Source organism: Parabacteroides sp. Marseille-P3160, from assembly GCF_900162725.1.
Taxonomy (GTDB): Bacteria; Bacteroidota; Bacteroidia; order Bacteroidales; family Tannerellaceae; genus Marseille-P3160.
Genome location: NZ_LT799418.1, coordinates 4010650 through 4068320, shown reverse-complemented (window position 1 = coordinate 4068320; position 57671 = coordinate 4010650). Strand labels below are relative to the sequence as shown.

The window sequence follows — 57671 nt, the reverse complement described above, 5'->3', positions numbered from 1 at the left end:
TCGGGCGGAGCGGTTCGGGGAAAACGGTTTTGCTGAAAAATATTATCGGCCTCCTGCAACCGGATTCCGGGGAGATATGGTATGACAACCGGAATATTCTTTCGATGAGTAAAGACGAATTGAATGGCCTTCGCCGCGAAATGGGGATGCTTTTCCAGGGTTCAGCGCTCTTCGACAGCATGACAGTAATGGAGAATGTGATGTTTCCTTTGGATATGTTTTCCCATGAATCTACCCAGTTGCGCAGGAAGAGGGCTAAATTTTGCCTCGACCGGGTGAATCTTCTCGATGCCCGCCATTTGTATCCTTCCGAAATCAGCGGCGGAATGATGAAACGGGCGGCCATAGCCCGGGCGATTGCGCTGAATCCCAAATATTTGTTTTGCGATGAGCCTAATTCCGGTCTCGATCCTAAAACTTCTCTCCTGATCGACGATCTGATCCATGGCATCACCAAGGAATATAACATGACGACGATCATCAACACGCATGACATGAATTCCGTCATGAATATCGGGGATAACATCTTGTTCATTAAAGAGGGAATCAAGGAATGGCAAGGAACGAAAAAGCAGGTAATCCAGTCTAATAACAGTTCCTTGAACGATTTTATTTTTGCGTCGGATCTGCTCAAAAAGGCCAGTGAACTCAACGAAGAACGCAATCAACAAGAGCAGGAAGGATAATGCAATGCCTTAGTTTGTAGCTAAGAGCAAGAAAAAACAGATAAGAGGGCACAAGATGTGTTCTCAAAAAAACGTAAGACTCTTTCCAAATTTGTCATCGTTTATCGTTTTTAAGAAGGCTTCGTAATACCCGTCCACCATTCTTTCCCAATGATAATTATCTTTGGTGAATTGGCTGAACCTGGATTGATATTGTTTGTAGGCATCGGTGTTCTGGGCAAAATCATCCAACTTATTAGTCCATGCGCTGGCGTCTTTCGGAGGAAGAAGGAATCCGTTTTTCCCATCTTGTATCGCATCTGGGATACCGTCGATTTGCGAGGCAAACACCAGGGCGCCCTGTACCGATGCTTCAAGGCATACCAACCCGAATCCTTCCATATCGCCTTCTACATGAATGTTCGGCATCAGGAAAGCGTCCGCATTCCGGAATAGCAGTTTGAGCTCGGAAGAAGACAAATGTCCGAGATGCCGGATGTTTAAGGATTGTACCAATAGCCCACGCAGGTTCTTCTCATCGGAAAAACAGCCCCAGAAGAGTAGCGCTTTCTCCCGGAGGCTTTTCGGCAGGAGCTCGATCAGCCTTTCCTGCATAGTCGGCTTGCGATGGAAAGGCCCGGCAATCACCAGGAAATAGTTCTCTTTAATTTTCGGAAAGACACGCCCAGCAAACCAGGAGAATCCTTTCCTTTCCACCGGCCTCCCAAGCATCATCAACAGTTTCTTCCCCGCCAGGTCAATCTGTTTCTCCGTAAGCCATTGCTCGAATGTTCCGGCCGTTTCTCCTCGGGAAACCGACACGTCGACTCCGTTGGGAACTACCATAATCTTCTCCGGATCGATACCCAAAGCGATCGCTTGTTCCGCAGTCGCCCGGCTAACCGCGATCATCCGTGAGAAGCGGTTTAGCCGCTTGAAAATGTATTTATGATAGAATGCGCTCGGGAAAACTACATCCAGGCCGTGCAATGTCACTACATAGGAAATCCGTTTATTTTGTTTTTGAAATGAGCAGAAAGTCCCGATCAGGGCGTCATTGAAATGAATGATATCGATTCCCGGATGTTCCGTGCATATTTTTTTTATCTTCCGTTGGAGAGATAGGAAAAACAGCAACTTGTTTTCTTTCCTTTCATAGACCAGGCGGTGAACCTTACATCTTTTCTCCATCCCCGTCACCAACTCATAACATTGTTTTTCCATACCTCCGGTCGAGGGTGGAAACTTATGGCTCACGAATAATACTTCCATTCATCCAGATTATCTAAAACGCCGTTTACCCGCAAAGTACGCAAAAAATATCGAATATATTATGCCCCGCCCAATGAAATCGCATAAGGGAAAATACTATTCGCCCGCCGTATGATTAGATAGGCTCAAAGGAACATCGGCCAATGCCCGATCAGGCTATTCGATAGCGGGAAGCCTTTTTTATCCTGCGACCCGCTATGCCGGTACGGGCTGAAAAGACATCGCCCCGGATCAGCCTGTTACAGGCCGGCGGGGCGATGGAGTAGTCGTAAGTTATAGCGTAGCGATCAGAGTCCGAAGTCCTCTTTAACTTGTTCTATGTAATCCAGCTTTTCCCAAGTGAATAACTCCACTTCGGTTACCAGCGGTTCCTTGCGATAACGGGAAGTGAAAACCTTTTTTACGGTCTGAGGCTCGCGTCCCATGTGTCCGTAAGAGGCCGTTTCAAAATAGATCGGATTACGGAGTTTCAAGCGTTCTTCGATTGCCTTGGGGCGCAGGTCGAACAACTTGGCCACTTTGTTAGCGATTTCGCCATCCGTATATTTCACGTGTGACTTGCCATACGTGTTGACGAATACATTTACGGGACGGGCCACGCCAATGGCGTAGGATACCTGCACCAATACTTCGTCTGCGACGCCGGCGGCTACCAGGTTCTTGGCAATGTGACGGGCTGCATAAGCGGCCGAACGGTCTACTTTCGAGGGGTCTTTTCCTGAGAAAGCGCCTCCGCCGTGGGCGCCTTTTCCGCCGTAAGTGTCTACAATAATCTTTCTTCCGGTTAATCCGGTATCTCCGTGAGGGCCTCCGATGACAAACTTGCCTGTCGGATTGACGTGATAGGTAATCCGGTCATTAAACAATGCTTGTACATAGGGAGGATATTTCGCTTTTACCCGGGGAATGAGAATATTGATAACATCTTCCTTTATCTTTGAACCCATTGCCAAGTCCGCTTCTTCCTGGGAAATCCCGTTAGGTTGGATGAATTCGTCATGCTGTGTGGAGACGACGATGGTGTCGATCCGCAATGGGGCGCCGTTATCGTCATATTCGATCGTTACCTGGCTCTTGGCATCGGGGCGCAGGTAGGGCATCAGCGACAGCTCGTGTTTCCGGATGTCGGCCAGTTCGGAAAGCAGGCTGTGGGAAAGATCCAATGCCAATGGCATGTAGTTGGCCGTTTCTTTCGTAGCATAACCGAAGATGATTCCTTGGTCGCCGGCTCCCTGGTTATAAGGATCTTCGCGCTCGACCCCGCGGTTAATATCTCCACTCTGCTCATGGATAGCTGAAAATACACCACAAGACTTCGCTTCGAATTGGTACTCGCTCTTGGTGTAGCCGATTTTCTCGATTACATTCCGAGCCACTTCCTGCACATCTACGTAGGCAGTTGATTTAACTTCTCCAGCCAAGACAACCTGTCCGGTTGTAACAAGGGTTTCGCAGGCAACTTTAGAGTCCCGGTCGTACGCCAGGAACTCGTCAAGCAAAGCATCCGATATCTGATCGGCTACTTTATCGGGGTGCCCTTCGGACACCGATTCGGAGGTGAATAAATAACTCATTAATTTGTATTATATATGATAAAACAATCTGTAATGAATCAACAAAGGAAATTGATTATGCCGGACGGCCCAGAGGAGACTTTTCTTTTAGCATTTTTTCCGGTGGTTGCAAGCAAATCAAATCTATCCACGCTAATTCGGGGGCAAATATACAAATTATTTTATAAATAAAGGGAATCTACCCTTTTTTACGGTTCGTTGCCGCCCTTTTCCGTTTCTATTTACTCCCGGAGCAATTCCAGCAGTTCCGCCACGGATTTCCCTATGACGGGAACTACGCAGAACGGAGCAATCTCCGCCAACGGCTCCAAAACAAAACGGCGCTCATGCAAATGCGGGTGGGGAAGAGTTAGAACAGGAGTTTGCAGAATCTGATCGTCATATAAAAGCAAATCCACATCGATGACCCTGTCTTGATAATCCGAACTGTTGCTCTTTTCCGTCCGCCCCAGCTCTTTTTCGATCTCTTGCGTCGTTTCCAATAATTCCAGGGGAGAAAGAGTGGTTTCCAGTTTCATGGCGGCGTTCAGAAAAGAGTTGTCCGAAACGAATCCCCAAGGAGCAGTTTCGTAAAACGACGAAAGGGCAAGGATGTCTCCCCCCCTTTCAGCCAGCAAAGCTGCCGCCTTTATCAGGTTATGCCGTTTATTTCCGAGATTGGAACCCAATCCCAAATAAGCAATCGCCATTTTCCCTTCTTAAAGGATCAGCATGGCATCGCCATACGCTCCGAATTGGTACTTCTCTTTTATTGCCACCTGGTAAGCATCCATCACTTGGTCGTAGTCACCGAAAGCGGCAGTAAGCATCAAGAGGGTGGAAAGCGGCAGGTGGAAATTAGTAATCATACTGGTTGCCAAGCTAAAGTCATAAGGTGGAAAAATAAATTTATTTGTCCATCCTTCATATTCCTTCAAATGGCCGTCCGTGCTGACAGCCGTTTCGATCGCCCGCATCACCGAAGTGCCGACGGCGCAGATCTGCCCGCCTTCATCCTTAGCCTTATTGACCGTTTCGACCACATCCTGGTTGATAATCATCTGTTCCGAGTCCATTTTATGCTTGGTCAAGTCTTCCACATCGATTTCGCGGAAATTACCCAGTCCCGAATGAACGGTCAGATAGGTAAATGTACAATCGTTGATCTCCAGCCGGCGCATCAATTCGCGGCTAAAGTGCAGGCCGGCGGCGGGAGCCACGACCGCCCCTTCTTCCGTAGCGAAGATATTCTGGTAACGCTCTTCATCTTCCGGCTCTACCGGACGGTCGATGTATTTGGGCAGCGGTGTTTCACCCAGGGAATACAACGTCTTCTTGAAATCGTCGTGGTTCCCGTCGAAAAGAAAACGCAATGTGCGTCCCCGCGATGTCGTATTATCGATCACTTCCGCCACCATGGAGTCATCTTCTCCGAAATACAGTTTGTTACCGATACGGATTTTACGCGCCGGATCGACCAGGACGTCCCATAGCCGCATCTCCGCATTCAGTTCCCGGAGCAGGAACACCTCGATGCGGGCACCTGTCTTCTCTTTATTTCCATAAAGGCGGGCCGGGAAAACACGCGTATTGTTAAGAACAAACACGTCCTTCTTTCCGAAGTATCCCAGCAGATCCTTGAATATCTTATGTTCGATCTCGCCCGTTTTGCGATGTAACACCATCAGTCTTGCCTCATCCCGGTTTTTCGACGGATGTATCGCGATCAGGTTGTTCGGCAAATTAAATTTGAATTTCGAAAGCTTCATCTTCTTCTGTATTCTTTATATTATTTTATTTCTCTTTCCAGGAATGCGTCGATCTCGTCGGGCGACATGCATTGATCCAAAGTTACTTCCCCGATTCTCGTTCGCTCTAATCCGACCAGGTAAGCGCCCGACTGCAAAGCTGCGCCGATATCGCGGGCCAATGCGCGGATATAGGTGCCTTTGCTGCATATCACCCGTATCCGGACGACCGGGAAGTCGTATGACAGCAATTCCATTTCATCGATCACCAATGTCTTGGCTTTTAGTGCGACCTCTTCTCCCTTTCGCGCCATTTCGTAGGCTCTTTTCCCTTCTACTTTGCAGGCCGAATAGACCGGAGGGATCTGTTGGATGGTTCCGACAAACGAGGCCAAAACCTTTTCCACGCCATCTTTCGTAATATGCTCTGTCGGATAGGTTTGATCGACTTCTTTTTCCAGATCAAAGGAAGGAGTCGTCTCCCCCAGCTTCAACGTTGCTATATATTCCTTGGTTTGATACTGGAACTCGTCAATCCGCCTGGTCGCTTTTCCCGTACAAACGATCAGGACGCCCGTTGCTTTCGGATCCAAAGTCCCGGCATGTCCGACTTTTATTTTCTTTACTTTCAGCTTCCGCGACAATTTGTAGCGAAACTTGTTTACCAGGTCAAATGATGTCCAATCCAGCGGTTTATTAAAAAAAAGTACTTCTCCTTCGATAAAATCCATTATAAAACCGTTAATTCATACCCGCATGCCATAAACAATAAAATCAATCCACCGACTCCGATGCGATACCAGCCGAAAAACCTGAATCCGTATTTTGTTACAAAACCGATAAAGAATTTAATGGCCAGCAAAGCGACGACAAAAGCGACGATATTACCGATAATCAATACATCCCAGTTGGATTTCAGCAGCTCTAGTCCGCTTTCCGAACCCAATAATTTCAACAGTTTGTAACCGGTTGCGGCTGCCATCGTCGGTACCGCCAGGAAAAAAGAAAATTCCGCCGCGTTCTTACGCGTTAATCCGCGTTGCATGCCTCCTACAATCGTCGCCATCGAACGGGAAACCCCCGGTATCATGGCGATACATTGGAAGCAACCGATCCAAAAGGCGTTCTTATAGCTCAGACGTTGATTTTCCGCCGGTTTATTGAACCATTGGTCCACAAATAGCATCAGGACACCGCCCAACACCAGCATCACGGCTACCACCGTCACATTCTCCAGTAATTCGTCTATCTTGTCGCTAAATAAAAACCCCAATACGGCTGCCGGAATAAATCCGGCTAATAACTTCAGGTAGAACGTCCAGGACTGGAAAAAGCGTTTCCAATACAGTACAAGCACCGAAAGGATGGCCCCGAATTGGATAATGATGGTAAATGCCTTTACAAATTCATTGGTTTCTACCCCCAGCAATCCCTGTGTAATAATCATGTGTCCGGTGGATGAAACAGGCAGGAATTCGGTTAACCCTTCGACGATTGCAATGATAATTGCCTCAAATAGACCCATTCTTATGCTTTCTTCTCTTTATCCGTTCCTTTCCGGATCCGATTGGGTGCCAGAATACCAAAGATCATGACCCCGAAGCCGACCAGTGTTACGACCGGTGCGACCGATATACGCCTTTTGCTGAATATTTCAGGATTGAAAGAGACTCCGTCCGGAGAGCTTCCTCCACTCATCAACACAAAACCGATTACAATCAACAGGATTGCAATGCCGATAATGATAAAATTCTCTTTATCAAAAGCAAAATCTCTTTTAGCCATTGGTATCTGTTTTTTTTAGTCTATTAAACGTAATACATCTTTCCTCCGTCCATCCGGAGGTATTTATTCACTGCGAAATAGGTCGCAATAATCGACAGGAAAATTCCCAGCCCCATCACAACGGCAGCAACAATCAGCAAGATCTGGGGATCGATCAGCGTCATCAAATCTCCCAACTCGTTCTGCAGATAGTACAAGGCGCCGGCCAGCATGAGTATGGCCAGAAATCCGGCCATGATTCCGCTCACTATGTTATAACGGATAAAGGGCCTCCGGATAAATGAGGAAGTCGCTCCTACCAGTTTCATCGTTTGAATCAGGAACCGTTTGGAATAGATGAGCAAACGGATGGTGTTGCTGATCAGAACGAAGGAGATGGCCATCAACACGGCTGCCAGGGTCAGGAGAACGAGCCCTACCCGCTTGATGTTGTTATTCACCATCTGCATCATATCTTTCCGGTAAAGAATTTCTGAAACGTTCGTGTAGGAAGTCAGCTTTTTCTCGATAGCCGGCAAGCTGTCGGGATTGGCATATTTCGAGTTTAAGTTCACTTCGATAGAAGCCTGGAATGGATTGAAGCCCAGAAAGGTTTCGGGATTCTCACCCAATTCATCTTCCATTTCCTTGGCTGCCTGCTCTTTGGATATATATTCGGTCGATTTGATGAAAGGTAAAGCCTCCAGGCGTTTTTGCAAACGGACAGCGTCCGATTCGTCCTGGGCATCTTTCAGGACAACGGAGAATGAAATATTTTCTCTTACATAATCGGAGAGCTGGTTTCCCAGCAATCCCAATAGAAAGATCAACCCGAGCAGAAATAGCACCAGTGAAATACTTACCACAGAGATCAATCGGGAATTAAAAAAGGAAACGGGATTACCCTTCTTATTCTTACCCATTCAACATATTCTTATTAAACCTTATATTATCAGTTTGTCGGAGATCATATAACTTCCCCAATTTTACGGCAAAAGAACAAATATTTCATGAAACAAAGGGGGTATTTATCATTCTTTAACCTACCGGTGCCATTATACAGGCGTGCCGAAAAGGGTGGCGGAGGTGGCGCGTTCGATCCTCACCCGTACGTATTGGCCGACACGATAATTCCGTTTGTCGAAAATGACAACTTTATTTTGCTCCGTGCGTCCGAATAATTGCTCCCTGGATCGTTTGGAGAAGCCTTCGACCAGGACGTCGAATTCTTTCCCAATGTCCCGCAGGTTGCTCTCTTCGGACAATTTGTTCTGAAGGTCGATCAGGCCCTGGAGGCGGCGCACCTTCTCCTCTTCCGCGACATCGTCGGCCAGATGCTTGGCGGCATACGTGCCGGGACGCTCGGAATATTTGAACAGAAAGGCGGAATCATAACGGACTTCATGCATCAATGAGATCGTTTCGAGATAATCCTCTTCCGTTTCGGAATGGTAACCGCAGAAAAGATCGGTCGAAATGGCGCATTCCGGGAGGATGCGGCGGATAGCGGCAATCCGGTCCAGATACCATTCGCGGGTATACTTCCGGTTCATCACTTTCAATATGCGCGAGCTGCCCGACTGGGCGGGGAGGTGGATTGCTTTGCAGAGATTGTCGTGCGCCGCTATGACGTAAAGCATGTCGTCGCTCATGTCTTTCGGATGTGATGTCATAAAGCGGATGCGCATATCGGGTACTTCCTCGGCTACGCGTGCCAGCAGAAGAGGGAAAGTGATCGTACGCCCGTTTTGTTCGAACCGGTAGGAATTTACGTTCTGTCCCAGAAGCGTGATCTCCCGGTAGTTTTTCGCTTTTAGGTCGCGGACTTCATTCAGTATGCTTTCAACGTCGCGGCTCCGTTCCCGCCCGCGGGTATAAGGGACGATACAGTAGGTACAGAAGTTATTACAGCCGCGCATGATCGATACGAATCCGGAAATATGGACTCCTCCCAGCTTGAGGGGAATCACATCCTTGTAGGTTTCTTGGGTGGAGAGTTCCACGTTAATAGCTTTTTCGCCCCGTTCGACCGCTCCCACCAGATTCGGCAGATCCAGATAGGAGTCAGGGCCTACCACCAGATCAACCCGGTGCTCATTAATCAGTTCTTCGCGTACACGTTCGGCCATGCAACCCAGTACGCCGATAATCAGCGATTTGTTTTTCTTGCGGAATGATTGGAAATATTGTAATCTTCCTAACACCCGTTGTTCCGCATTGTCTCGAACAGAACAGGTATTCACGAAGATAGCATCGGCTTCTTCCAACTTTTCGGTCACTGAATATCCGTCGGTCTGCATCACGGATGCGACCACCTCGCTGTCCGCCACGTTCATCTGGCAACCATAGGTTTCGATATAGAGCATCCGATTTTCTTTTTCTTCGACAGCAGATTTTAAGTCTGCCTCTTTGTCTTGATTCATCATTCGGTTCTATAATTAAATAATATTAAAACGATCTAATTAGTACATTCTATATAAATGTCTATATTTGGACTGCAAAAGTAAATAAAGTTATGGACAACTTGGGCGATTTGATTTATATTCTTATTTTGGGAGTGATTGCCGTCAGTGGTATCTTTAGTGCCGATAAGAAGAAAAAGAAAGAGAGAGAGGCGCGTAAACAGAATCCGACTCCGGCCGGCATACCCGATTTAAGGGAATTGTTTGGGGAGTTTGAAGAAAAGAAAAAAAACGTTTCTCCTCCTAAACCTATTCCTGTAATCAAAGAAAAGCCAAAGCCAACTCCTTCCCCTTTTCTGCTCACTTCTGAAGGAGACAGCGAAATCAGGAGAAAAGCCCAGTCGACAAATTCTCTATTTCCTATAGAAGAGGAGCATTTCCTTGGAGAGAAACTGGATTTTAGAGATATAGATGAACTCAAAAAAGCAATTATATATTCGGAAATATTCAATCGAAAATACTGAAATCTATTCTAATTAACCTTCTAACTTATGGCATTAAAGTACATTACGGCCGAAGAGGCCGCGTCGTTTATCAAACATGGGGATCGTGTCGGTTTTAGCGGATTTACGCATGCCGGCTGTCCGAAAACCATTCCGGAAGCTATCGCCCAAAAAGCAATCGAAGAACATGAAAAGGGAAATCCTTTCCAGATTGGGATTTTTACCGGAGCATCGTCAGGAGACCGTTTGGATGGCGCTTTGGCCCGTGCTAAAGCGATAAAGTTCCGGACTCCTTACCAGACGAATAAGGACTTGCGTGCTTCGATCAATGAACGTCAACTGGATTATTTCGATCTGCATTTGTCTGAGTTGGCCCAATATCTGCGATACGGCTTTCTCGGCAAAGTGGATTATGCGGTCTTCGAAGCGGCGGATGTCACTGAAAGCGGCGAAATTATCCTGACAAATGCCGTAGGGATCGTACCTACCCTTAGCCATCTGGCAGGCAAAATATTTATTGAATTGAATCGTAAACATCCGAAAGAGCTACGAGGAATACATGACATTTATGAGCCGAAAGATCCTCCTTACCGGAGGGAGATACCGATTTATTCCCCGTCCGACCGTATCGGCGTACCTTTTGTGAAGGTCGATCCGGCAAAGATTGCCGGTGTGGTCGTTACCGAAAACGAAGGAGAAGGGGGAAAATTCACCCCACTGGATGAGGTTACGCTGGCGATCGGACATAATGTCGTCGACTTCCTGGCTTATGAACTGAAGGCCGGACGACTGCCGAAGGAGTTCAGCCCGGTACAGAGCGGAGTCGGCAATGTGGCGAATGCCGTACTTGGATGCATGGCAGAGAACAAGACGATTCCTCCGTTTACAGTCTATACGGAAGTAATCCAGGATGCCGTTATCAAACTGATGGACGAGGGATTGGTTACCTTTGCCAGCGGATGCTCCCTGACGGTTAGTAATCCGATGTTGGATCAGATTTATGAACGCCTCGATTTCTTCAAACAGCGGATATTGCTTCGTCCTTCGGAAATTTCGAATAATCCGGAAGTCATCCGGCGCCTTGGGGTGATCTCTATTAATACTGCTTTGGAAGCGGATATCTTCGGTAATATCAATTCAACTCATGTATTGGGAACACGAATGATGAACGGAATCGGCGGCTCGGGCGACTTTACCCGCGCGGCCGGACTGTCTCTCTTCACCACGCCTTCCACGGCAAAAGACGGAAAGATCAGCGCCTTTGTCCCTATGGTGTCCCATTTAGATCATAGCGAACACTCGGTCAACATTATTATCTCGGAATACGGGGTTGCCGACCTGCGGGGGCTATCTCCTGTACAAAGGGCGCACACCATCATCGAGCATTGCGCTCATCCGGACTATCGCCCGCTCTTAAAAGAATATCTCGAGATGGGAATTAAAGGGCACATCCCCCAGAACTTAAAATGCTGTTTCGCTTTTCACCAGGAATTGGAGAAGAGCGGAGATATGCGTCTGGTCGATTGGAGTAAATACAGGTAGTACCATACAGGAACCGTCCCAAAAGTCACAATTTGTACGGAAAAAATCGAGTGCACTCGATTTTTTCCGTGAGTATACTCAATTTCAAAAAGGAGTATACTCAATCAATTCATTGAGTATACTCCTTTTTCAGGGTGGCGTAATGCTTTTTAGGCAGCCTCTTTTATCGGTTCTTTTTTCTTATATTGCGTACAAGGAACTGATGGATTCATCGTGGCAGACGCGACGGATCGCTTCTGCAAACATTTCCGCGATGGAGAGAATAACCACCTTTTCGCATTTTTTCGGATAAGGGATTGAATCTGTAAAGATCATTTCCGTAAGGGCGGACTGATCGACTCTCAGGGAGGCCGGATCCGACATGACGGCATGGCTGGCAAGCGCACGCACGGACTTCGCTCCGTTCTGCATGATTAAATCGGCCGCTTTGGTAATGGTGCCTGCCGTGTCGACGATGTCGTCAACCAGCAGTACATCTTGTCCGGCGACATCTCCGATGATCCGCATCTCCGCTACCTCATTGGCGCGCAGGCGGGATTTATGGCAGATAACCAGTGGTATCCCCAGGTATTTGGCATAAGTGCTGGCTCGTTTGGTTCCTCCGACATCCGGAGTTGCAATAACCAAGTTGTCCAGCGGAAGGGAAGTTTTTATGTAATTTAAAAAAACGGAAGAGGCATAAAGGTGGTCCACCGGCACGTTGAAGAACCCTTGTATCTGATCTGCGTGTAAATCCATTGTGATAAGCCGGTTAAGCCCGGCAACGCCTAAAATATCCGCGATCAGTTTCGCTCCGATGGAAACGCGGGGCTTATCTTTACGATCTTGTCTGGCCCATCCGAAATAGGGAATCACGGCAATAATCGAATGTGCCGAAGCACGTTTAGCTGCATCCATCATCAATAGCAACTCCATCAGGTTGTCTGAGTTGGGGAACGTTGATTGTACCAGGAAAACATCTTTTCCCCGGATCGATTCTTCATACGAAACGGAAAACTCTCCGTCTGCAAATTGCTGGATGTTCATTTTACCTAAGGGACAACCGAGCGTGTTGCAAATTTTTTCTGCCAGATAGCGGGAATTGGTTCCTGAAAAGACTAAAAAAGGAGTATGTGCACTCATTGTATTTATTATATCTCTAATTTGTGAATATACCGATTTGAATGCAAAAGTACAAAACTTCTCGCACGTACATTCTATCTCATACAATCTTTTAACTGAGATATCATTACTTTGTTTCCGTGTCGTAGGTAAATTTGAGTAACGCGCCGCCGTAGGGAGGGAGCGTCAATTCGTAGGGATAGGCGCTTGTAAGGGTGGCAATGCCTTCCTTTTTCCCGGACAACAGGTTTTGTATGTGAGCCGCCTGGTTGTCTTCGATGCCTAAAAAGGTGAAAGCTTCCTCCGGTATCCTTATCCGCACGGATTGCCTGGAAGTATCGAAATTCACAACCACCAGCAGTACTTCGTTCTCATATTTGCGTATGAAGGCAAACTGGCGTTTGGGATTGAACCCGTTGTTCGCCATATTTGCATAAGTCAGGTCATAAAAAAGACCCTTTGTTACGGCTGCTTCCTTGCTGGCGATGTTCAGGATTTTGCGGTAGTCCTTGCGCAATTGTTTTTGTTCATCCGGAAGCAGGCCTCCGTCATAGGCCCCTCCGTTGCTCCATTGCCAAAGGCTTTTGACGCTCCAATAATCGAAAATACTTGTCCGGCCGTCCAATCCGCTGAATCCTTCTTCGTCCATGCCCCGTTCTCCCAGTTCCTGACCGCTATAGATCAGTACCGGATTTGTATTCATCAGGGCGGAGACCAGCAGTCCGGGGATACCGGCTTCCGCTTTCCCCGCGAAGAAGTCGGAAGCTATGCGTTGCTCGTCGTGATTTTCAAGAAAGTAAAGCATGTGCGGTTGTATTCCCTCGACTGCCTGCCAGCACTTTGTGATTTCGGCCGCCGGCGCTTGCCCGCAGATAACCTTACGCAAGGTATCATACAGTCCGACCTTATCATACAAATAGTCAAATCCTCCGGTATAGATGTAGTTACTGTATTCTTCCGGGTTATATACTTCTGCAATAAAAAAGACTTCTTTCAATGCCTTTACCTTGGGAATGACCCAATGCCAGAATTCAACCGGAACCATCTCGGCCATATCGCACCGGAAACCGTCCACTCCTTTACCGGTCCAGAATTCCAGGACCTGAAGCATCTTAGTCCAAGTGTCGGGAATCGGGTCGAAATAGCGGATGCCCCCGTTCATATAGTCCACTCCATAATTCAGCTTAATGGTTTCATACCAATCGTCTTTGCCGGGAGAAGCGGAGAAACAATTATTTCCCGTTACTCTTGCCGGAAATTCGCTGTATTCAAAATCATCTTGTAATATGCCGAATTTAAGATCGAGGGTTTGCAGAGGAAGGTAATAAAAATTATTATTGGGGGCGAAAGCGACAAACGGGTCGTCGTGTTGCCCGAGATCGTCAATAAACGGAGGCTTTGCATCCGAATAATATTGACGGGCTACATGATTGGGGACAAAATCGATGATGACTTTCATCCCGGCGTCATGGGTCCGTTTGACCAACGCTTCAAATTCGGATATTCGTCCGGGAACCGAATCCGCCAGATCCGGGTCCACATCGAAGTAATCCTTGACAGCATAGGGAGAACCGGCTTTTCCTTTCACAATGGCGCGATGGTCCTTCCGGATGCCATAGTTGGTATAGTCTGTCTTTGTCGCATGTTCAAGTACGCCGGTATACCAAATATCCGTTGCGCCTAATTCCCGGATTGCTTTTAAAGCCTTCGGGGTGAACGACGAGAATTTTCCTACTCCATTATCGGAAATTGTTCCGTTGGGGATTGGGGAACGGTAATCGTTTCCAAACCAACGGGGAAATGCTTGGTATATAACCTTTTTATTTTGTTCCATATCTTTTGCCCCTTTCTGCCTGAATCTTACGTAACCTCTACAAATATGCGTTTTTTTTATTTAAAAACATAATATACTACTGAATATGTTCATTCGCGTAGCTTTTTCTTTTTCGTAGGAGAGACTTTTTTATATTTTTTAGCTGAATTTGGAATCGGAATGTCATGGTTTCATTCTACTTATGGTGGAAAAGAATTTTCTTTTATGAATTTTTGAAAGTTCCCGGAAAATAGGTTATATTGCCGGATATTACATTTTAGATATTTAATGATGCGTAAAATAATACTATTCTCGTTTTTCTGCTTTGCCGTATCCGTTATCAGTTCATTTGGGGAAAGCCGCTCGGGAGAAAGAACCGACTCACGTCCTTTGCATGAAATATCCGTCAGCACCGTAACCAAAACCGGCGCTTGGTGCTGGTTTGCCGACCCGAGAGCGCTCACTTACGCAAATAAAGCGGGAACGATTCATCGTACCTATATCGGTTACATCGATACGCAGGGTAATATTAAGGCGACGCAGATCGATCATCGAACGAATAAGGCGGATGAAGTGCTCATCCGTTCCTATTTCCAGCCGGATGACCATGATAATCCGACTTTCCTCGTGTTGCCTGACGAACGCGTTATGATCTTTTATTCGCGTCATAACGATGAGCCTTGTTTTTATTATCGCATTTCCCAAAAACCGGGAGATATTACCACGTTAGGCAGGGAAGTCCGGCTTGCTACCGCCCAAAATACAACTTATCCGTCACCCTTTATTCTGTCTGACGACCCGGATCACATCTATCTATGCTGGAGAGGAATCGGCTGGCATCCGACGATCGCCCGCCTGACCCTGCCGGATCAGAACGACCGGACGGAATTCGACTGGGGCCCTTACCAGATCGTTCGTTCCAAGAAAGGAGCAGGTGGAGTAAGGCCTTATGCAAAGTATGTATCGAACGGCAAAGATAAGATCTATATGGCCTACACGACGACCCATCCCGATAACCAGAGCGTAAACTATGTCTATCTCAATTCGATCGATATTAATTCGCATGAATTGAAAGATATAAAAGGGAACCGTTTGGAAACGATCGGGAGTGGAACTTTGCACGATGTGGATGCGACCGAAACCTATAAAAACAGCTATCCGTATGCCGTAGCAGAAGATTCACCTTATCGCAATTGGATTTGGGAAGTGGCGATCGATCAGGAGGAACATCCGGTGATCGCAATGGCCAGGATCAGCGAAGATAAGGAGGCTCATAGTTATTATCATGTCGAATGGACGGGGACAACGTGGAGGAAAACCTTTCTCGACAATGCCGGAGGCCATTTCCACCAGACTCCGGATATCGAAAAATGCTATAGCGGAGGCATCGCCATCGATAAGGAGAACCACCGCATCTTTTACGCCTCGGTTCCTGTAGAAGGGAAATACGGAAAGGTGTACGAACTGAAGAAGTATACATTGGATGCGGACGGCAAATTGGTGTCGACCGAACAGTTGACTTTCGATTCTCCCAAAAACAATGTACGACCCTTCGTGATATCCGGCAAGGATGGTAAACCGTTGTTATCCTGGATGTATGGCGATTATTATGACTGGGTCGTCAGTCCTTTGCGCCCGGGCTATCTGACGGGCATAAAAGCCAATTTCCCGATTCCTGCCGGTGAGATTCATCTGGAAAAAGGTCTGCTGAAGCGCGAAACGCCGGGAAGGGTCTCGCAGGATACGATAAAGACCTACCGGGTTGCCGGGTCAAAGGCGTTTACCGTTGCCTTATCCCTTTCCATCGATCACGATTTTTATTACGGCATTTTGTTGAAGATCGGGACTCTCAAATACGGCGTCGATCCGGGAGAGTTGCCCAAACCTTATATAAAGGTAGGAAACAAGACTTACTCCAGCTCCAATGTGTTCGGTACTTCCGACAGTTGGAAGTCGGAAAGGCGCGGAACGAGCGGTCTTTGGTATATACCTGAAAAGTTCAATACCTTCCGTCTCGCCCTGAGTTATGAGAACGGGATACTGAGAACGTATGTCAACGGATTGATCGACCAGTCGGTAGATGTAGCCGACCTATCGCTCGGGGAAATCGACCTTGGAGGCTTCAAGGGTATGGTCAAAGGTCTTCGCATTTATAACCGCGCGCTTTCCCAGGATGAAATAAAATCATTGGATTTTCAAAAGTAAACAAAAGGCGTTGCCGTTGCAACGTTTTGCTACTGTCGCGGTATGGGAAAGAGTTGTAATAAAGAGAGAACGGTTTCTCCTTGGCCGCATTAATGAGTCGGTATTTTTATGTAAGTTTGCCTTTATACTAAAAATGAAAAAAGGATGAAACAAAATTCGAATTTTGCATATAGTCTCCTCGTTTCGCTTTGTGTCGCAATCCTTGCGCTTACTTCCTGCGGACAAAATAAAGAGGTGGTTCCTTCGGCCGAGTATGCTCCTTATATCAACGCTTATACGGGAGGCGTGATCTCCACGACCTCTACGATACAGATTCATCTGACGCGGGAACAGCCGGCCGTCGAGCTGAATGCGGAACTGGAGAAAGAGTTGTTCAAGTTCAGTCCCTCGTTGAAGGGAAAAGCCTATTGGATAAATAATAAAACGATCGAGTTCGTGCCGGACTCCGGGCAACTGAAGCCGGGAGCGATCTATAGCGCGCAATTCCGTCTGGGCGAAGTGGTGGAAGTTGTATCTAAGTTGAAGACATTCCGCTTCTCTTTCCGGGTGGTAAAAAGGGATTTTACGGTCGATTTGTTGCCTATGGATGTCTTATCGGGACAGTCCGATTTCGTAACGTTGAGGGGGCGGATCCGTTTCAGCGATGTAATGGAGCCCGAACAAGTGAAGCAAATGATTTCCGTCATGTCTACGGATAAGCAGCCTTTAAAGGTGGAGATTGACTCCGGGAAGCCTTCGACAGTCTTTCTTTTCTCCGTTCCGAAGATAAAAAAGGGAAAGAAGGAGGAGAAGGTCGAAATAAAGGTGAACGGCAAGGCGGTGGGCGTCGATAGGGAAGAAAAGCAGACGGTCGAAATACCGGCGCTGAAGCCTTTCCGCTTTCTCTTTGCCCGGATGATCGACCAGCCTGAGAACGGGCTGCAGGTCATCTTCTCCGATCCGGTCTCTGCGATGCAGGATCTGACCGGATTGATTTCCATACCTGAACTTAGCCATACGGTTTTTCAGGTGCAGGACAACAAAGTTAATGTCTTCTTTGAGAAGACGGATCAATCGACGCTTACGCTGAATATTAACCGAGGTATCCGAAATGAGGCTGAAGAACCTTTGGAGGTTTCTTCCACCGTCTCCCTTTCAGTGGAGGCTCTGAAACCGGCAGTCGAAATTCCCTATTCGGGGACGATCCTGCCCGATTCCAAAAATCTGATCCTTCCTTTCCGGGCGGTCAATCTTTCGGCTGTCGATTTGAAAGTCATACGCATTTATGAGAATAATATTCTGATGTTTCTGCAGTCGAACTCTTTGAATATGGCTTCGGAAATCCGGCGTTCCGGTCGGTTGATACATCAAGAGACTTTGCACCTTGACCGGGATCCCTCTCAGAATCTGCATGCTTGGGGAAATTATTCGATTGATCTCTCCAAACTCTTTAAGCAGGAACCCGGCGCTATTTACCGGATTTCTCTTTCGTTTAAGCAAGCTTATTCCGTTTATCCCTGCGGTGGTAATGTGGAAGCAGACGATCCTGCAACCGGGAACCCGGCGCAAGGTGTAATTCCGATCGTTTCGGAAGGACTGACGGAAGAAGAGGAAGAAATCTGGGATCAACCGAATGCTTATTATTTCGATTATGTGTCGATTGACTGGAATGTATACGATTGGAAACAAGTCGATAATCCTTGCCATCCTTCCTATTTTATGGGGACAAACCGGACAGCAAGTTGCAATGTGATGGCTTCCAATTTAGGTGTGATTGTGAAAGGAAATAGTGCTAACCAATTATGGGTTACAGTGACCGATTTGCTGACGACGAATCCGGTAAGTAATGCATCCGTAACGGCCTATAACTATCAGTTGCAGGTTGTCGGTACGACGAGAACGGATGAAAAAGGCTTTGCCGCCATGGAAACCCGGGGAAAACCTTTTGTTCTGGTTGCTTCCTTCGATAACCAAAAGACTTATTTGCGATTAGTGGACGGTGAGGAAAATATGTTAAGCCGCTTCGACGTAGGCGGAAAAGAAACACAGAAAGGACTGAAAGGCTATATTTACGGAGAGCGTGGAGTCTGGCGCCCCGGAGATACCCTGCATCTTTCTTTTATTCTGAATGACCGGACGCATAAAATTCCAACGACACATCCCGTTTCGTTAGAGGTTTATAATCCCCGCGGACAGTTTCAATACAAACAGGTATCCACGTCGGGACTTAATGGTTTCTATACCTTTGCCGTCCCAACTGATGCCGATGATCCGACCGGCATTTGGAACGCCTATGTCAAGGTCGGCGGGACAGCTTTCCATAAATCCTTGCGCATAGAGATGGTTAAGCCTAACCGCTTGAAGATAAACCTGACTCTGCCGGGGAAACGACTGAATGCCTCGGACGGCAGCATTCACGCTTCGCTTCATTCCGCCTGGCTGACTGGTGCGACAGCCCGCGGATTGGAGACAAAGATTGAAATGTCGTTAACTAAGGCGTTCTCCACTTTTAAGGGATATGAGAATTATATTTTCAATAATCCGGCAACCCAATTCGTTGCCGGTAAATCCGAAGTCTTTCAGGGGCGCCTGAATGAAGAAGGAGAGGCCCGTTTTCAACTGAAATTGCCTGAAGCGAGCAATGCGCCCGGCATGCTGACAGCCCATCTCACTTGCCGTGTTTTTGAAGCCGGAGGAGATGCCAGTATTTTTACCCAAACTCTTCCTTTCTCACCTTTTACTTCTTATGTAGGAGTAAATCTGAATCAAAATGCCAAAGACGGTAGCTATATAGAGACCGACAAGGAACATATTTTCGATATCGTTACACTAAATGCAGACGGACTTCCGGTGAACCGTACTGATTTGGAATACAAAATCTATAAAATAGGCTGGAGTTGGTGGTGGGAACATCAGGATGAATCTTTCGAGTCCTACGTTAATAGCACCTCTGCCAAGCCGATAGCCAGCGGTACACTTGCCACTGTTAACGGTAAAGCGCAGATTCCATTCAAAATATCCTATCCCGACTGGGGGCGCTATCTTGTCTTCGTTAAAGACCCCGGTAGCGGTCATGCTTCCGGAGGAACGGTTTATGTGGATTGGCCTTCCTGGCGGGGACGTTCCGGTAAGACCGACCCGAGCGGTATTACGATGCTCGCTTTCTCTACTGATAAATCCGAATATGAAGTTGGGGAGGAAGTAACCGTCATCGTACCTTCGCCGGCGACCGGGCGGGCGCTCGTCGCTTTAGAGAACGGTTCCACTGTCTTGCAACGGGAATGGATTCAAGTCGGAGGCCAGGCAGATACGAAATATACTTTTAAAGTAACGGAAGCAATGGCTCCGAACTGTTATTTGCATATCAGTCTCCTGCAACCGCATGCCCAGACGGCTAACGATTTACCGATTCGTATGTATGGCGTAATCCCTGTCTTTGTCAATAACAAAGCGTCGAAGCTCTCACCGAAGCTTACCCTGCCGGAAGTCTTGAGGCCGGAAACAAACTTTACCGTTCAGGTGCGTGAGCAAAACGGGAAACCGATGACCTATACGCTGGCGATTGTAGACGATGGTTTGCTTGACCTGACTAACTTCAAGACACCCGATCCGTGGGGCGAGTTCTATGCCCGCGAAGCGCTCGGTATCCGTACATGGGATATGTTCGATTATGTCATCGGCGCCTTCGGTGGTAAATACGGCTCATTGTTCAGCATCGGAGGCGATGAGACGTTGAAGCCTTCGGAAGCCAAGGCAAACCGCTTCAAGCCTGTCGTTCTGTTTTACGGTCCGTTTGCATTAGGAAAGGGACAGGTAAAGGCACATACCTTGCAATTGCCGAGTTATATCGGTTCGGTACGTGTGATGGTTATTGCCGGACAAAACGGAGCTTACGGAAGTGCGGAAAAGAGCGTGCCGGTTCGTACGCCGTTGATGGTGCTACCTACCTTGCCGCGTGTCGTCAGTACGGGAGAAGAAATTCAACTGCCGGTCAATGTTTTTGCTATGGAAAAACAGGTTAAAGACGTGACGGTAAAAGTCGAAACAACCGGCAAGCTGAAGTTAAACGGAGGGGGGCTTCAATCGCTTCATTTTAAAGAACCGGGAGACGAGATGGTCTATTTTACGCTCAACTCGGGAGCGACTACCGGCGTTGAGAGAGTGACGGTAACCGCTTCCGGTAACGGAATGACTTCCAAAGAAACCATGGAGATTGAGGTGCGTAATCCGAACCCACCGATTATTTCCGGTGAAAGCAAACTGCTCCGCTCCGGCGAACAAGGTGAATTTTCTTATCAACTAACTCCCGGCATATCAACTGCCGATTCCTGGGTGAAGCTGGAAGTTTCGCGCATCCCTTCGGTCGATTTGGCCCGCCGTTTTGATTTCTTATACGACTATCCGCATTATTGCACGGAACAATTAGTCTCCCGGGCACTGCCTCTTCTTTTCGCCTCCCAATTCAAGGAACTGGATGAGAAGGAAGCAACTGCCATCAAAACGAATATACAGGAAGCTATTCGGAACTGTTACGGTCGGCAACTGCCAAATGGAGGATTGGTCTATTGGCCGGGACATTCGGTAGCGGAAGAATGGATTACCTCTTATACCGGTGTTTTCCTTGCTTTGGCGAAAGAAAAAGGCTATGCCGTCAATGACGGCGTTTTGAATCGATGGAAAGCTTATCAGCGACGTGCAGCACAGAATTGGAGTTTCACGCAGACCGATACGCGTTATTATTCTTCTCAGAACGATCTCTTGCAAGCCTACCGGCTCTATTCTTTGGCGGTGGCCGGAGCGCCGGAAGCAGGAGCTATGAATCGCCTCAAGGAAGTAAAAGAGCTCTCCCTTCAAGCCAAATGGGTTTTGGCAGCGACTTATGCTTTAAGCGGAAAGATGCAGGCGGCCAACGAATTGGTGTTTAATGCAAAGACCGATATAGAGCCCTATCAAACGAATAATCCGACCTATGGTTCGGCTTTGCGGGATGAAGCGATTATCCTCGAAACGCTCGTTCTATTGGGAAAAGAAGCGGAAGCATTCAAGCAGGCACAGAAAATATCGGCTTCCCTCTCCAGGGAAGGTGCGTTTGATACACAGTCTACCGCCTTCTCTTTATTGGCAATGGGACGATTGGCGGAGAAGTCGGCCGGATCGATTGAGTATGCCTGGACATTGAACGGGAAAAAGCAGGCCGCAGTCAAGTCGGCGAAGGCTGTTTATGAAACGAATCTATCGACCCAACCGGCAAGCGGGTTGCTGACGTTGACCAACCACGGAAAGGGTTCCCTTTTTGTGAATTTGGTATCCAAGACAAGGCCCGTTGTGGACAAAGCCCCGGCGAAAGCGGAAAACCTCCGTTTGGATGTTCACTATACCGATCTGGGTGGCGTACCGCTATCGGTTGAGAGCCTCCGGCAGGGGAGCGATTTCATCGCCGTAGTCAAAGTTTCCAATACGAGTGGTATCCAAGATTATAATCATCTGGCATTGACGCATATTCTTCCTTCCGGTTGGGAAATCTTCAACGAACGGTTGATTCAGGGGGACGAAACGCGGCCGGCTTACACCTATCAGGATTTGCGGGACGACCGGGTACTGACCTATTTCGATTTGGGTGTCAGCCAGTCGAAGACTTTCCGCATCCGCATACAAGCTTCCTATGCCGGAACCTTTGTTCTACCGGCCATCCAGTGCGAAGCTATGTACGACCCCACGGTCTATGCCCGCACGGCAGCCGGCCGGGTGACGGTGACGAGATAGAAGCGAGCCTGTTTGATTATTTAAGCTCTGATCTTTTCCTGTTTTATAAATTAGTATGAAAGAAAATGCGTAATTTTGACAGGTAAGGGTTAATAAACACAAAGACTATGGGAATCGAAGGATTTAAAGAACGGTATGTCAATCCCTACACCGATTTCGGGTTCAAGAAACTCTTCGGTACGGAAATGAATAAGGAATTGTTGATCAGTTTCCTGAACGCCCTTTTGCATGGTGAGCAAACGGTTGTGGATGTCACCTATCTGAACAACGAACACCTGGGTGCTTACGGGGGTGAACGCCGGGCCATCTTCGATGTCTACTGCGAAAACGACCGGGGGGAGAAGTTCATTGTGGAAATGCAGAACGTCTATCAGCAGTTTTTCAAAGACCGCAGCGTTTTTTATGCCACCTTTCCTATCCGCGAGCAGGCGAAACGGGGCGACTGGGATTTCCGCCTGGCCGCAGTCTATACGATCGGCATCCTGAATTTTGTCTTCGAGGAGGACCGCTATTCGCCTGAATATTTCTACCATCGGGTGATGCTGATGGATGTGGAGCGAAAGGAAGTGTTTTACGACAAGCTGACCTTTATCTACTTGGAGATACCGAAGTTCAACAAGACCGAAGATCTGTTGGAGACGATGTTCGACAAATGGATGTTTGTCTTGCGTAATCTGACAAGGTTGATGGAACGCCCGGCCGCCCTGCAGGAACGCGTCTTCGAACATATGTTCCGGGCAGCCGAGATCGCTCGCTTCACTCCACAGGAGCTCAGCGAATACGAAGAGAGTGTGAAAGCCTACCGCGACATCAAGAATGCGGTGGATACCGCCCATAAAGAAGGATTCCATGAAGGCCATGAAGAAGGATTCCACGAAGGTCGTGAGGAAGAGAAAAAGGAGATCGCCCGGAAATTGAAAGCGATGGGATTACCCGCCGGCGAAATAGCTAAAAGCACCGGTCTTTCTTCGGAAGAAATAGAGAAACTTTAATCGAGACAGAGGGATTTTGCCTATTCCGAACAGGAAGAACAAGAACGGTTACCATGAAACAAAAGTTTTTGAAGTTTTGGCAAAAATTCCCTTCTCACCGTCTTTCCCGTCGGCAATACATGGTGGGAGCGATCTTACTTTTGCTGCTCATCATTTACATCTTTTGCGTTCCCCGTCGGCTTTTTACCGTTCCATATGCAACGGTAGTGAACGACCGGCAGGGTGAACTGTTGGGGGCCCGGATCGCTTCCGACGGACAGTGGCGCTTTCCGGCCTGTGATACGGTGCCGGAGAAGTTCCGCACCTGCCTGGTTGCTTTTGAGGATCGTTATTTCTATTCCCATTGGGGCGTGAATCCGTTGGCAACCGGACGGGCTCTTCTTCAGAATTTCAAAGCGAAGCGAATCGTAAGCGGAGGGAGTACGCTGACGATGCAGGTAGTTCGTTTGGCTCGGGGAGAGAAACGTACCCTCTGGGAAAAACTGATTGAAACCGTTTGGGCGACCCGTCTCGAATTCCGTTATTCCAAAGAAGAAATAGTAGGCCTTTATGCTTCGCATGCTCCCTTCGGGGGAAATGTCGTAGGTCTGGATGCGGCCGCCTGGCGTTATTTCGGGCATTCGTCCCGTCATCTTTCCTGGGCGGAAGCTGCGACATTAGCCGTTTTGCCCAATGCCCCTTCCATGATTCATCTGGCTAAAAACCGTACGGCGCTTGTCCGGAAGCGGAACCGCTTGCTGAAGCGATTGGAGGAACAGGGAATAATCGACGCCTCTGCTTATCGTTTGGCATTGAGCGAAGTATTGCCGTCGGAACCGCTTCCCCTTCCGCAGATTGCCCCTCATTTAGTTAGTTATTTTTATCAGACCCGGCCGGGAAAACTGACCGTTTCTTCGATCGATCGCGGTACACAGCAGCAAGTAGAGGACCTTCTGGATCGTTGGCAGGAAGAATTACGGCGAAGCGATATCCGTAATATTGCCGCTTTGGTGCTGGACGTGAGGACAAACCAAGCGATCGCTTATTGCGGGAACGTACGTTTCAACGAAACGGCTTCCGGCAATCAGGTCGATGTCATTCGCGCCCCGCGTAGTACCGGCAGCATCCTGAAACCGTTTCTTTATTATGCGATGTTGGACGAGGGAGTTATTTTACCCCATACGCTTCTTCCTGATATTCCGATGAACATTAACGGATTCGCCCCTCAAAACTTCAACCTGCAATTCGACGGAGCTGTGCCCGCTTCGGAAGCTATCGCCCGTTCGCTTAATGTGCCGTCCGTGGCGATGCTCCGGAGGTACAGTGTCCCGAAGTTCTATGATTTCCTGAAACGGATCGGATTGACTACTTTGACGCGTCCGGCTTCGCACTACGGCCTGTCGCTGATTCTCGGTGGAGCGGAGGCAACACTATGGGATGTGACGGCGGCTTATGCCGACATGGCGCGGGCGTTGAATGGTGATCCTCGTATGGAGTGTCTTCTGACAGCCGATACAACCGGCCGGCGTCCTTTGCCGGGAGTCTTTCATCCCGGAGCGGTTTGGCAGACATTCGAGGCGATCCAAGAAGTGAATCGTCCGGAAGAAATCGACTGGCGAACCATTCCTTCCGTTCAACCGATTGCCTGGAAGACAGGAACCAGCTATGGTTTCCGGGATGCCTGGGCGGTGGGAGTTACTTCCCGCTATGCCGTCGGCGTCTGGGTGGGTAACTCTTCGGGGGAAGGGCGTGCAGGGCTGACCGGCGCCCGGACGGCAGGTCCTATATTATTTGATCTGTTCAATTTATTACCGTCGACGCCGTGGTTTGACCGTCCGACGGATGCTTTCGTCGAAGCGGAGGTTTGCCGGCAGTCCGGACATTTGAAAGGACGCTTTTGCGAAGAGGTCGATACGGTGCTGATTTGTCCGAACGGACTTAAGACGGAACCCTGCCCGTACCATATCCGGATTCATTTAAGCGCGGACGAACGATATCGCGTCTACGAAAATTGTGCCGGCCGGGAAGCGACCGTGCAACGCAATTGGTTCGTGCTTCCCCCGGTTTGGGAGTGGTATTATAAGAAACAGCATGCGGATTACCGCCCGTTACCTCCCTTTCTCTCCGGTTGCGGGGAAGACAGCCAGCGCACGATGCAGTTTATCTATCCGCAGCCGAATGCACAAATCTACCTGCCTAAACAATTAGACGGCAGCCGGGGAGAGGTCACCTTTGAATTGGCGCATACCCATCCCGACGCCACGGTCTATTGGCATCTCGACGATGAATATCTGACCGCCACCCGTGATTTCCACAAGGTTAGCCTTCACCCGTCTCCCGGCCGGCATTCCGTCACGGTCGTAGACAACGAAGGTAATACCCTCTCCCTTTCCTTCACCGTAAGCTTATAGTGATGTTTGATTCACTCCCAAATAAAACTGAACAATTAGCCGGTGTCCATTATCATGTCTTTAACATCTTAGACAAAAGCAACAGGACGTGTCAAAAGTCATTTGCTTTCAACTGAAAAAATGATAGTTATGACTGAATTCAATCATAACTATGAACGGACGCAGTCATAACTATGAATACACACATTCATAGTTATGAATTTTTTACAGGATTTCTTTTTGACACAACTCTTTTCAATACTATAAAAATCAATATTTTAGATGGATCTTCGTTGTTTCGTAAGGGGCCCAGATAAAGTCACTTTGCGCTTCTTCTCAAACCTGAAGAATAGTAATGAATTTTTCTTATCTTCTCACCTGCAAGCCTGTAAGTGAACTGTTTTTCTATTATCTTTATGGCATAATTCTTATACTCCTTGGACGATTTGGAAAAAATAAAGCATGTTGTCAGTTCTATTATTTCGCTTACTCCCGAAGAATGGGAGCTATTAAAGACGATAATTGGAAAGGCTACGATTAAAAAGAATGATTTCTTTTTAAAGGAAAATGCGGTCTGTGATTCTATTGCTTTTGTCAACAGCGGAGTGCTGGTCTATTATAAAACTTTGGAAAATGCGAATGAAGTGACAACAGACTTCGCATTTGAAAATGAATGGGTGACAAACAACCACAGCCGGTTGAATCATTCGCCTTCCCATCTCAACATAAAAGCAATCGAGGATTCGGAGTTATTGGTGGTCAAACATCAGGAACTTCTTTCTTTTTACGATAAAATACCGGCGCTCGAGCGGTTCAGCAGGGTACTCATGGAGCAAGCCTACGTTAAACTGGTTCAATTGAGTATAGATTTACAGACTTTATCCGCTACAGACCGGTATTTAAAGCTTCTAAAAATATACCCCGAAATATTCCGGAAAGTTCCCCTTTATCATATCGCCAACTATTTGGGGATAGCTCCCAAGTCCTTAAGCCGGATTCGCAATTCGATCTTTTCCTCCGGCAAGTAATTTGGTAACAAATGCGGAGGAGGCACGCGATTTCTTTTTCTGACCTTTGCCTTATAAAAACAAAACAAATATCAGAGATGAGAAAGAGTATCATTTATTGTATGGCCCTATTGATTTTATCGGCATACCATTTATCAGCGCAAGAAGAGGTTAATGACAAAAGTAAATCGACACAGGCGTTGGAAGTCGAGAGTCTTTTTCCGATGTTTATTACGGGAGGTTTTCATGTCGGTGTCGGATATCGGTATGATCGGTTCCGAATAAGGGCGAGTGTAATAAACGGAGGGAGTTATAATGCGGAAAAAGCCGGAGTCAATAATTCGGCCGAGACATTTAAACGCTATTATAAAACCTCTCCGGGGATCTTTTTAGGATATAATGTATGGAAAAATTTGGAAATCTATACTTATTTTGAATTTCATACCTTTGAAATAGAGCAGAAAAGCACAGAGATAAAAAAAGATCTGTTTAGTTTGGATTCGGGAGGTGGCGTTGGCTATCAATTTTTTATAGGAAAATCGTTTTATGTACAACCGGCTTTTCATGTATACTATCGTAAAAGTAAGAGCCTGGATTTTGACGGGATAACCTATGAAATCCCCAATGTTGATTTATCGCCTGTCATCCGGATCGGTTATCGGTTTTGGAGGAAATAGGATTCGATATAAATGTCATCTTTATTTGTCGATCCGGGAACGGAAGTTTTTGATCCGGTGGAATGTCAGATAATTGGCGTCGTGGTTATTATGAGCGCCACCGTTCGGATCGTCATAAGCTGTCCGGCTGAGGAATAGGATGTCCTCGTTGTCAAACTGCCAATCTACATATTGGAAACCATGCTTTTCCCTGTCCGGATGATAGAGAAGGGTTTCGTGCTGCGTCCAGATGCGCAAATCCGGGGAACTGATCAATACCAGCCGGTTTCGTATGCCGGCGGGATTTTTTCCTTTGTCTTCCGGAGAGATGGCATTGACGAGAGACCAGTAACGTTTGCTTTTTGCGTCGTACCGGATAGTGAATTTCTTACTGCCTCCCGGGAAGGGGATAAAATCATTCTCCGGATTAAAAGTCGCCCGCGATCCGTCAGGGCTGATGCATACGATGGCGGCTTGTTCATCCATTCCGGCAGGAACGTCCACGCGCAGGATATCCACGATCTCACCTTGCGGATCTACAACGGCATTCCCTTCCAGCCAGGCATTGAAACGCCCGTTTAGATAGGCGGAGTCATAAGGCAGCGAGTTCGTTCGCTTCCAGCTCCGGGCGTCGAGCAGGTCGGCATCCTCCGGCGCGGAGATCATCATGGCACTGTACCGTTTACCCCAGGCGGTGGTAGGTGCGGTGGCATATTCCAGCGCGCGCCAGATACGTCCCCTATGGGTAACTACCGGCATGGGCGCCGTATGGTATTCCCCCTCGAGCAGTAATCCTGTCTGCGGGCTGTAGGGAATCGTCCAGGTACTGCCTCCGTCTGTTGATTTGCGGATAATAAAGTTGCCGTGATGCTTATTGGTTCCCATCAGGTAAAGCGCTCCCCGGTGTACGAAAAGATTCGACCAGAATTGTCCGTCGATTGTCGCAACTTTCTTCCAATTCTTTCCCTGGTCAGAAGAGGTGAAGATCTGTGTTTGTGCTGATCTGAATTCGCTTGATTTCGGTCCGAATTCATCGTGTGATGCCACATAATCGCCATTGGGAAGTATACAAAGACTTGGCGAGCCGATATATTTTTCCGTTTCCTTTGGGATATGGTTGACTACGATTCCCTGAGGGACATTTGTCGAGTCCATTTGGGCAGACGCATTTCCACCTGTCAGCAGACAGAGTCCGATAAGATAATACAAGTCGGTGATTTTCATGGGATTACATATTTTGATTCATCCCGTAAAGATAATAAAAAAGAAGAGAAACCAACGACTACCTATTTATGGGTATGGCGGACGGTAAATATCCTTATTTATAGGTATACCGTTTCTTCTTTGACTCGCCTAAATTTGCAAAGTCAAATTAATAACACATTAAAAGAAATGAAAAAAGTAGGGATCTATTATGGCTCTTCAACCGGTACAACGGATGATATCGCCCAGAAAATAGCAAGTAAATTAGGTGTAGGAAAAGCTGATGTACATGATGTTTCCAAATTAAAGGCGGACGAAGCGATAGGTTATGACGTCTTGGTTCTCGGTTCTTCCACCTGGGGAGACGGCGACTTGCAGGATGATTGGTACGATGGCGTCGAGACCTTGAGAGGTTTGGATCTTTCCGGCAAGGTAATCGCTTTGTTCGGTTGTGGTGATTCCCAATCTTACAGTGATACTTTCTGTGATGCGATCGGCGTTCTTTATGAAGATCTACAAGGTACGGGTGCTACTTTCGTCGGCGCTGTTCCGACTGACGGATACGACTACAGCGATTCAAAAGCAGTCGTAGACGGAAAGTTCGTCGGTCTGGCTATTGATGAAGTAAACGAAAGCGACAAGACGGATGAACGTGTGGATGCTTGGGTAGAAGTTGTTAAATCTGCGCTTTGATGCAAGAAACAAATATAGTTCCGGGAGAACTGAAACTCTTTTTAAACCATATTTACGAATTCAAGAAGGGGATTCGTAATATGGTTCTTTTCACTATGAACCGGAAGTATGAACCTTTTGCCGTTCACCGGCTTACGAACCAACGTATCGCTTTCCTGAAGCAAGACGTGGATGAGAAGAAAATTAATCTGTTCTTCGGCAAGAAAGAATGCCTGGATGCATTGCGGCATATCGTTAACCGGCCATTGAACCAATTGACTCCGGAAGAAGATTTTATCTTGGGCGCCATGCTGGGATATGATATCTGCAAGCAATGTGAACGCTATTCGGGAAGAAAAAGACGCCTTCATTCGGTGCCTGCCTCTTCTTCTACCCGGGAGATTAATATTGCCTGACGATCGTAAGCGAGAAGACACTCAGCCTCACACCGGGGACGGAGGCCAGGCGGTCGAGGCAGGCCAGGCAAGTTGCACCGGTCGTGATGACGTCGTCTACGAGTAGGAGGTGCTTTCCTTCCAATAACTTCGGTTCGGCCAGGGAGAATTGATTCTCCATGTTCAGTTGTCTCTCATAGATGGTTTTGTGCGTTTGCGTCGGCGTATTGGTTACCCGTTCCAATGCTGTCCGGCAAACCGGTTTGTTTAGAACGGAGGCCATTCCTTTGGCAATCCATTCCGACTGGTTGTATCCTCTTTTCCTTTCCTTTTTGCGGTGGAGCGGTACTGGTATCAGAAGATCCGTCGTTTGGTAAAACCCGTCGCGGCCGTATATTTCCAAAGCGGCCATCCTACCTAATTCATAGGCCAATTGCTTGTTCCCGTAGTATTTGAAGGTATGTACCAGTTGCTGCACTTTCCCCTCTCTTTCGAAGAAGAGGAAAGCGCCTACCTCCCTCAAGGCCGGAATGCCGGCAAAGAGTTTGCGCGCCGGGTTATCTGTGCGGAGATGGTAGCCTGTCCGCGGAAGGTCGCAAAAGCAGGAGAGGCAAAGGTGTTTTTCCTCCCGGAGGAGCGGAGTGTGGCAGAGCAGGCAGAGCCTGGGGAAAAAGAGATCGAGCAGGTCATTCAAAATCGTCCGTAACGTCATCGCCGCTGTCTTTGAATAATTGTTTCAGTTGCCGGCTGATCGATTGGCTTTCGAATCCTCTCCCGGAGGCAAAGCGAAAAAGCTTCCGGTAGCAATCGTGGGAATCTTTGCCCTTGACTGTCTTTTTTCGTTCTTTGAGCAGCTTCCGGAGGGTCGATTCGTACGCTTCTCCGTCTATTGCATCCAAGGCCTGCCGGATCACTTCCGGGGAAATGCCTTTACGTTGCAGTTCGTAGCCGATCTTGATACGCCCCCAGCGGTTGAACCGGAACTTGTCGTTGGTGAAGCTCCGGGCGAACCTTTCCTCGTTGATGAAGTTTTCCCGTATCAGGCGGTCGAGAATGCGCCGGATGGCTTCCGGCGGAAGGTTGCCGGTCAATTTCTTTTCGACATCCTGACGGCAATGTTCCGCGGCAGAGCAATAAGCCGCTGCGTGACGCAGTCCTTCGGATTCGGTCATTTCTTTCATCGGATAGCTTTTATGAAACGGTCCTTGCCGGATAGATCCTGGCTTAGTTCAATGGAAGAATAGCTTTTCCGGCGGAGCATATCGAGTGTTATCGCTCCGCAGCGGGCATTGATCTCAAAGTAGAGGGAGCCTCCGGGGCGGAGGAGGGAAAGTCCTGTTTCGGCGATCGAACGATAGAATAGCAAGGGATCGTTGTCGGGAACGAAGAGGGCTGTCGCCGGCTCATAGTCCAGGACATTCGGTTCCATCATAGCCTTTTCACTTTCCAGGACGTAGGGCGGATTACTGATGATCAGGTCGAACGGTTGTGATAGGAGGGCTTCCGTCTCTTTTGTCCGGAGAATATCCGCCTGGATGAACCGGATCGTGACTTGTTGCTCCGTCGCATTGCTCCGGGCGATGTCCAGTGCTTCGGGCGAAAGATCGAGGGCTGTTACCCGGGATTCCGGGAGGAATTTAGCCAGCGCGATGGCGATGCATCCGCTGCCGGTGCCGATGTCCAGGATGCGCAGGGCTTTCCCTTTCTCTGTCCGGAGGATGCGGTCTACGAGTTCTTCCGTTTCCGGGCGGGGAATCAGTACGGCCGGGTTTACGCGGAGGCTGAGTCCGAGGAATTCCGCCCGTCCGAGCAGGTATTGGATCGGTTCACCGGTTTGCAAACGTTTCACAAACCGGTGAATTTGTTCTTTTTCCGTCACTGATAATTCGTTATCTTTGTGCAAAATTTGCTGGTGCGGAGAAATGCCGCACACCTGTTCCAAAAGGATCCGCGTGAGGCTTTTTATTTCATGGGGGGCATAATGCCCTTCCAAAGCGTGGTGAATGAAGGCGACAGTTTCAATCATGGTTATTGTTTGATACAAAAGTAAGGAAAAAGGAAAAAGCACAAAACAAGAAGAGATGCAGATTGATGAAAAATACATGGTGCGCTGCCTGGAATTGGCGAAAAACGGCCGGGGGGACGTAGCTCCCAATCCGATGGTCGGTGCTATATTGGTGCATAACGACCGGATTATCGGGGAAGGGTATCATTGTAAATCCGGGGAGGCGCATGCCGAAGTCAATGCGATCCGGTCGGTCACGGAGCCGGACTTACTACCGGACTCTACGCTATACGTCAGTTTGGAGCCCTGTTCGCATTATGGGAAGACACCGCCTTGTGCCGATCTGATTATCCGGATGCGTATACCGAGGGTGGTGGTCGCTTGCCAGGATCCGTTTCCGGAAGTCTCCGGGCGGGGCATCCGGATGTTGCGCGAGGCCGGCGTGGAAGTGGTGGTCGGCGTGATGGAAGAAGAGGCTAAGGCTTTGAATCATGCTTTCATGACGGCTCATACAAAGAAACGGCCCTATGTTTTTCTAAAATGGGCTGAAAGTCTGGATGGTTTTATGGATAAAAAACGGACGGACGCATCGACGCCTCCGGTTTTGCTCTCTTCTCCCGAATCCCGGAGAATGGTGCATAAGCTGCGTTCGGAAATGGATGCCATCCTGGTAGGCACGAATACGGCTCTTCTTGATAATCCTTCGCTGACCGTAAGGCATTGGGCCGGTAATTCTCCGGTGCGGGTGGTACTGGACCGGAATCTGCGTTTGCCGGATACGCTTACCTTGTTCGACGGAAACCAACGGACATTGGTTTATACGGAAAAGGAGGGGATGAACCGGACGAACGTGGAATATGTTCCCATTGATTTTTTCCCTTGTTTCATTCCGTCTCTTTTGGATTCCCTGTATAAGAGAGGGATTCATTCCTTGCTGGTGGAAGGCGGATCGGAGGTTTTAACTACATTTTTGAAATCCGGATTGTGGGATCAGTTGTCGGTAGAAACTTCTCCTATGGCCCTGTATGACGGTGTCAAAGCACCTGATTTGTCGTTGTATTCAGTGTGCCGGTTCGGTCAGAAATTACTCAACGGACATTTGTTTACGGTCTACTTTCCATTGAAAAGCTTCTCTAAAAAGACGCCTATGGAACTAAAATATTATAAATATTAATTTTAATGAGAGGTAAAGAGAAAAATGTTTCTACTTTTGTGACTTTATAGGATGATAAATTAAGTGCTGGATGAAAAATAGTTTGTTACTCTTACTGATCGGTTGTTTTGTCTTGTCGTTTTCCTCCTGTCTGGATTCTGACAAGGACACGACGGAGTATGATTTAACCAATTGCCAGATCTCTTCTTTTTCGTTGGCAAATGATTCGATTGAAGGAATTGGAGATGTAAAGTTCGTCATTGACCAGATTAATGGCTATATATATAATGCCGATTCAATGGATTATGGAACGGTGCTCGACCGGAAATTGGTTACGACCCTGTCTTTAGCTTCTTCTTTTTCTTATGCCCAGATTATGCCGGAGGCGACGGGAGATACTATTATATATAATAATGCCGACTCGGTGGATTATTCCAAATCGGTGAAGATTGTCGTTCACTCGAGCGATGGAGTTACTATGAAAACATATCATGTATCTGTAAATATTCACCAGGTGAATCCGGATTCGATGGTTTGGCAGAAAACATCCCTTCTGCAGGATGTCGCAATTGCCGAACAGAAAGCGATTAAACGGGACGAACAGTTGTTCTTCTATGTGAAGCCGGTAAGCGGTGGTGGGTATAAGTTATATACCGCCCCGGAATCCGCTCCGAATTCCTGGACCGAAAAAGCAATAACCGGACTTCCCGCCGAGGGAGTCTTGCTGTCCCAATTGACGGCATATAACGGCCTTTCTTATGTGCCTTCCATCGGAGGTGCGCTCTATCAGTCGGCCGACGGATTGAGCTGGTCGGCCGTTAGCGGAGCTCCTTCCATAAAAGCCATATTGGGCGCTTTACCTGCCGGAGAAGTGAATCCGTCGGCTTTGAGCGCAGTTGTCGCAGGAGAGGGCGGTCTGCAGTTTGCTTCCATGGATGAAAATAAGGAATGGATTTTAGGTGATGCTGTTTCTCCCGGATTCCCGGTATCCGGTTTCGGGGTAGTGAATTATGAGTCGATGTATTACCAGCGGTTATTGGTCGCCGGCGGAGAAGATCCGAACGGTACGCTGCTGGGTTCGGCATGGACTACTTTAAACGGAAGGGATTGGGCAATCCAGACCGATGATCTGTATCCTCCGTTTGAAGCAAGAACCGGCGCTGTCGTGGCAGCTTATGACGGAAACATCTACTTGATTGGAGGGCTGACTGCCTCCAATCAGATGATAAAAGATATATATATATCGAAAGACAAGGGAATTACATGGGCGGCTTCGGATTCTTTGGTTCGTATGCCGGATGATTTTGCAGCCCGTGCTTTTTCTTCCGTCATTGTCGATAAGGATAATTATATGCTTCTTTTCGGAGGAAAGGTAAGCAAGGGAGCTTCGGATTTAAATGATCTTTGGAGAGGGCGAATCAATCGGTTAGGCTTTAAAGATTAGAAAGAAAGGAAAGTGTGTATACTTTTATACCGCTTTTCACGTTAGAAAAAAAGATATGATAATCTATAAATGTATGTCTTCAACTTTTTTTCAACGGACTTTTCTGATCGTTTTGCTTATTTCAATTGTTTCGGTTGCGAATTCCCAGGAATACAAATACGAGATAGGCGGAATGGCCGGAGGGGCCTTCTATATGGGGGATTTGAATAAAAATACGCCTTTTAAGGAGTTAGGGTCTTCGATCGGTGCTGTTTTCCGGTACAATCCCCATTTCAGGGTGGCAATAAAGGCTAACCTGACATGGGCGCAGGTATCGGGGAGTACGGAGGGATTGGAAAATGTTTTTCCGGATCAGGCGCAAGGCTCGTTCAGCCGGAACCTGTTCGATTTGGGGGGGCAGTTCGAATTCAACTTCCTCCCGTATAGCGATAAGTTCGCTTACCTGAATACCAAACGCCTGTCGCCTTATATTCTGGCGGGGATAGGATTGACTGTAGCTCCCGGAGGCGAGACTTTTTTCGGCCCGAACATCCCGATAGGAATTGGAGTGAAGTATAAGATGAAGAACCGGTTGAATCTGGGATTGGAGTTTACGGTACGTAAATTATTCGGAGATAACTTCGATGTGACGGATGACGGAAACGGTTTCCTTGATGATCCCTACCGGATGCAGGGTAGCTTATTTAAGAATAAGGATTGGTATTCTTTCCTGCATTTGTCGTTGACATGGGATTTCGGGCCTCGGAACAGGCCGTGCAATAATATTAAGAGTATATACTGAGACAGAAAAGAATTCATGTCGCTGATAGATAAAATAGATAAAGAACATTTGCCCCGGCACGTGGCAATCATTATGGATGGAAATGGGCGATGGGCAAAAGCCCGTGGCAAAGAACGGAGCTATGGTCACCAGGAAGGCGTCGTTTCTGTCCGTAAAGCCGTGGAGGCAGCGACGAAAATCGGTTTGAACTATCTGACGGTATATACTTTTTCGACGGAAAACTGGAATCGTCCGGAAGAAGAAGTGATCGCCTTGATGAATTTATTGGTGACGGCGATCCACCGGGAGACGCCGGACCTGATGAGAAATAACGTCCGCCTGAAAGCAATCGGTGATTTGAGCCGGCTGCCCGAGCAGACAAACCGGACATTGCAGGATTGCATCCGGGAAACTTCCGCAAATACGGGAGTGACTTTGGTGCTCGCATTGAGTTACTCTTCCCGTTGGGAAATAGTGGAAGCAGCTAAACGGTTGGCTGCGCAAGTGGAAACAAAGAAAATAAAGGTTGAAGATATTACAGAAGAGCTTTTTGCCGATCAGTTAACTACCCGCGGCATTCCTGATCCGGATCTGTTGATCCGTACCGGCGGGGAGCAGCGCATCAGCAATTTTTTGCTTTGGCAGTTGTCTTATTCCGAGCTCTATTTTACGGATGTCTTTTGGCCTGATTTCAGAGAGGATGAATTGTATGAGGCTATATTGTCTTACCAGCATCGGGAGCGACGCTTCGGTCAGACAAGCGAGCAACTAATTTTATAAATAATAGCTATACTATGCAGAAACGATTCGTATTGTTATTTCTTTTTTTGAGCGCGGCCTTTCTATCCTTCGCTCAGGAAAGTGACACTACACATGTTGAGCCGATAGATTCGGCAGCGGTGCCGTTGATTTCTTATTCGTATTCCCCCAAGCGCTACAAGATTGAAGATATAAAAGTGACGGGAGCAAAGAATTATGAAGATTTTGTATTGATAAATTTCTCCGGATTATCTGTCGGTGATGAAGTAACAATTCCCGGTGACGAGATTACCGATGCTGTCAAACGTTTCTGGAAGCATGGACTTTTTTCCGACATCAAGATTCTGGCGACCAAGATTGTGGATGACAAAGTATGGCTGGATATCCAGTTGAAGCAACGTCCCCGTATCTCTGAAGTTCGTTATCATGGGGTCAAGAAGGGCGAACGCGAGGACCTTGAAGCGAAGCTGGGGCTTAAAAAAGGGTTTCAGATCACGCCGAATGTGATGGACCGGGCCAAGGATATCATCAAGAAACATTTTGACGCCAAAGGATTCAAGAATGTAGACGTGGAGATCAATCAAAAGGACGATGTTTCCCGCGAGGGGGAGGTGATCGTTGATATTGTGATTGACAAAAATGAGAAAACAAAGATTGAAGAGATCACGATTGATGGAAACCAGGCGTTGTCCGATGCCGACATCAAGAAGGCGATGAAGAAAACCAACGAACGTTTCAATCTGAAACAGCGATTTAAGACCAGTTTGCGTGAGTTTTTCAGCACGAAGAAATTTACAACCGAAGAATATACGAAAGATAAAGAAAACATTATATCCAAATATAATGAATTAGGATATCGCGATGCCGTTATTTTATCCGATACCGTTTATAATGTGACGGAGAAACGGGTAAAAATCGAGCTGAAGGTAGATGAAGGGGATAAATATTTTCTGAGGGACATCCAGTTTGTAGGAAATACCCATTATTCGACCGACCAGTTAGGCTCTATTCTGAATATGAAGCCCGGAGAGGTCTACAACCAAAAGAAATTAATGGAGCGCTTGCAGACGGATGAAGATGCGGTTTCGAACGTCTATTATAACAACGGTTACCTGTTCTTCGGGGCGGATCCGGTGGAAGTCGAAGTGGAAAATGATTCTATCGCCTTGGAAATCCGTATTCAGGAAGGACCCCAGGCAACCATCAATAAGGTAATCATTAACGGAAACGACCGTCTGTATGAAGATATCGTACGCCGGGAACTGCGTACGAAACCCGGTATGTTATTCAGCCGGGAGGATTTGATGCGTTCTATTCGTGAATTGGCCCAGATGGGGCATTTCGACCCGGAAAACATGAATCCGGTGCCGCTGCCCGATCCCGATAACGGAACAGTGGACATCCAGTATAATCTGGTTTCGAAAGCAAACGACCAGGTCGAGTTTTCCGCTGGTTGGGGGCAAACGGGAGTAATCGGTAAGTTAAGCTTGAAATTCACCAACTTCTCCATGAAAAACTTCCTGCATCCCAAGACATATAAGGGCATTATTCCGCAGGGTGAAGGACAAACGCTTACGTTGAGCGGCCAGACTAACGGGCGGTATTACCAGGCGTACAGCATTTCATTCCTGGATCCCTGGTTTGGAGGAAAGCGTCCTAACACCTTATCTGTCAGTGCTTACTATTCCAAGATGACGGATATCAGCAGTAATTACATGAGTAATCTTTATAGTAGCAGTATGTATAATAGCTATTATCCGTATGGTAGCTATGGTGGCTATGGCTACGGTGGCTATGGTAATTATGGGAATTATGAGTTGGCCTACGACCCGGATAAATCGATACAAATGATCGGTGTTTCTGCCGGTTACGGCAAGCGGTTGAATTGGCCGGACGATTACTTCCAATTTATGGCGACTTTGAATTACCAGGTGTATATCATGAAAGACTGGAACTATTTTTTAGTCACAAACGGAACATCCCATAATATTAACCTGGAACTGATGTTACAGCGTAATTCGATCGACAATCCGTTGTATACCCGTAGCGGTTCCCAGTTCTCCGCTTCTGTTGCGGCAACCCCTCCTTATTCTTTATGGGATGGGAAAGATTATGCATCCATGGCAAGCAATGACGAGTCCAAATACAAGATGATTGAATACCATAAATGGAAATTCAAAGCGAAAGTCTTCTCTCCTTTGGCCCGTTTACCGCAGTTCGGAGGACCGAAACGTACTCCGGTATTAATGACCCGCGCAGAATTCGGATTCTTGGGTTCCTATGATAAAAACAAAAAATCCCCTTTCGAAACCTTCTATGTCGGAGGGGACGGGATGAGCGGATATTCTACGACCTATGCAACCGAAACGATCGGTTTGAGAGGATATGACAACGGTGAGATTGCCGGAAATAACAGCTATCTGTATTACGGATACGCTTATTCCCGCCTGTCGATGGAGCTTCGTTATCCCTTCCTGCTGGAGCCTTCCTCTACCATCTATGGGCTAGCCTTTGTCGAGGGAGGAAATGCGTGGGGAGACATCTCCAGCTTCAGTCCGTTCGATTTGAAGCGTTCAGCCGGTTTCGGTGTCCGTATTTTCCTTCCGATGATCGGATTGATGGGTATCGACTGGGCCTATGGATTTGATAAGCCCTACGGCTCTACAGAGCGCGGAGGAAGCCATTTCCACTTTATCCTGGGGCAGGAGTTCTAAAATCCATATCCATTTATAATTGAAAAAATAGGAGAGACGGGGATGCAAATGCTCCCCGTCTCTCTTGTTTTTTATCGTCTATTGCCTCCGATACCCAATGCGAAAAACAGATGGAAAAGGCTTCCGGGCTAATGGCGCTGATGATAAAGTCGATCGTGTAATGGGAGGGATGCCGTGCGTGAAATCCTAAACATGAAAAGAATAGACGGAAAGGGAAACATTCGGTAATGATGAAAGAAAACTAAGGATTCTTGATATAAAATAACGTAATATTCCGGGAGGATAAATTAATTAACGTAAATTCGCTCCAAAAGTTAAAACGCTCTATTATATTTGCAATATCAATGGTTTACTTACAATAACAGAAGAGAAATGAGAAAAAGTCTTTTAATAATAGGTGTATTGTTCGCGTGTTCGCTGGCTTCTATGGCTCAGAAGTTTGCATTAATTGACATGGAGTATATCCTTAAAAATATTCCCGCCTATGAAATGGCGAACGAACAATTGAGCCAAGTCTCCGGGAAATGGCAGAACGAAGTGGATGCTATCCAGCAGGAAGCTCAGAATATGTATAAAGCGTATCAAAGCGATCTGGTCTTCCTTTCAGCCGAAATGAAGACGAAACGAGAAGAGGCGATTGTGAAGAAGGAGCAGGAAGCCCAGGACCTGAAGCGCAAGTACTTCGGGGCGGAAGGGGAGCTGTTTAAAAAACGCAGCGGCTTGATGAAACCGATTCAGGATGAGATTTATAACGCTGTGAAGGAAATCTCGGAAGATAAAGGATACCAAGTTGTCATCGACCGGGCCTCGGCAATGAGCATCATCTTTGCTTCTCCTAAAATAGACATCAGTAATGAAGTATTGATAAAGTTAGGTTATTCGAAATAATTCTGTAAATTTGTAACCTTTTTAGGATTGAAATTAAACTGATAACAAGTAATATAAAAATTAAAAGATGAAGAAACTTATTGTCCTTTTATGTCTGATTTTCCCGATGGGAATGTTCGCTCAAGAAGTTAAGATAGCCTATGTAAACACACAGGAGGTTTTTACGGCTATGCCTGAAGTCTCTACCGTTGAGTCTCAGTTAGCTGATATGAATCAGAAGTATGAAGCCGAATTTAAGAAAATGCAAGAAGAATATCAGAAAAAATACGCTGATTTCACGTCTCAGCAAGACAGTTTGACTGAAAACATCAAGTTGAGGAGAATGCAGGAACTGGAAGATCTCCGTACAAGAATACAGAACTTCGTTCCGGTAGCCCAAGAGGATATGCAGAAGAAAGGACAAGAGCTGTATGCTCCGATCCAAAAGAAAATGCAAGATGCGATCAAAGCTGTCGGAGATGAAAAGGGATATGCCTATATCCTGAACCCGGAGATCCTCCTGTATAAAGGAGCAAGCAGCATTGATGCGACTCCCTTCGTGAAAGCCAAGTTAGGGCTGAAGTAATTACATTAAAAATAAAATAATGAGGATGCCCGTCTGTTAGAAGTGGCATCCTTTTTTATTTCGTCTCTCTATGCAAATAAAATCGGAAGCGCCGATCGGCGTATTTGACTCCGGCTATGGAGGCTTGACTATCCTGCGGGAGTTTTTGAATTTATTGCCGCAATACGACTATCTTTATCTGGGAGATAATGCGCGGGCACCCTATGGAACACGTTCGTTCGAAGTCGTTTATGAGTTTACCCGTCAGGCTGTCCAAACGCTTTTCGAACAGGGCTGCCCCTTGGTTATCCTGGCCTGCAATACCGCTTCGGCGAAGGCCTTGCGTACGATTCAGCAGCATGACCTGCCCCGCTTTGCACCGGAAAACCGGGTATTGGGCGTCATCCGTCCTACCGTGGAAGTCATTAACTCGATCAGCCGGACGAAGCATGTCGGGGTTTTGGGTACGGCCGGTACCATCTCCTCCCAATCCTATGCCTTGGAAATCAAGAAACTCTTTCCGGATATTACCGTCACCGGTGAAGCCTGCCCGATGTGGGTGCCCTTGGTTGAGAATAACGAATCCCATTCACCCGGCGCCGATTATTTTGTAAAGAAACACTTGGATCATATTCTTTCATTTGATCCTCAAATCGATACACTGATACTGGGCTGTACGCATTATCCGTTGCTGACGGATAAAATCCGCCGTTACTTGCCGGAAGGGATTACCCTTTTTTCGCAAGGGCGCCGGGTAGCCGAAAGCCTGAAGGACTATCTGTCACGCCATCCGGAGATGGAAAGCCGGTTGTCGAAACAGGGAAGCGTCCGTTTTCTGACAACCGAATCCGCCGCGAAGTTTTCCGAGGCGGGCACTCTCTTCTTAAATCATCCGGTAGAAGCAGAGCAAATAGCTATCCGTTGAGATGAACAGATTTGTTTTCTTGCTGTTCCTTTTGTTTTCTCCGGCCTATTTCCAAGCGGAGGCGACCGACTGGGATCATATTTTGCGGCAAAGGGGACTTGTCGATGTTTGCACCCTGGACACTTCGATACAAGTTCACCTTCAATATGCGACTCCTGATAATTTTGTAGGAAAAGTCCTTTACCAAGGGCTTACGCGGGCTTGGTTGCGCCCCGAGGCGGCAAAGAAACTGCTGCAGGCCCAGAAGCTGCTGAAGAAGGAGCATCCCGGGAAGAGACTGTTGATTTATGACGCCGCCCGTCCGATGGCGGTGCAGAGGCGGATGTGGAGTTTGGTGCAAGGAACGGGCAAAACCTATTATGTGGCAAATCCGGCCAAGGGAGGGGGATTGCATAATTACGGGATGGCGGTCGATATAACCATTCTGGATGAAAAAGGACAGCCCTTGCCAATGGGGACGCCTTTTGATTATTTCGGGAAAGAGGCGAATACCGACCGGGAAGAGGAATTGGTGCAAGCAAAGAAAATCACCCCGGAGGAATATGCCAACCGGCGATTGCTCCGCAGGATCATGAAGCAAGCCGGGTTTACGACCGTCACTTCCGAATGGTGGCATTTCAACGCTTGCAGCCGGTCGTTTGCAAGGCAAAACCTGCCGCTGATCGACTGACCTGCCGGTCTATTCAATCGACTTTCCAAAGGGGGTAAGCGCCAGCCCCGCCAGTTTGAAATGTTGCATTCCGAACGGAATGCCGATGATCGTAATGCATAGCAAGAACCCGAACACAAGGTGAGTTGCACAGATCCAGATGCCTCCTACCAGGATCCACAGGATATTCATAATCACCGAAAGACATCCGCCGGAGCTTCCGTTGTCTGTAACTTTACTCCCGAACGGCCATAAGGCCAATAGTCCCAACTTGAGCGTTTGAATTCCGAAAGGGATCCCGATAATGGTGATCATTAGGAGCAAACTTGCAATCAAATATTCGATAGCCGTGATAATACCGCCGAAAACGAGCCAGAGAATGTTGCCTATTACTTTCATATTGGTAGAATTAGAAGTGTTCCTTGTTTTTGCTTAAACTGTCCAGTTCCAACAGAACCCGCTGTTTGACTATCCGGAAGCTGTCCATCAGTTCAGGACTTACCGGCTTGGAAGGAGGCGCCTCCATATGCAACGGATTGATCGCCTTCCCATGCTTGTAGACCCTGAAATCCAGATGGGGACCGGTGGAGAGGCCGGTTGAACCGACATAACCGACCACTTCTCCCTGTTGGACCCGGCTTCCTATCCGAAGGCCTTTTTTGAAGCGGCTCAGATGCATATAGGTCGTGGCATAAGCCGTATTATGTTGTATTTTCAGGAAGTTTCCTGCTCCGCCTCCCTGATAGCCTTTGGCGATCACGGTGCCGTCGCCGATGGTTTTGACCGGCGTACCGACCGGCGCGGCATAATCCACGCCATGATGCGCGCGATACCGCTTTAAAACCGGATGAAAGCGGGAGTTCGTAAAGCGGGAAGTAATCCGGAAGAAGTCCATCGGAGCCTTCAGGAAGGCCTTCCGCAAACTGTTACCCTCTTCGTCGAAAAACTCCGTGACACTGTCCTGCACGAAGGGAATGGCGATATACCGCTTCCCGATATGGGTAAAGATCGCCCCCTCCACCGAACTGATGTTCAGCGGAATCGAATCTTCGATGAACTCCTCGTGATAAATGACCTGAAAAGAATCACCCTCCTTGACATCGAAGAAGTCGATTTGCCAGGCAAAGACATCCGACAATTTGATGGCCAGCAACGGATCGGCTCCCATGCCCTTGATTTCGTTCCAGAGAGAGGAACTTAAGGTCGCTTCCAGGTATCTCCGCCGGGTAGTCACCAGCTTATTGAAGGGGTAGGCCGTGACATGCTCCTTGGTCAGGTCGATGATGGCAAAATCAGTCAGGTTCTTGGCGAAGGCAATGTATTTTATTTCCGGCAGGCTGTCGCGGGTGCAGAACGTGTAATAACTCATGCCGGCTCGGATGCGCGTCGGATCCAGTATCTCTCCGGATGCGCGGTTGATGCTGTCCGCCATAGCCGGGGAAAATCCCAGGCGGGCTAAAATGGAGGCGGGATTCTCGCCGTTTTTAATCAGGTATTCCGTCACTTCGAGTGAATCGATGCAAATGCCATATTGATAAGTTCCCCGGATGGTGTCTTTTTCCACTTCATTCTCATCCGCCTGTTTCGTATGCCGGTTACAGGAAATGCACAGGGCAAAAGCGATGAGCAGTCCATAAAAAGGAATACGTTTTCTCCTCTTTTGTTTATCTCTTTTCTGGTTCATAGGGCGAAAATAATGAAAATATAGGAGTTTCGCAGGATGCTTCGGTTAATTAACCGGAGAAAGGCATTTAAAAGGTTGTTCAGGGAACCGATTTTATGTCCAATAGTATGCCTTTTTTTCTCACCGTCTTGATTTCAATTCCTGGGTCTTCTTTGAAGTATTTTCGTAATTTATTTATAAAGACATCCAGGCTTCTGGAGGTATAGAAATCACTATGCTCCCAGCATTGGGTCAATATGTCCTCTCTTTTTACAATTTTACCTTTTTGTTGGTATAAGAGCAGGATAATTTGAGATTCGCGCTCGGTTAGCTTAATCGTTCTATCTTGCCTTTGCAAAGTCTGGGCTTTTGTATCAAAGAGATATTTTCCTATTTTTAATAAATAGGGGGTTGTTTCATTGGTGGATAGAAGTGTTGATTGAGATCGTCTTAAGATGGCCTGAACATGTGCATTCAACTCTTCCGGCAGGAAAGGTTTCCGAATATAATTGTCTATCCCAAATTATATCCTTCGATCAAATCCTTTGGCGAAGTCCTTGCTGAGGCGAAAAGGATGGGTATCTGCGTATCTTTCCGACGGATAACGGAAACCAACTCAATACCCGACATAATAGGCATCTCTATGTCGGCGACGATGATATCCGGAATAAAGGCGGCATATTTCTCTAATCCTTCTTTCCCATCGGAGGCAATAGAGACATCGTAATTTCCGGTTAACTCTAAACAACCTTTGATGATAAATGAAAAGGCAGCATCATCTTCTACTAACAGTAATTTTATTTTTCCCATCAGCTTCTTATTTGTAACAAAGTTATCAATTATCTATAGGTGCAATAACTATTGGAAGCGCAATGACAAACTCAGAGCCTTTTCCTTCCATACTGGAGAGAGCGACTGTTCCACCGTGTGCATTTGTTACGTCTTTGACATACCGGAGCCCCAATCCGAATCCTTTGACTTCCTTCTTTTTTACCGCAGCACCTCGCTCAAACTTATTAAATATCTTTTGCTGGTCTTTGAATGAAATACCTGTTCCGTCGTCTTTTACCTTGATTATTATTTGCGTCTCTGTCGAAAGGCAAGAGATCGTAATCTGTACGGGATCACCTGAATATTTAATTGCATTATCAATTAAATTACTGATCGCTTCACTGAGATAAACCGGATCGGCCAATAAAATACGTTCCTTCAAGTCATAGCTTGTTTTGAAAAAGAGTTTCTTTTTGCTTCCAACAGTAAATTTATCCACGAGAGATTGTATCATCAGAGGTAAATTGATTTCCTTTTTAGATAACGTTAATTTCTTCTCTTCCATTTTGGCAATCGTCAGAATCTTATCAACTAAATTCTGGAGGTTTAAAACCTGCTCCGTGGCGACTTCGCAAAACTGAGTTCGAAGCGTTGGATTATTGTCAAGTACCCCTTTCCCTAATTGGTCAATCACCATATAAATGGAGTTCAGAGGCGTTTTCATATCGTGTGTCAAAGCATGTGTAAAATCATCCCGTAAATGGTTCAATCGCTGTTGTGAGAAGAAAAAGCGAACTTCATAGAACAGACAGGCGATTATTAAGAGTAAGATAAGTACGGAAAGACTTAACACCGCAGTCATCTGCTTGAAAACTACAGGAGCGGATATATCCACAATTGCCTGTAATTCCGTACCGTGGACAATAGGGATTCGGTCGGTCTTATACCCATCCTTTACTTTTCCTATCGCTTTCAATACTTTCGTGGAGTCCCGGTAAATTAATGTATATTCTGCTTTAATGTTATTTTGGCTTAACATGGAGGAATAGATACTATCAAGAGTGAAGAGATTCAATGGAATACCTTTGATTACCAACAATTGTTGCGTTATATCAAACTGCTGTGATATTACTCCTCTATGATCTATATTTTCATATTCAAAAATAAATTCTTTGTTACTTGGCTCTTCCTTTACTTTCTTTTCCACCTCTAAAAAACGAAAATCAGTTTCTTTTTCGATGGCCTCTACTAAATATTTGTTAGATAGTCTTTGAATCTCTTTTTCATTTAACTTATACGCATTATATAGCCAGACTCCTTGAAATAAGGATAACAAAGATAAAGCTGCTATAAAGATTCTATTAAAGAGATTTGTTTTCATATTAATTAAAAACATAATCACAAAGATAAACTTCTTTTACTGAAAAAGACTTGTTTGTATATCAATGTTAAGATAAAAATAACATAGAGATAACATACGGATAACCTTCTTTTCGGATTACAATCTGTTTTTTTACTACACAAAAAGTAAATCAGGTATGAATATGAAAAAAACGAAGAATGCAGAATCTCAATTAAGAGAACTTAGCATTAAAGAACAACAAAAGTATTTTGGTGGAGGTTGGGCATACAAAGTAATTGATAAGGAATTAAAGTTGGTGTGGGAGGATAAATAATAGAAATTATGAATCTATTGCCCTCTGAATTAATTAAAAACAGTATGGACGCATACATAGATAAGCATTCAACAAAGTCCCAAAAGATCTATTGGCTTGTCTTAATAGTTATCGTTGCGGCAATTGTTTCCCTACCATTTATCTATGTAGATATTTCTGTGCAAGATGTGGGAGTTATCCGTCCGATAGCAGAGAAGACGGAGATTAAAGCCAGTCTTACAGAGTTTATCGATTCTGTTTATGTAAAAGAGGGTTGGAAGGTTCATCAAGGTGATACGTTATTGACATTCAGAACTTCCAACCCGAATTACAAAATTAATTATCAGCAAAACCGCATCGATGATTTTCGTGAACATTTAAATGACCTACGTTATTTGTCAAAAGGAACGACGCCGTCAGTATTTAGTTCAGATACACGCCGGCAAGAATATCTTTATTACTGTAAACAGTCGGTAGAGGCTGAAACAACTTTGGGTAAAACAAAAAAAGACTACCAGCGTAATAAACCACTCTTTGACAAAGGAGTAATTTCGGAAGAGGAGTTTGAAAAATATGAGTATGAGTATTCAAAAGCAGAAAATGAACTGGCGTCCTTAAAAGATAATCAAATCAGCAAATGGCAAACGGATCTGAACACATATTCCAATTCTTATAATGAAATGCAGGCCGCTTTAAAACAAGAAGTTAAAGAGAAGGATTCGTATGTAGTGATTAGTCCGGTAAGCGGTACATTGGATCAGTTCAGAGGTCTTTATAAAGGTAGCAGTATACAAACGGGGACATCTTTAGCCGTAATCAGTCCCGACTCAACCTTATTTTGCGAGGTGTATGTCACTCCTCGTAATATTGGTTATCTTCATCTGGATATGCCGGTAAATATTCAGGTTGAGTCTTTTAACTATAATGAATGGGGTATAATATCCGGCAAAGTCGTGGAGATATCATCTGATTTCTTCACTGACAGCGGAAATAACAACGCTTTTTATAAAGTGAAATGTAGTATAGATAGAAACTATTTGGTACGGAAAAATGGGGTAAAAGGGAATCTAAAAAAAGGAATGACCATCTCTACACATTTTATGATTACCCGTCGTTCTCTTTTTGAGCTACTATACCAAAAGATGGATGATTGGGCAAACCCAACTCAGTATACGACTAATACCCTTGCAAAACAGAATCTATGAAAAAGAATATACAGGTAAGGCAACATGACATAACTGATTGTGGTGCAGCTTGCCTTTCTTCTATTGCCGCCTATTTCGGGCTACAATTTCCTCTATCACGAATACGCCAGTATGCTTTCACAGACAAAAAGGGAACAAATATATTGGGAATGATTGAGGCCGCACAGAAATTAGGCTTCGAAGCAAAAGGCGTGAAAGGTCCATTTGAATGCTTGCCGGATATTCCTAAGCCGGCAATCGCTCATATTGTAGTAAAAGAAGTTCTGCAACATTTTGTTGTCATTTATAGGGTAACGGAGAAGTATATCCAAATAATGGATCCTGCAGATGGTAAACTCCATAAAAAGACATCTGAAGAATTCAAAAAAGAGTGGACCGGTATATTAATTCTGATTCACCCTACAGAAGCATTTCAAAAAGGAAATTTAAAGCAAAGTACCTTACAAAGCTTTTGGTATTTATTGAAGCCACATAAAAGTGTGATGTGCCAAGCTTTGTTTGGGGCTGTGGTCTATAGTATCTTAGGACTATCTACAGCTATTTTCATTGGTAAAATTACGGATTATGTCTTGGTAGATAAAAACATAAACCTGTTAAATCTCATGGGGGTTATTATGTTTATTATTCTATTGATTCGTACATTCATCGGTGCGATGAAAAGTATTCTGGCTTTAAAGACAGGCCAACGAATAGATGCCTCTCTTATTTTAGGTTATTACAAACACTTACTTACACTTCCTCAACAATTTTTTGATACCATGCGAGTGGGGGAAATTATCTCCCGGGTAAATGATGCAGTAAAGATTCGTACGTTTATTAACAATGTGTCATTAGACTTGGTGGTCAATTTCCTGATTCTTCTATTTACTCTTTGTATCATGTTTCTTTACTCGTGGAAGTTAGCCTTGATCACCTTTGTTTCTGCTCCTCTTTTTATACTGGTTTATGTGCTATTCAATAAACTGAACAAGAAATACCAACGTAAAATAATGGAGAGCGGAGCAGAATTAGAATCTCAATTGGTTGAATCTCTTAATTCCGTATCTACCATTAAACGATTTGGGGTCGAATCGTTTTCTAACTTAAAAACAGAAGTCCGCTTTGTTGAACTCATTCGCAATACCTTTAAAAGTATCTACGGCTCTATTATTGCAAATGGCGGAATTGAATTTATATCAACCGGCATTACAATCGCCGTCTTATGGATCGGGAGTACTTTTGTTATAGATCAGGAGCTAACTCCGGGCACTTTGATGGTATTCTATTCTTTAATTGGGTATGTTTTAGGCCCGGTCGGTAAACTAATTTCATCTAATCAAACGATTCAAGATGCAATGATTGCAGCCGATCGTTTGTTTCAAATAATGGATCTGGAAAGAGAACAAGACGAAACAAATACAATCAAACTTACGTCAGAAATGGTCGGTGATCTTGTTTTCGATAAAGTCGCTTTTCGCTATGGCTCTCGCAAACAGGTTTTTGATTCTCTTAATCTTACGATCAAGAAAGGAGAAACGACCGCAATTGTAGGAGAAAGCGGTTCGGGTAAGACAACTTTAATTTCCCTGATTCAGCACCTCTATCCGATACAATCAGGAAGCATACATATCGGGAGTTATAATATAACACAAATAAGCAATGAAAGTCTTCGCCAAATCGTAGGGACCGTTCCTCAGCAGATTGAACTATTTGCAGGAAATATTATTGAAAATATAGCATTGGGTGACTTTGAACCGGATATGAAGCGGATTGTTGAACTAAGCGAGCAATTAGGAATTCGTGAATTCATTGAAAAGCTACCTAATTCCTATCTCACACAGATTGGAGAACAAGGCGCCTCCTTATCGGGTGGAGAAAGACAACGAATTGCGATTGCCCGTGCCCTTTACAAGAATCCGGAGATCTTACTTTTTGATGAAGCAACCTCTTCCCTTGATTCTATCTCTGAACGCTATGTGAAACAAACGCTAACAACTTTGGCCAATCAAGGTAAGACCGTTGTTATCATTGCCCACCGGTTAAGTACGGTAAAAAATGCAGATGCAATTATTGTATTGGAGGATGGTAAAGTAGTAGAACAAGGTACGCATCAAGAATTACTAATGTGTCAAAGCGTTTACCGAAAGTTATGGAACGAACAATTTGATGAGATAGGATAATATATGAATGGAATATCTATGATTATTTAATGTTAAAGGATTAACTATTAAACATTTCTGTATATGCACCTTTTTGAAACTCTTGATCGTTTAAAACGTATCCATCGATTGATACAAAATAGAGAGACTGGTAATCCATGTAAATTTGCGGAACGATTACATTTGAGCCGCAGGCAACTCTATAATGTCTTGGAGGAATTAAAAAGTTTTGGCGCCGAAATACGGTATAGTCGTATGGAAGAAAGTTTTTTTTATGAGAATGATTTTCAAATTGAGATAAAGATAGGCGTATCTCTTCTTAATTCCAGTGAGAAAATGAATGTTTTAGGAGGAAAATCTCTTTTTTCTTCCGTGCAATACTATTACACGGAGTGTTTATAGATTTGTTCTGTAAATTAGATATGTGCACGAAATAATTTACAGTAAACAATTTTAGTCTAATAGTTTAAAATGTTATTTTGTATGGAAGATCTGGAATTTAAAGAACTTGATGTTCATGAATTAGAAGAAGTGAATGGGGGATAGGAAAAATGAATAACATATCCAATGTTAAGATAAAGATAACATAGAAATAACATAAGGATAATCTTTTATCTGAGAATAATTTTCTTTCTTTACCAACAATAAAACTTTAAGTGGATTTTTTATCAAAGTGCAATTTTATTGCACAACATTAATATACCTTTGTGAAAAATAGGTTAAACCGGTTGGCTTATTGTAATTTATATTTAATTAAAAAACAATTTTATTATGAACACGTTAGATATAGCTACACTTGGTGTGGAAGAAATGAATGATACTCAAATGAAAGAGGTCAATGGTGGTTTTCTTGCAGCTTTGGCTTGGCTCGCCGCGGGAATAATCATATCCGAATTTTTAGACAGAGGGGCGGGAAGTGATTTTATAGATGGCTGGAATGCAGGTGGAAGATAACTTAATTACCAAATAAAAATGCAATTGTTATGAAAAATTTAGATTATAAGAACTTAGATCTAAAAGAACTAAGTGAGGTTGAAATCAAAGAAATTCAAGGTGGTACATGGTTGGCATATGCTGTGGGGTATCTTTGCCGGTGGAATTATGAAATCATGGCTAGTAATACTGAATCCCCCTGGAATGCTATGGGCTCAAAATAAATAAAATAGGAGGGTGTGTCAAAAGCTCGAATTTTCAAAAGTTCCCCTATCTACAGGTAGTTGAAGCAAAGCCTTCCTGAACTAGAAGCTGCCTTTTGATACGCCCCCTTATACTATATATAAACGTAAATATTATAAAAATGGCAACTAAAACCTCTTATTGGATCATCTTATCTGCTTTGGTTATTTTATTTGTTTTATGGTTTTTATTATTACATGATTCGTTAAATAGCTTTTTCCATATTGCCGAATGGGGAGGATATTTCCTTATTATACCCATAACCTATTGTATCGCTTTCCTTGTAGAGAAAAATACACTTAAAAGCACTTTTGCGGTTGCAATAGGTGTTATTCTTTCAATATTGCTGGCAAGAGATGCAGATTATAGTATCATTCTTGTTAAAATAGCAGCGGTCTTTGTTGGTGGAATCGTCTCATGGGGGATATCTAAAATAATAAAAACACATTAATTGGTGAAGGCGTTTAATCGATTTATTCGTAACAGAGGTGTTGTAAGCTCTGTTCTAATATTGTGGCTATGCTATACGCCTATCCAGATTTCTCTATCGTTCTTTTTTGAGAAAATATTAAAGGGAATTGATATCGCTTTTTATACAACGCCTAATGAGTCATTTCAAAATACGCACATTGTAGGGATAATTTTCTTAACTGTTATTGTAGGCCCTCTTCTGGAAACACTCATTTTTCAAATTGCAATATATTATTTATTAATATTATCTAAATGGTTTCGACGCCGGAAGTATATGATTATACTTATCGGTGCTATTCTATTCGGTTTTTCCCACTTTTATACACTCTCGTACATTATTTATAATATTATTACTGGAGGACTATTAATGTATACATATACCATAAAACAACACAAAGGAGTGTATTTTGGATATTGGGTAACAGCAATTCTGCATGCTTTGATAAATATCAACGCTATAATTCTTTGGAAATTCTTTTAATTTAATGTTTTGCTTTTCATTTTACTCAGGGAGTGGCATTTGTTTCAAAAGAAAGTACTGTAAAAAATTCATAACTATGACTGCGCTTATTCATAGTTATGAATCCATTCGTTCATAGTTATGACTGCGCTTATTCAATACTACCATTTTTTCAGTTAATAAGCGAATGACTTTTGACATCCTCATGCATAGTTTTACAATCATAAGAGAAACAGATATACTTGCAAACATAGTAACTAATGGTTCTTTTTTACTGACTGTCATTTTTATTATAGTTCTAATAAATAAATTAGTTACTTTGTAACGCTTGTTTAACTATATTTTGCCCATATACTGGACAATATAGCAAATAAAACAAGAGACGATATGGCTGCCCCGTGTACGCTTCTATTTATCTAGGATAGGCTTTTATGATGACTGGGGATGAACAGAAAGCTGAATTTTACATGGATAAGTCACTTAAAGAGGTGATTTTTTTTACAGAAAGACTGATGTTTATACTTGAAACATTTTTCTTTTATATAAATAGTAATATGGAAAAAAAATTATATGATGAAATCATTGCCTTAGCCAAAAAAGAAGTGATTCCTGCTATTGGATGTACCGAGCCTATTGCTGTTTCGCTATGTGTGGCTAAAGCTAAAGAAATACTGGGATATAAGCCGGAAAAAATTAAAGTTTATCTGAGTGCAAATGTTTTAAAAAATGCGATGGGAGTGGGTATCCCGGGGGCTAATGGCATGATAGGATTACCTATTGCAGTGGCATTAGGAGCCCTGATCGGTAAATCCGAATACCTGCTGGAAGTACTAAAAGATTCTTCGCCGGAAGCTTTGGAAGCGGGGAAGCAAATGATCGACAGTGGTAATATCGAAATAAAGTTGAAAGACAAAACAGATGAGATGCTTTATATCGAAGCCATTTGCTCTTATGGGAATCAAACAGCAACAGCGATTATAGCCGGAGAGCATACAAATTTTATCTATCTGAAAAAAGACGATACTGTTCTATTCGATTCGAAATTAGCTCCGAAAGTACCTAGTGCTGAGGATATGTTAGGACTTAATATGCATCTTATTTATGACTTTTCCGTAAATAGTTCTATTGATGATATAGAATTTATATTAGAATCTGCACGAATAAATAAAGCAGCATCGGAGCAATCGTTTAAGAACAAATACGGACACGAGTTAGGCCGGACGTTGAACGGTAAATCGCAGTACTCAGTTATGGGAGATAGCGTATTTACAAATATCTTATCTTATACCTCAGCTGCATGCGATGCACGTATGGCGGGAGCGATGATTCCGGTCATGAGTAATTCGGGAAGCGGAAACCAGGGCATAGCTGCAACTTTACCTGTGACTATATATGCCGAAAAATATAACAAAACCAAAGAAGAACTTGCCCGGGCATTGATGTTGAGCCATCTTACAGTTATTTATATAAAACAAAAACTGGGACGATTATCCGCCCTTTGCGGTTGTGTGATTGCTGCAACCGGTTCCAGTTGCGGGATTGTCCTTCTTATGGGAGGAAAATATGAACAGATTACATTCGCTGTTAAGAATATGATTGCAAATCTTACAGGAATGATTTGCGACGGAGCCAAACCCGGCTGTTCGATGAAAGTGGCTAGCGGAGTGTCTACAGCTCTACTCTCGGCAATGCTGGCAATGGAGCAAAAATGTGTGACTTCTGTCGAAGGGATTATTGATGATGATGTGGATAAATGCATTGATAATCTGACCTGTATAGGTTCTCAGGCTATGCGGGAGACTGACAAGGCGGTACTCGATATAATGACTCATAAGAAATAAAGAAGGAGGACAATTCCTATTTTACGAAATAAAGTCCTATATATCCATAATAATAATAGATAACTGGTCAGAATCATTTTTATCGGAGGTAACAAATGTCGCCCGGGAGGCGAAAGTCGTTAATTTAGCCTAAAATCATTCTCCTTTCCAAACAAAAGAGCCTTTTTTTGCATCTCATATAGAGAGATACATAAATAGATAAAGATGAAAAAGTATTGCACAATTTTGTTTCTGCTTCCGGCGCTTGCCGGATTAATTTCCTGCTCTTCCGCAAAAAATATAACGGCTAAAGACCTGGACGGCGCATGGAATATTGTTTCCGTAAAGGGGGAGGGCATAACAAAAGAAGAACTTCCTTTTCTGGTAATAAACGTGAGTGAGAAGAAGGTACATGGGAATACGGGATGTAACATCATCAACTCTTCCATTACTTTCGATGAGAGCGATGCCTCGGCGGTAAAGTTCTCGATGCCGATGTCCACGCTAATGGCCTGCCCTTATCTGGAACTGGAGAATAAGATTTCCCAGGCGCTGATTGAAGTGGGCGGAGTGAAAGGCGGGGAGAAAAAAGGCGAACTTTCACTCGTGGATAAAGACGGAAACGGATTGTTGCTGCTGGATAAAAAAGAGGATGGAAAATGAAAAAAACATTCTTTCTCTGTGTTTTATTAGCGTTGGCTTTGGCCGGATGCAAAAGCAGCAAAGCCTTAGTGGCCGCTTCCTCCGACCTGGACGGACGGTGGGGAGTGATCGAAATGAACGGGAAGGCGTTGGATCCGGAGGTGACGGGGCAGGAATTGACCTTTGACGTAGAGCGTCTGATGGTATCCGGCAGTACGGGTTGTAATACACTGGGCGGACAGATCGAATTCAATGAAAAGCGGAAAGAAATCATCCGCCTGTTGAAAATCGTATCCACCAGAAAGGGATGCATGGACATGAGCGGTGAAAATGAGATGTTGAAGACGCTGAACGAAGTAGTCCGCTATGGGACAGCCGATCGGGTGGCTCCGGTGGATACGATTTTTCTTTACGGCTTGACGGGTGAAAAAATCATGTCCTTGTCCAAAAAATAAAAATCGTTTCTTGGTGAAAAGAATAAAAAAGATTTGAATTCTTTGAGAAATGCAACCTTTTGTGTTCCTTTGTAGGAACGTTTAATTAGAGTGGATATGTCATTGAATAAAGTGCTTTTAATAGGTTACGTAGGGAAAGACCCCGAAGTCCGTTATTTCGATACCGGGAATGCGATCGCAAACTTCCCTTTGGCTACGACGGAGAGAGGCTATACGCTGGCAAACGGTACGGTCGTCCCCGAGCGCACCGAATGGCATAACATCGTTGTCCGCCGCGATCAGGTGCAATTTGTGGAAAAATGGGTAAAGAAAGGTTCTTTGCTTTTTGTGGAAGGGAAAATCCGGACACGCAATTATGATGATCAAAGCGGGGTTAAGCGTTATATAACGGAGATTCATGCCGATCGTGTCGAATTCTTCTCCCTGGGAGGAGGAAAGCGTGACGATTCACAATCGACAACAACCCCATCACAACAGAGTGCACAAACGCAGGCTTCACCGGTACAACCGTTTCAGTCGTCTGCAAGTTCTCAACCGAATCTTCCCTCTTCCGATGAAGTGGATGATCTACCATTCTGATATGTCTAACGAACTTTAACCATCCTTGGACTCAGACGACTATTATTCGTGCCTTTTCGGGCAACTTACTATTCAGGGACCGCTGCTTTATCCGGTCATAGCGGCTGCCATTGCAGTGATCCTGCTTTTTGTTTCCAGTGTTTTATCCGCGTCGGAAGTCGCTTTCTTCTCACTGACGAATGAAGAGGCGACAGAGATTAACGAAGAAAGAACGAAAGCCGACCAATGGATCGCCCGGTTGCTAACCCAGTTGGAGCCTTTGCTTTCCAGCCTGCAGGTTTCTGCCGTTTTTATCAATGTAGCAGTGATTATGCTGTGTCTTTATGCCTTCGGCCGCTTTTTCGAACTCTCGGCCATGCCGTTAGCCGGCTTTTTGGTGCTGCTGGTTGCTTTCATTGCCTTGCTGCTGCTTTTCGGCGAAATCCTACCGAAACTTTATGTACAAAACCGGGCGTTACGCTTCGTGCGTTTCAGCGTTCCTTTTGTCCGGCTGGTTTATGCCGTTTGCGGCCCGTTGGGGAAACTGGCCTCATCTTCCTTTATGGTGAACAAAGCGGCGGGAAAGAAGAAAAGAGATATTTCGGTCGACGACCTGAGCAAGGCTTTGGCGTTGACTTCGGGCGAGATGGCCGAAGAGAAGGATATGCTGGCCGATATCATCAAATTCTATCATAAGACGGCGAATGAAATTATGACTTCCCGGTTGGATATGGAGGATATCGACATTAAGAGTAGTTTCCATGCGGTACTTCATTTTATCGTTCAGTCCGGCTATTCACGCATTCCGGTCTATGCCGTCTCGGAAGATACGATTAAGGGGATCTTATATATCAAAGACCTGCTGCCCTATATCGATAAGCCCGATACATTCCGTTGGCAGAGCCTGATCCGCCCGGCTTATTTTGTACCGGAAACGAAGAAGATCGACGACCTGCTGGAAGAATTCCGGACGAATAAGATACATATGGCCATTGTCGTGGATGAATTCGGGGGGACTTCCGGACTGGTGACAATGGAAGATATCCTGGAGGAAATCGTCGGGGAAATCTCCGACGAATATGATGAGGAAGAACGCCAGTTTATCTTATTGAACGACGGGAATATTATCTTTGAGGCAAAGATACCGTTGAACGACTTCTTCCGCGTGATCGGCTCCACGGGAAGCGAATTCGGCAAGCTGACCGAGGAAGTCGAAACATTGGCCGGCCTTTTGCTGGAGATCAAAGGCGGTTTTCCGCAACGGCGGGAAATCATTGATTTCAAAGACTATCGTTTCCAGATATTGGAAGTAGACGAACGGCGGATCCTGAAAGTGAAGTTCAGCCTCCTGAATAGGGGAGAAGAAGAATCGGAAAATGGAGAAAGCAAGGAATGATGCGTACGCTTTGTTATTTATTGCTGATAGGTTTGTCCCTGTCGTGTACGGAATATACGCCGAAGCCGCGGGGATACTACCGGATTGATTTGCCGGCTCCGGCATACCGTCCTTTGCCGGCCTCCGGACTTCCTTATTTTTTTCGGGTTTCCCGGCTGGCCGGAGTGGATATGCCGCTCGAAACTACGAAAGAACAATGGGTTAATCTGTCTTATCCTGATTTGAATGCCCGGATTTACTGTACTTTCAGTCCCGTCACGCGCCAGTCATTTCCGCAAGCGGAAGCGGATAGCCGGGCGTTACTCCGGCGAACGGCCGGCCAGGCGGACAAGATCATCGAAAAGGCTTATGAGAATGAAGAAAAGCAGGTCTATGCAACTCTTTATCTGGTGGAAGGAGCTTCTCCTTCGCCGATCCAATTCATGATAACGGACCGCAACTCCCGTTTCTTCCGGGGAGCGCTGTATTATGATTGCCGTCCGAACGGCGATTCGCTGGCTCCAGTGACGGAATATCTGCGGGAGGATGTGGTTGAATTGATCCAGTCTTTCGACTGGAAAAAATAAAAGGCATGGGACTCCGGATGAAACAGTCGGCCCCGGTCTTGGGGATTTGGAAAGTGGAAGAGTCCCCGGATGAACTACTCCGCCAACTGGAACGGAAAGAATGGTATCTCCCTTTCCTTTCCCGTATTACGTCCGAAGCGCGCCGGAAAGAATGGCTGGCCGTTCGCGTGTTGCTCAAGGAATTGACCGGCGAAGAGAAGGAAATCGGCTATGAATCCGACGGAGCGCCTTACCTTGCGGATCATTCCTTTCATATCGGCATTTCACACACCAAAGGATATGTTGCGATCGTTCTATCCGGCACGGCGCCGGTAGCCATTGATATCGAACAATTTTCCGACCGGATATTAAAACTGCACACCCATTTTCTTTCGGAAGAAGAGCTGGCGGAGCTTTCACCGGTGCAGCCGGCGCATTCCCTGCTTTACTGGAGCGGAAAGGAAACGCTCTTCAAATTGATCCGGCAGCAGGAGGTGGATTTTCGTAGGCATCTCCATATCCTTCCGTTCGATTGCCGGGAGGAAGGCGCTTTTTGGGCGGAGGAAAGCCGGACGCCGCAAGGCTGCGCTTTCCTGGTCAATTACCGGGTGACTCCCCAATTCGTCTTGACTTATGCCGGAGGATGACCGACGGATTCCAGGCGGATTTTGACAAAGCTGTCCGGATAGTTTGCATTGATATAATCCAATAGTTTCTCGCGTATTTCAACGCGCAAATCCCAATTCAGGGAGGAATCCCGTCCGCTGAGGAGGACTCTTAATTCCTTATAATTCTGTTTTGCATCGGTTACCTGGATATTTGCTACCCGTCCGTCCCATCGGGGATTATCCTTCACGTAGAGTTGTAGTTGCTTCCGCAGGTCATCCACCGGAAGGCTGTAATCGACATAAAGGAAAATCGTTCCTAGTATCTGGGATGTATTTCGCGTCCAGTTCTGAAAAGGTTTTTCCAGGAAATAAATAATGGGAAGGACCAGCCGCCGTTCATCCCATATTTTTACTACGACATAGGTTAAGGTAATCTCTTCAATCCGGCCCCATTCTCCTTCAACGATCACGACGTCATCCAACCGGATCGGCTGGGTAATGGCGATTTGTATGCCGGCCAAGACTGTCGCAATACTCTTCTGGGCGGCAAAACCAACAATGATTCCGGCGATCCCGGCGGAAGTCAACAGGCTGACTCCTATCGATTTTACCGAGTCGATGGTCATCAGGCAAACACCCACCGAGATAAGTGAAATGATAGAT

General features: G+C 45.7%; 57 protein-coding genes (2 of these 57 only partly in view). 36 read left to right on the top strand and 21 right to left on the bottom strand.

Annotated elements, in window-relative coordinates:
• Window positions 1–686, top strand: the 3' portion of a protein-coding gene (locus BQ8014_RS16455) for an ABC transporter ATP-binding protein (protein WP_080905312.1). It extends 97 nt beyond the left edge of the window; the window shows 686 of its 783 coding nt (coding positions 98–783); the start codon falls outside the window, past its left edge; the stop codon is at window positions 684–686.
• A gap of 63 nt (window positions 687–749) precedes the next feature.
• On the opposite strand, the gene BQ8014_RS16450 is transcribed toward BQ8014_RS16455, so the two are convergent.
• The 9 genes from BQ8014_RS16450 to miaB form a co-directional block, all read right to left on the bottom strand.
• Window positions 750–1937 carry a glycosyltransferase family 4 protein gene (locus BQ8014_RS16450; protein WP_080905311.1) on the bottom strand — a complete coding sequence of 396 codons (1188 nt, stop codon included), beginning with the start codon at window positions 1935–1937 and terminating at the stop codon, window positions 750–752.
• A gap of 287 nt (window positions 1938–2224) precedes the next feature.
• On the bottom strand, window positions 2225–3511 hold the full coding sequence (gene metK, locus BQ8014_RS16445) for a methionine adenosyltransferase (RefSeq protein ID WP_080905310.1): 1287 nt from the start codon (window positions 3509–3511) through the stop codon (window positions 2225–2227).
• A 221-nt stretch (window positions 3512–3732) separates the two neighbouring features.
• The gene (folK, locus tag BQ8014_RS16440) at window positions 3733–4200 is read right to left on the bottom strand and encodes a 2-amino-4-hydroxy-6-hydroxymethyldihydropteridine diphosphokinase (protein WP_080905309.1); all 468 of its coding nucleotides are present in this window, start codon (window positions 4198–4200) and stop codon (window positions 3733–3735) included.
• Between the two features lie 9 nt (window positions 4201–4209).
• Window positions 4210–5259 (bottom strand): tRNA preQ1(34) S-adenosylmethionine ribosyltransferase-isomerase QueA, encoded by a 1050-nt coding sequence (queA, locus tag BQ8014_RS16435; protein ID WP_080905308.1) that lies wholly within the window; start codon window positions 5257–5259, stop codon window positions 4210–4212.
• Window positions 5260–5279: 20 nt separating this feature from the next.
• Window positions 5280–5969, bottom strand: a complete 690-nt coding sequence (gene truB / locus BQ8014_RS16430) for a tRNA pseudouridine(55) synthase TruB (RefSeq protein WP_080905307.1) — start codon at window positions 5967–5969, stop codon at window positions 5280–5282.
• Complete coding sequence (locus tag BQ8014_RS16425) at window positions 5969–6763, bottom strand: undecaprenyl-diphosphate phosphatase (RefSeq protein WP_080905306.1); 795 nt, start codon at window positions 6761–6763, stop codon at window positions 5969–5971. Before BQ8014_RS16425 ends, truB begins: the two co-directional genes overlap by 1 nt.
• Before the next feature lie 2 nt (window positions 6764–6765).
• The gene (locus BQ8014_RS16420; RefSeq protein WP_080905305.1) at window positions 6766–7023 is read right to left on the bottom strand and encodes a DUF3098 domain-containing protein; all 258 of its coding nucleotides are present in this window, start codon (window positions 7021–7023) and stop codon (window positions 6766–6768) included.
• 23 nt (window positions 7024–7046) lie between these two features.
• Window positions 7047–7925, bottom strand: coding sequence for a cell division protein FtsX (locus BQ8014_RS16415; protein ID WP_080905304.1), 879 nt, complete (start codon window positions 7923–7925; stop codon window positions 7047–7049).
• A 132-nt stretch (window positions 7926–8057) separates the two neighbouring features.
• A complete protein-coding gene (gene miaB, locus BQ8014_RS16410; protein ID WP_369808832.1) occupies window positions 8058–9425 on the bottom strand; it encodes a tRNA (N6-isopentenyl adenosine(37)-C2)-methylthiotransferase MiaB in 1368 nt (455 codons plus the stop codon).
• A gap of 92 nt (window positions 9426–9517) precedes the next feature.
• On the opposite strand from miaB, the gene BQ8014_RS16405 reads away from it, so the two are divergent.
• Together BQ8014_RS16405 and BQ8014_RS16400 are read left to right on the top strand one after the other, a co-directional pair.
• The gene (locus BQ8014_RS16405; protein ID WP_080905302.1) at window positions 9518–9928 is read left to right on the top strand and encodes a hypothetical protein; all 411 of its coding nucleotides are present in this window, start codon (window positions 9518–9520) and stop codon (window positions 9926–9928) included.
• Between the two features lie 27 nt (window positions 9929–9955).
• The gene (locus tag BQ8014_RS16400) at window positions 9956–11449 is read left to right on the top strand and encodes a succinate CoA transferase (protein ID WP_080905301.1); all 1494 of its coding nucleotides are present in this window, start codon (window positions 9956–9958) and stop codon (window positions 11447–11449) included.
• Window positions 11450–11629: 180 nt separating this feature from the next.
• Here BQ8014_RS16400 and BQ8014_RS16395 read toward each other — a convergent pair whose 3' ends face one another.
• Entirely contained in the window at window positions 11630–12571 is a 942-nt protein-coding gene (locus tag BQ8014_RS16395; protein ID WP_080905300.1) for a ribose-phosphate pyrophosphokinase, read from the bottom strand.
• A gap of 106 nt (window positions 12572–12677) precedes the next feature.
• Window positions 12678–14384 (bottom strand): alpha-amylase family glycosyl hydrolase, encoded by a 1707-nt coding sequence (locus tag BQ8014_RS16390; protein ID WP_080905299.1) that lies wholly within the window; start codon window positions 14382–14384, stop codon window positions 12678–12680.
• Window positions 14385–14654: 270 nt separating this feature from the next.
• Here BQ8014_RS16390 and BQ8014_RS16385 point away from each other — a divergent pair, with 270 nt between their 5' ends.
• The 6 genes from BQ8014_RS16385 (at window position 14655) to BQ8014_RS16360 (ending at window position 27355) form a co-directional block, all read left to right on the top strand.
• On the top strand, window positions 14655–16568 hold the full coding sequence (locus tag BQ8014_RS16385; protein ID WP_234998072.1) for a BNR-4 repeat-containing protein: 1914 nt from the start codon (window positions 14655–14657) through the stop codon (window positions 16566–16568).
• 144 nt (window positions 16569–16712) lie between these two features.
• Entirely contained in the window at window positions 16713–22310 is a 5598-nt protein-coding gene (locus BQ8014_RS16380) for an alpha-2-macroglobulin family protein (RefSeq protein WP_080905297.1), read from the top strand.
• A gap of 107 nt (window positions 22311–22417) precedes the next feature.
• A complete protein-coding gene (locus BQ8014_RS16375) occupies window positions 22418–23302 on the top strand; it encodes an Rpn family recombination-promoting nuclease/putative transposase (RefSeq protein WP_080905296.1) in 885 nt (294 codons plus the stop codon).
• Window positions 23303–23355: 53 nt separating this feature from the next.
• Entirely contained in the window at window positions 23356–25692 is a 2337-nt protein-coding gene (gene pbpC, locus BQ8014_RS16370; protein ID WP_080905295.1) for a penicillin-binding protein 1C, read from the top strand.
• 416 nt (window positions 25693–26108) lie between these two features.
• Complete coding sequence (locus tag BQ8014_RS16365) at window positions 26109–26699, top strand: Crp/Fnr family transcriptional regulator (protein WP_080905294.1); 591 nt, start codon at window positions 26109–26111, stop codon at window positions 26697–26699.
• Window positions 26700–26776: 77 nt separating this feature from the next.
• Complete coding sequence (locus BQ8014_RS16360) at window positions 26777–27355, top strand: hypothetical protein (RefSeq protein WP_080905293.1); 579 nt, start codon at window positions 26777–26779, stop codon at window positions 27353–27355.
• A gap of 21 nt (window positions 27356–27376) precedes the next feature.
• Here BQ8014_RS16360 and BQ8014_RS16355 read toward each other — a convergent pair whose 3' ends face one another.
• Window positions 27377–28558 carry a sialidase family protein gene (locus BQ8014_RS16355; RefSeq protein WP_080905292.1) on the bottom strand — a complete coding sequence of 394 codons (1182 nt, stop codon included), beginning with the start codon at window positions 28556–28558 and terminating at the stop codon, window positions 27377–27379.
• Between the two features lie 168 nt (window positions 28559–28726).
• Between BQ8014_RS16355 and fldA the strand changes: the two genes are divergently transcribed.
• Together fldA and BQ8014_RS16345 are read left to right on the top strand one after the other, a co-directional pair.
• Entirely contained in the window at window positions 28727–29230 is a 504-nt protein-coding gene (fldA, locus tag BQ8014_RS16350; protein ID WP_080905291.1) for a flavodoxin FldA, read from the top strand.
• On the top strand, window positions 29230–29625 hold the full coding sequence (locus tag BQ8014_RS16345) for a DUF2023 family protein (protein ID WP_080905290.1): 396 nt from the start codon (window positions 29230–29232) through the stop codon (window positions 29623–29625). Before fldA ends, BQ8014_RS16345 begins: the two co-directional genes overlap by 1 nt.
• Here BQ8014_RS16345 and BQ8014_RS16340 read toward each other — a convergent pair.
• From BQ8014_RS16340 to prmC, 3 genes are read right to left on the bottom strand one after another with little or no spacing between them, the layout of a single operon-like run.
• The gene (locus BQ8014_RS16340; protein WP_234998071.1) at window positions 29612–30316 is read right to left on the bottom strand and encodes a ComF family protein; all 705 of its coding nucleotides are present in this window, start codon (window positions 30314–30316) and stop codon (window positions 29612–29614) included. The two genes, BQ8014_RS16345 and BQ8014_RS16340, sit on opposite strands and share 14 nt — an antisense overlap.
• Window positions 30291–30785, bottom strand: coding sequence for a regulatory protein RecX (locus tag BQ8014_RS16335; protein WP_080905289.1), 495 nt, complete (start codon window positions 30783–30785; stop codon window positions 30291–30293). The genes BQ8014_RS16340 and BQ8014_RS16335 overlap by 26 nt, the downstream gene beginning before the upstream one ends.
• The gene (gene prmC, locus BQ8014_RS16330; RefSeq protein WP_080905288.1) at window positions 30782–31630 is read right to left on the bottom strand and encodes a peptide chain release factor N(5)-glutamine methyltransferase; all 849 of its coding nucleotides are present in this window, start codon (window positions 31628–31630) and stop codon (window positions 30782–30784) included. The genes BQ8014_RS16335 and prmC overlap by 4 nt, the downstream gene beginning before the upstream one ends.
• Window positions 31631–31685: 55 nt before the next feature.
• On the opposite strand from prmC, the gene ribD reads away from it, so the two are divergent.
• From ribD to BQ8014_RS16285, 9 genes are all read left to right on the top strand, one after another.
• Window positions 31686–32783, top strand: coding sequence for a bifunctional diaminohydroxyphosphoribosylaminopyrimidine deaminase/5-amino-6-(5-phosphoribosylamino)uracil reductase RibD (gene ribD, locus BQ8014_RS16325; RefSeq protein WP_080905287.1), 1098 nt, complete (start codon window positions 31686–31688; stop codon window positions 32781–32783).
• Between the two features lie 70 nt (window positions 32784–32853).
• Window positions 32854–34206: a DUF6242 domain-containing protein gene (locus BQ8014_RS16320; RefSeq protein ID WP_080905286.1), complete on the top strand. Its 1353-nt coding sequence runs from the start codon at window positions 32854–32856 to the stop codon at window positions 34204–34206.
• Window positions 34207–34279: 73 nt separating this feature from the next.
• Complete coding sequence (locus BQ8014_RS16315; RefSeq protein ID WP_080906011.1) at window positions 34280–34987, top strand: type IX secretion system protein PorG; 708 nt, start codon at window positions 34280–34282, stop codon at window positions 34985–34987.
• A 15-nt stretch (window positions 34988–35002) separates the two neighbouring features.
• The gene (locus tag BQ8014_RS16310; protein ID WP_080905285.1) at window positions 35003–35746 is read left to right on the top strand and encodes an isoprenyl transferase; all 744 of its coding nucleotides are present in this window, start codon (window positions 35003–35005) and stop codon (window positions 35744–35746) included.
• 14 nt (window positions 35747–35760) lie between these two features.
• The gene (locus BQ8014_RS16305) at window positions 35761–38439 is read left to right on the top strand and encodes a BamA/OMP85 family outer membrane protein (protein WP_080905284.1); all 2679 of its coding nucleotides are present in this window, start codon (window positions 35761–35763) and stop codon (window positions 38437–38439) included.
• Between the two features lie 372 nt (window positions 38440–38811).
• Window positions 38812–39327, top strand: a complete 516-nt coding sequence (locus BQ8014_RS16300; protein ID WP_080905283.1) for an OmpH/Skp family outer membrane protein — start codon at window positions 38812–38814, stop codon at window positions 39325–39327.
• Between the two features lie 67 nt (window positions 39328–39394).
• Window positions 39395–39892 carry an OmpH/Skp family outer membrane protein gene (locus tag BQ8014_RS16295; protein ID WP_080905282.1) on the top strand — a complete coding sequence of 166 codons (498 nt, stop codon included), beginning with the start codon at window positions 39395–39397 and terminating at the stop codon, window positions 39890–39892.
• A gap of 70 nt (window positions 39893–39962) precedes the next feature.
• On the top strand, window positions 39963–40796 hold the full coding sequence (gene murI / locus BQ8014_RS16290) for a glutamate racemase (protein WP_080905281.1): 834 nt from the start codon (window positions 39963–39965) through the stop codon (window positions 40794–40796).
• A 1-nt stretch (window position 40797) separates the two neighbouring features.
• The gene (locus BQ8014_RS16285) at window positions 40798–41466 is read left to right on the top strand and encodes a M15 family metallopeptidase (RefSeq protein WP_080905280.1); all 669 of its coding nucleotides are present in this window, start codon (window positions 40798–40800) and stop codon (window positions 41464–41466) included.
• A 9-nt stretch (window positions 41467–41475) separates the two neighbouring features.
• Here the strand turns inward: BQ8014_RS16285 and BQ8014_RS16280 are convergent, their stop codons facing one another.
• The 5 genes from BQ8014_RS16280 to BQ8014_RS16265 all read right to left on the bottom strand — a co-directional run bounded on the left by BQ8014_RS16280 (window position 41476) and on the right by BQ8014_RS16265 (window position 45260).
• A complete protein-coding gene (locus tag BQ8014_RS16280; protein ID WP_080905279.1) occupies window positions 41476–41844 on the bottom strand; it encodes a YccF domain-containing protein in 369 nt (122 codons plus the stop codon).
• Window positions 41845–41854: 10 nt separating this feature from the next.
• On the bottom strand, window positions 41855–43129 hold the full coding sequence (locus BQ8014_RS16275; RefSeq protein WP_080905278.1) for a M23 family metallopeptidase: 1275 nt from the start codon (window positions 43127–43129) through the stop codon (window positions 41855–41857).
• A gap of 79 nt (window positions 43130–43208) precedes the next feature.
• Complete coding sequence (locus tag BQ8014_RS20150; protein ID WP_369808813.1) at window positions 43209–43466, bottom strand: winged helix-turn-helix domain-containing protein; 258 nt, start codon at window positions 43464–43466, stop codon at window positions 43209–43211.
• Between the two features lie 155 nt (window positions 43467–43621).
• Window positions 43622–43918 (bottom strand): response regulator transcription factor, encoded by a 297-nt coding sequence (locus BQ8014_RS20145; RefSeq protein WP_369808812.1) that lies wholly within the window; start codon window positions 43916–43918, stop codon window positions 43622–43624.
• A gap of 25 nt (window positions 43919–43943) precedes the next feature.
• A complete protein-coding gene (locus BQ8014_RS16265) occupies window positions 43944–45260 on the bottom strand; it encodes a sensor histidine kinase (protein ID WP_160150113.1) in 1317 nt (438 codons plus the stop codon).
• Between the two features lie 163 nt (window positions 45261–45423).
• On the opposite strand from BQ8014_RS16265, the gene BQ8014_RS19890 reads away from it, so the two are divergent.
• The 16 genes from BQ8014_RS19890 (at window position 45424) to BQ8014_RS16195 (ending at window position 57047) form a co-directional block, all read left to right on the top strand.
• Window positions 45424–45555: a hypothetical protein gene (locus BQ8014_RS19890; protein ID WP_255376316.1), complete on the top strand. Its 132-nt coding sequence runs from the start codon at window positions 45424–45426 to the stop codon at window positions 45553–45555.
• A gap of 44 nt (window positions 45556–45599) precedes the next feature.
• Window positions 45600–46739 (top strand): HlyD family secretion protein, encoded by a 1140-nt coding sequence (locus BQ8014_RS16260; protein ID WP_234998070.1) that lies wholly within the window; start codon window positions 45600–45602, stop codon window positions 46737–46739.
• A complete protein-coding gene (locus BQ8014_RS16255; protein WP_080905275.1) occupies window positions 46736–48898 on the top strand; it encodes a peptidase domain-containing ABC transporter in 2163 nt (720 codons plus the stop codon). Before BQ8014_RS16260 ends, BQ8014_RS16255 begins: the two co-directional genes overlap by 4 nt.
• A gap of 63 nt (window positions 48899–48961) precedes the next feature.
• Window positions 48962–49279: an HTH domain-containing protein gene (locus BQ8014_RS20140; protein ID WP_139785142.1), complete on the top strand. Its 318-nt coding sequence runs from the start codon at window positions 48962–48964 to the stop codon at window positions 49277–49279.
• Window positions 49280–49348: 69 nt separating this feature from the next.
• A complete protein-coding gene (locus BQ8014_RS20135; protein WP_080906010.1) occupies window positions 49349–49423 on the top strand; it encodes a bacteriocin in 75 nt (24 codons plus the stop codon).
• 225 nt (window positions 49424–49648) lie between these two features.
• Window positions 49649–49831: a hypothetical protein gene (locus BQ8014_RS16240; RefSeq protein ID WP_080905273.1), complete on the top strand. Its 183-nt coding sequence runs from the start codon at window positions 49649–49651 to the stop codon at window positions 49829–49831.
• Window positions 49832–49860: 29 nt separating this feature from the next.
• Entirely contained in the window at window positions 49861–50034 is a 174-nt protein-coding gene (locus BQ8014_RS19440) for a hypothetical protein (RefSeq protein WP_160150111.1), read from the top strand.
• Window positions 50035–50174: 140 nt separating this feature from the next.
• The gene (locus BQ8014_RS16235; protein WP_080905272.1) at window positions 50175–50504 is read left to right on the top strand and encodes a hypothetical protein; all 330 of its coding nucleotides are present in this window, start codon (window positions 50175–50177) and stop codon (window positions 50502–50504) included.
• A 3-nt stretch (window positions 50505–50507) separates the two neighbouring features.
• Window positions 50508–51005, top strand: coding sequence for a CPBP family glutamic-type intramembrane protease (locus tag BQ8014_RS20130; protein ID WP_160150110.1), 498 nt, complete (start codon window positions 50508–50510; stop codon window positions 51003–51005).
• A gap of 533 nt (window positions 51006–51538) precedes the next feature.
• Window positions 51539–52825, top strand: a complete 1287-nt coding sequence (locus tag BQ8014_RS16225) for an L-cysteine desulfidase family protein (RefSeq protein ID WP_080906009.1) — start codon at window positions 51539–51541, stop codon at window positions 52823–52825.
• Between the two features lie 204 nt (window positions 52826–53029).
• Window positions 53030–53467, top strand: a complete 438-nt coding sequence (locus BQ8014_RS16220) for an META domain-containing protein (protein ID WP_080905270.1) — start codon at window positions 53030–53032, stop codon at window positions 53465–53467.
• The gene (locus tag BQ8014_RS16215; RefSeq protein WP_080905269.1) at window positions 53464–53901 is read left to right on the top strand and encodes an META domain-containing protein; all 438 of its coding nucleotides are present in this window, start codon (window positions 53464–53466) and stop codon (window positions 53899–53901) included. Before BQ8014_RS16220 ends, BQ8014_RS16215 begins: the two co-directional genes overlap by 4 nt.
• Before the next feature lie 96 nt (window positions 53902–53997).
• The gene (locus BQ8014_RS16210) at window positions 53998–54480 is read left to right on the top strand and encodes a single-stranded DNA-binding protein (RefSeq protein ID WP_080905268.1); all 483 of its coding nucleotides are present in this window, start codon (window positions 53998–54000) and stop codon (window positions 54478–54480) included.
• Between the two features lie 25 nt (window positions 54481–54505).
• The gene (gldE, locus tag BQ8014_RS16205) at window positions 54506–55855 is read left to right on the top strand and encodes a gliding motility-associated protein GldE (protein WP_080905267.1); all 1350 of its coding nucleotides are present in this window, start codon (window positions 54506–54508) and stop codon (window positions 55853–55855) included.
• Complete coding sequence (locus BQ8014_RS16200) at window positions 55852–56421, top strand: gliding motility lipoprotein GldD (RefSeq protein ID WP_087880519.1); 570 nt, start codon at window positions 55852–55854, stop codon at window positions 56419–56421. Before gldE ends, BQ8014_RS16200 begins: the two co-directional genes overlap by 4 nt.
• A 5-nt stretch (window positions 56422–56426) precedes the next feature.
• A complete protein-coding gene (locus BQ8014_RS16195; RefSeq protein ID WP_087880518.1) occupies window positions 56427–57047 on the top strand; it encodes a 4'-phosphopantetheinyl transferase family protein in 621 nt (206 codons plus the stop codon).
• Here the strand turns inward: BQ8014_RS16195 and BQ8014_RS16190 are convergent.
• On the bottom strand, window positions 57032–57671 hold the 3' portion of the coding sequence (locus tag BQ8014_RS16190; RefSeq protein ID WP_087880559.1) for a mechanosensitive ion channel family protein. It continues 431 nt past the right edge of the window; 640 of the gene's 1071 nt are visible here — the last part of the coding sequence; the start codon falls outside the window, past its right edge — the gene reads right to left on this strand; the stop codon is at window positions 57032–57034. The two genes, BQ8014_RS16195 and BQ8014_RS16190, sit on opposite strands and share 16 nt — an antisense overlap.

Coding starts and splice junctions, on each gene's coding strand:
- BQ8014_RS16210 (WP_080905268.1), top strand. CDS start 53,998: ATGTCATTGAATAAAGTGCTTTTAATAGGTTACGTAGGGAAAGACCCC.
- BQ8014_RS16280 (WP_080905279.1), bottom strand. CDS start 41,844: ATGAAAGTAATAGGCAACATTCTCTGGCTCGTTTTCGGCGGTATTATC.
- BQ8014_RS16380 (WP_080905297.1), top strand. CDS start 16,713: ATGAAACAAAATTCGAATTTTGCATATAGTCTCCTCGTTTCGCTTTGT.
- BQ8014_RS16420 (WP_080905305.1), bottom strand. CDS start 7,023: ATGGCTAAAAGAGATTTTGCTTTTGATAAAGAGAATTTTATCATTATC.
- murI (WP_080905281.1), top strand. CDS start 39,963: ATGCAAATAAAATCGGAAGCGCCGATCGGCGTATTTGACTCCGGCTAT.
- BQ8014_RS16400 (WP_080905301.1), top strand. CDS start 9,956: ATGGCATTAAAGTACATTACGGCCGAAGAGGCCGCGTCGTTTATCAAA.
- BQ8014_RS16195 (WP_087880518.1), top strand. CDS start 56,427: ATGGGACTCCGGATGAAACAGTCGGCCCCGGTCTTGGGGATTTGGAAA.
- BQ8014_RS16395 (WP_080905300.1), bottom strand. CDS start 12,571: ATGAGTGCACATACTCCTTTTTTAGTCTTTTCAGGAACCAATTCCCGC.
- metK (WP_080905310.1), bottom strand. CDS start 3,511: ATGAGTTATTTATTCACCTCCGAATCGGTGTCCGAAGGGCACCCCGAT.
- BQ8014_RS20145 (WP_369808812.1), bottom strand. CDS start 43,918: ATGGGAAAAATAAAATTACTGTTAGTAGAAGATGATGCTGCCTTTTCA.
- prmC (WP_080905288.1), bottom strand. CDS start 31,630: ATGATTGAAACTGTCGCCTTCATTCACCACGCTTTGGAAGGGCATTAT.
- BQ8014_RS16265 (WP_160150113.1), bottom strand. CDS start 45,260: ATGAAAACAAATCTCTTTAATAGAATCTTTATAGCAGCTTTATCTTTG.
- BQ8014_RS16200 (WP_087880519.1), top strand. CDS start 55,852: ATGATGCGTACGCTTTGTTATTTATTGCTGATAGGTTTGTCCCTGTCG.
- BQ8014_RS19440 (WP_160150111.1), top strand. CDS start 49,861: ATGAAAAATTTAGATTATAAGAACTTAGATCTAAAAGAACTAAGTGAG.
- fldA (WP_080905291.1), top strand. CDS start 28,727: ATGAAAAAAGTAGGGATCTATTATGGCTCTTCAACCGGTACAACGGAT.
- BQ8014_RS16320 (WP_080905286.1), top strand. CDS start 32,854: ATGAAAAATAGTTTGTTACTCTTACTGATCGGTTGTTTTGTCTTGTCG.
- BQ8014_RS16375 (WP_080905296.1), top strand. CDS start 22,418: ATGGGAATCGAAGGATTTAAAGAACGGTATGTCAATCCCTACACCGAT.
- BQ8014_RS16345 (WP_080905290.1), top strand. CDS start 29,230: ATGCAAGAAACAAATATAGTTCCGGGAGAACTGAAACTCTTTTTAAAC.
- queA (WP_080905308.1), bottom strand. CDS start 5,259: ATGAAGCTTTCGAAATTCAAATTTAATTTGCCGAACAACCTGATCGCG.
- BQ8014_RS16335 (WP_080905289.1), bottom strand. CDS start 30,785: ATGAAAGAAATGACCGAATCCGAAGGACTGCGTCACGCAGCGGCTTAT.
- BQ8014_RS16240 (WP_080905273.1), top strand. CDS start 49,649: ATGAACACGTTAGATATAGCTACACTTGGTGTGGAAGAAATGAATGAT.
- pbpC (WP_080905295.1), top strand. CDS start 23,356: ATGAAACAAAAGTTTTTGAAGTTTTGGCAAAAATTCCCTTCTCACCGT.
- BQ8014_RS16285 (WP_080905280.1), top strand. CDS start 40,798: ATGAACAGATTTGTTTTCTTGCTGTTCCTTTTGTTTTCTCCGGCCTAT.
- BQ8014_RS16315 (WP_080906011.1), top strand. CDS start 34,280: ATGTCTTCAACTTTTTTTCAACGGACTTTTCTGATCGTTTTGCTTATT.
- BQ8014_RS16310 (WP_080905285.1), top strand. CDS start 35,003: ATGTCGCTGATAGATAAAATAGATAAAGAACATTTGCCCCGGCACGTG.
- BQ8014_RS16225 (WP_080906009.1), top strand. CDS start 51,539: ATGGAAAAAAAATTATATGATGAAATCATTGCCTTAGCCAAAAAAGAA.
- BQ8014_RS16215 (WP_080905269.1), top strand. CDS start 53,464: ATGAAAAAAACATTCTTTCTCTGTGTTTTATTAGCGTTGGCTTTGGCC.
- BQ8014_RS16360 (WP_080905293.1), top strand. CDS start 26,777: ATGAGAAAGAGTATCATTTATTGTATGGCCCTATTGATTTTATCGGCA.
- folK (WP_080905309.1), bottom strand. CDS start 4,200: ATGGCGATTGCTTATTTGGGATTGGGTTCCAATCTCGGAAATAAACGG.
- BQ8014_RS16425 (WP_080905306.1), bottom strand. CDS start 6,763: ATGGGTCTATTTGAGGCAATTATCATTGCAATCGTCGAAGGGTTAACC.
- BQ8014_RS16390 (WP_080905299.1), bottom strand. CDS start 14,384: ATGGAACAAAATAAAAAGGTTATATACCAAGCATTTCCCCGTTGGTTT.
- BQ8014_RS19890 (WP_255376316.1), top strand. CDS start 45,424: ATGAAAAAAACGAAGAATGCAGAATCTCAATTAAGAGAACTTAGCATT.
- BQ8014_RS16305 (WP_080905284.1), top strand. CDS start 35,761: ATGCAGAAACGATTCGTATTGTTATTTCTTTTTTTGAGCGCGGCCTTT.
- BQ8014_RS16340 (WP_234998071.1), bottom strand. CDS start 30,316: ATGACGTTACGGACGATTTTGAATGACCTGCTCGATCTCTTTTTCCCC.
- BQ8014_RS16220 (WP_080905270.1), top strand. CDS start 53,030: ATGAAAAAGTATTGCACAATTTTGTTTCTGCTTCCGGCGCTTGCCGGA.
- BQ8014_RS16295 (WP_080905282.1), top strand. CDS start 39,395: ATGAAGAAACTTATTGTCCTTTTATGTCTGATTTTCCCGATGGGAATG.
- miaB (WP_369808832.1), bottom strand. CDS start 9,425: ATGAATCAAGACAAAGAGGCAGACTTAAAATCTGCTGTCGAAGAAAAA.
- BQ8014_RS16405 (WP_080905302.1), top strand. CDS start 9,518: ATGGACAACTTGGGCGATTTGATTTATATTCTTATTTTGGGAGTGATT.
- BQ8014_RS16450 (WP_080905311.1), bottom strand. CDS start 1,937: ATGGAAGTATTATTCGTGAGCCATAAGTTTCCACCCTCGACCGGAGGT.
- BQ8014_RS16385 (WP_234998072.1), top strand. CDS start 14,655: ATGCGTAAAATAATACTATTCTCGTTTTTCTGCTTTGCCGTATCCGTT.
- ribD (WP_080905287.1), top strand. CDS start 31,686: ATGCAGATTGATGAAAAATACATGGTGCGCTGCCTGGAATTGGCGAAA.
- BQ8014_RS16255 (WP_080905275.1), top strand. CDS start 46,736: ATGAAAAAGAATATACAGGTAAGGCAACATGACATAACTGATTGTGGT.
- BQ8014_RS16355 (WP_080905292.1), bottom strand. CDS start 28,558: ATGAAAATCACCGACTTGTATTATCTTATCGGACTCTGTCTGCTGACA.
- BQ8014_RS16300 (WP_080905283.1), top strand. CDS start 38,812: ATGAGAAAAAGTCTTTTAATAATAGGTGTATTGTTCGCGTGTTCGCTG.
- BQ8014_RS16260 (WP_234998070.1), top strand. CDS start 45,600: ATGGACGCATACATAGATAAGCATTCAACAAAGTCCCAAAAGATCTAT.
- BQ8014_RS20140 (WP_139785142.1), top strand. CDS start 48,962: ATGCACCTTTTTGAAACTCTTGATCGTTTAAAACGTATCCATCGATTG.
- BQ8014_RS16235 (WP_080905272.1), top strand. CDS start 50,175: ATGGCAACTAAAACCTCTTATTGGATCATCTTATCTGCTTTGGTTATT.
- truB (WP_080905307.1), bottom strand. CDS start 5,969: ATGGATTTTATCGAAGGAGAAGTACTTTTTTTTAATAAACCGCTGGAT.
- BQ8014_RS16415 (WP_080905304.1), bottom strand. CDS start 7,925: ATGGGTAAGAATAAGAAGGGTAATCCCGTTTCCTTTTTTAATTCCCGA.
- BQ8014_RS16275 (WP_080905278.1), bottom strand. CDS start 43,129: ATGAACCAGAAAAGAGATAAACAAAAGAGGAGAAAACGTATTCCTTTT.